At 69.7% G+C, this 57,671-nt stretch carries 46 protein-coding genes, 3 tRNA genes and 4 pseudogenes (1 of these 53 only partly in view); 16 read left to right on the forward strand and 37 right to left on the reverse strand.

From position 1 onward, the window contains the following. The 6 genes from L2X99_RS10530 to L2X99_RS10555 form a co-directional block, all read right to left on the reverse strand. Positions 1 to 448, reverse strand: partial view of an ATP-grasp domain-containing protein gene (locus L2X99_RS10530; RefSeq protein ID WP_236135076.1) — the 5' portion only. 857 nt of this gene lie to the left of the window's left edge; the window shows 448 of its 1,305 coding nt (coding positions 1-448); the start codon lies at positions 446 to 448; the stop codon falls past the left edge of the window. Positions 449 to 494: 46 nt separating this feature from the next. After that, the gene (locus tag L2X99_RS10535; protein ID WP_236135077.1) at positions 495 to 1,508 is read right to left on the reverse strand and encodes a GNAT family N-acetyltransferase; all 1,014 of its coding nucleotides are present in this window, start codon (positions 1,506 to 1,508) and stop codon (positions 495 to 497) included. Continuing rightward, positions 1,505 to 2,536 (reverse strand): hypothetical protein, encoded by a 1,032-nt coding sequence (locus L2X99_RS10540; RefSeq protein ID WP_236123662.1) that lies wholly within the window; start codon positions 2,534 to 2,536, stop codon positions 1,505 to 1,507. The genes L2X99_RS10535 and L2X99_RS10540 overlap by 4 nt, the downstream gene beginning before the upstream one ends. After that, positions 2,533 to 3,666, reverse strand: a complete 1,134-nt coding sequence (locus tag L2X99_RS10545) for a DegT/DnrJ/EryC1/StrS family aminotransferase (protein ID WP_236123661.1) — start codon at positions 3,664 to 3,666, stop codon at positions 2,533 to 2,535. The genes L2X99_RS10540 and L2X99_RS10545 overlap by 4 nt, the downstream gene beginning before the upstream one ends. Beyond that, complete coding sequence (locus L2X99_RS10550; RefSeq protein ID WP_236126779.1) at positions 3,659 to 5,536, reverse strand: polysaccharide biosynthesis protein; 1,878 nt, start codon at positions 5,534 to 5,536, stop codon at positions 3,659 to 3,661. Before L2X99_RS10550 ends, L2X99_RS10545 begins: the two co-directional genes overlap by 8 nt. Positions 5,537 to 5,650: 114 nt before the next feature. Continuing rightward, entirely contained in the window at positions 5,651 to 6,409 is a 759-nt protein-coding gene (locus L2X99_RS10555) for a hypothetical protein (protein WP_236135078.1), read from the reverse strand. Between the two features lie 549 nt (positions 6,410 to 6,958). Here L2X99_RS10555 and L2X99_RS10560 point away from each other — a divergent pair. From L2X99_RS10560 to L2X99_RS10580, 5 genes are all read left to right on the forward strand, one after another. Continuing rightward, positions 6,959 to 7,786: a YveK family protein gene (locus L2X99_RS10560; protein ID WP_236135079.1), complete on the forward strand. Its 828-nt coding sequence runs from the start codon at positions 6,959 to 6,961 to the stop codon at positions 7,784 to 7,786. Next, the gene (locus tag L2X99_RS10565) at positions 7,722 to 8,333 is read left to right on the forward strand and encodes a tyrosine-protein kinase family protein (RefSeq protein WP_236135080.1); all 612 of its coding nucleotides are present in this window, start codon (positions 7,722 to 7,724) and stop codon (positions 8,331 to 8,333) included. Before L2X99_RS10560 ends, L2X99_RS10565 begins: the two co-directional genes overlap by 65 nt. Before the next feature lie 74 nt (positions 8,334 to 8,407). Next, positions 8,408 to 9,856: a polysaccharide biosynthesis tyrosine autokinase gene (locus tag L2X99_RS10570; RefSeq protein WP_236126776.1), complete on the forward strand. Its 1,449-nt coding sequence runs from the start codon at positions 8,408 to 8,410 to the stop codon at positions 9,854 to 9,856. A gap of 60 nt (positions 9,857 to 9,916) precedes the next feature. Next, a complete protein-coding gene (locus tag L2X99_RS10575; RefSeq protein WP_236135081.1) occupies positions 9,917 to 10,933 on the forward strand; it encodes an LCP family protein in 1,017 nt (338 codons plus the stop codon). 182 nt (positions 10,934 to 11,115) lie between these two features. Further along, on the forward strand, positions 11,116 to 11,577 hold the full coding sequence (locus tag L2X99_RS10580) for a hypothetical protein (RefSeq protein WP_236135082.1): 462 nt from the start codon (positions 11,116 to 11,118) through the stop codon (positions 11,575 to 11,577). A 120-nt stretch (positions 11,578 to 11,697) separates the two neighbouring features. Here L2X99_RS10580 and glmM read toward each other — a convergent pair whose 3' ends face one another. The 6 genes and pseudogenes from glmM to L2X99_RS10610 all read right to left on the reverse strand — a co-directional run bounded on the left by glmM (position 11,698) and on the right by L2X99_RS10610 (position 17,417). Beyond that, complete coding sequence (gene glmM / locus L2X99_RS10585) at positions 11,698 to 13,056, reverse strand: phosphoglucosamine mutase (protein ID WP_236126773.1); 1,359 nt, start codon at positions 13,054 to 13,056, stop codon at positions 11,698 to 11,700. 17 nt (positions 13,057 to 13,073) lie between these two features. Continuing rightward, the gene (gene rpsI, locus L2X99_RS10590; RefSeq protein ID WP_236126772.1) at positions 13,074 to 13,559 is read right to left on the reverse strand and encodes a 30S ribosomal protein S9; all 486 of its coding nucleotides are present in this window, start codon (positions 13,557 to 13,559) and stop codon (positions 13,074 to 13,076) included. Between the two features lie 27 nt (positions 13,560 to 13,586). Continuing rightward, entirely contained in the window at positions 13,587 to 14,033 is a 447-nt protein-coding gene (gene rplM, locus L2X99_RS10595) for a 50S ribosomal protein L13 (protein ID WP_236126771.1), read from the reverse strand. A gap of 181 nt (positions 14,034 to 14,214) precedes the next feature. Further along, on the reverse strand, positions 14,215 to 14,901 hold the full coding sequence (locus tag L2X99_RS10600) for an endonuclease/exonuclease/phosphatase family protein (RefSeq protein ID WP_236126770.1): 687 nt from the start codon (positions 14,899 to 14,901) through the stop codon (positions 14,215 to 14,217). Beyond that, positions 14,901 to 15,801: pseudogene (gene truA / locus L2X99_RS10605) on the reverse strand (tRNA pseudouridine(38-40) synthase TruA). The gene L2X99_RS10600 and the pseudogene truA overlap by 1 nt, the downstream one beginning before the upstream one ends. Before the next feature lie 107 nt (positions 15,802 to 15,908). Then, positions 15,909 to 17,417: a class I adenylate-forming enzyme family protein gene (locus L2X99_RS10610; protein ID WP_236126769.1), complete on the reverse strand. Its 1,509-nt coding sequence runs from the start codon at positions 17,415 to 17,417 to the stop codon at positions 15,909 to 15,911. A 129-nt stretch (positions 17,418 to 17,546) separates the two neighbouring features. Here L2X99_RS10610 and L2X99_RS18585 point away from each other — a divergent pair. The 4 genes and pseudogenes from L2X99_RS18585 to L2X99_RS10625 form a co-directional block, all read left to right on the forward strand. After that, positions 17,547 to 17,708: pseudogene (locus L2X99_RS18585) on the forward strand (TetR family transcriptional regulator); the annotation flags it as partial. An 82-nt stretch (positions 17,709 to 17,790) separates the two neighbouring features. Then, the gene (locus L2X99_RS10615) at positions 17,791 to 18,165 is read left to right on the forward strand and encodes a hypothetical protein (RefSeq protein WP_236135083.1); all 375 of its coding nucleotides are present in this window, start codon (positions 17,791 to 17,793) and stop codon (positions 18,163 to 18,165) included. A 233-nt stretch (positions 18,166 to 18,398) separates the two neighbouring features. Next, positions 18,399 to 20,021: an acyl-CoA dehydrogenase family protein gene (locus tag L2X99_RS10620; protein ID WP_236135084.1), complete on the forward strand. Its 1,623-nt coding sequence runs from the start codon at positions 18,399 to 18,401 to the stop codon at positions 20,019 to 20,021. Between the two features lie 219 nt (positions 20,022 to 20,240). Continuing rightward, positions 20,241 to 21,800, forward strand: a complete 1,560-nt coding sequence (locus L2X99_RS10625; protein ID WP_236135085.1) for a dihydrolipoyl dehydrogenase family protein — start codon at positions 20,241 to 20,243, stop codon at positions 21,798 to 21,800. 76 nt (positions 21,801 to 21,876) lie between these two features. On the opposite strand, the gene L2X99_RS10630 is transcribed toward L2X99_RS10625, so the two are convergent. Genes L2X99_RS10630 through L2X99_RS10640 form a run of 3 tightly spaced genes read right to left on the reverse strand, consistent with a single transcriptional unit; the run spans position 21,877 to position 26,519 of the window. Beyond that, positions 21,877 to 22,857, reverse strand: a complete 981-nt coding sequence (locus tag L2X99_RS10630; RefSeq protein ID WP_236135086.1) for a hypothetical protein — start codon at positions 22,855 to 22,857, stop codon at positions 21,877 to 21,879. A 25-nt stretch (positions 22,858 to 22,882) separates the two neighbouring features. Continuing rightward, positions 22,883 to 23,107, reverse strand: a complete 225-nt coding sequence (locus L2X99_RS10635; protein WP_236135087.1) for a hypothetical protein — start codon at positions 23,105 to 23,107, stop codon at positions 22,883 to 22,885. After that, positions 23,016 to 26,519: a hypothetical protein gene (locus tag L2X99_RS10640; protein WP_236135088.1), complete on the reverse strand. Its 3,504-nt coding sequence runs from the start codon at positions 26,517 to 26,519 to the stop codon at positions 23,016 to 23,018. Before L2X99_RS10640 ends, L2X99_RS10635 begins: the two co-directional genes overlap by 92 nt. A 234-nt stretch (positions 26,520 to 26,753) precedes the next feature. On the opposite strand from L2X99_RS10640, the gene L2X99_RS10645 reads away from it, so the two are divergent. Continuing rightward, positions 26,754 to 27,089, forward strand: a complete 336-nt coding sequence (locus L2X99_RS10645) for a hypothetical protein (protein WP_236126762.1) — start codon at positions 26,754 to 26,756, stop codon at positions 27,087 to 27,089. Positions 27,090 to 27,269: 180 nt separating this feature from the next. Here L2X99_RS10645 and L2X99_RS10650 read toward each other — a convergent pair whose 3' ends face one another. From L2X99_RS10650 to L2X99_RS10710, 13 genes are all read right to left on the reverse strand, one after another. After that, positions 27,270 to 27,623: a HepT-like ribonuclease domain-containing protein gene (locus tag L2X99_RS10650; RefSeq protein ID WP_236126761.1), complete on the reverse strand. Its 354-nt coding sequence runs from the start codon at positions 27,621 to 27,623 to the stop codon at positions 27,270 to 27,272. Continuing rightward, entirely contained in the window at positions 27,613 to 27,909 is a 297-nt protein-coding gene (locus L2X99_RS10655) for a nucleotidyltransferase family protein (RefSeq protein ID WP_236126760.1), read from the reverse strand. The genes L2X99_RS10650 and L2X99_RS10655 overlap by 11 nt, the downstream gene beginning before the upstream one ends. Positions 27,910 to 27,977: 68 nt before the next feature. Continuing rightward, positions 27,978 to 28,051: transfer RNA gene (locus L2X99_RS10660), tRNA-Met, on the reverse strand. Positions 28,052 to 28,078: 27 nt separating this feature from the next. Further along, positions 28,079 to 28,150: transfer RNA gene (locus L2X99_RS10665), tRNA-Thr, on the reverse strand. Between the two features lie 51 nt (positions 28,151 to 28,201). After that, positions 28,202 to 29,683, reverse strand: a complete 1,482-nt coding sequence (locus L2X99_RS10670) for a M23 family metallopeptidase (protein WP_236135089.1) — start codon at positions 29,681 to 29,683, stop codon at positions 28,202 to 28,204. A 199-nt stretch (positions 29,684 to 29,882) separates the two neighbouring features. Continuing rightward, entirely contained in the window at positions 29,883 to 30,671 is a 789-nt protein-coding gene (locus L2X99_RS10675; protein ID WP_236126758.1) for an inositol monophosphatase family protein, read from the reverse strand. Positions 30,672 to 30,882: 211 nt separating this feature from the next. Beyond that, complete coding sequence (locus tag L2X99_RS10680) at positions 30,883 to 31,680, reverse strand: enoyl-CoA hydratase/isomerase family protein (RefSeq protein WP_236126757.1); 798 nt, start codon at positions 31,678 to 31,680, stop codon at positions 30,883 to 30,885. Between the two features lie 326 nt (positions 31,681 to 32,006). Then, a protein-coding gene (locus L2X99_RS10685; RefSeq protein ID WP_236125095.1) for an IS3 family transposase occupies positions 32,007 to 33,199 on the reverse strand; the annotation gives its coding sequence in 2 pieces (ribosomal slippage) (positions 32,007 to 32,912 and positions 32,915 to 33,199; 1,191 coding nt in all). Between the two features lie 527 nt (positions 33,200 to 33,726). Further along, positions 33,727 to 34,215, reverse strand: a complete 489-nt coding sequence (locus L2X99_RS10690; RefSeq protein ID WP_236126756.1) for an FBP domain-containing protein — start codon at positions 34,213 to 34,215, stop codon at positions 33,727 to 33,729. Beyond that, a complete protein-coding gene (locus tag L2X99_RS10695) occupies positions 34,203 to 34,622 on the reverse strand; it encodes a hypothetical protein (RefSeq protein WP_236135090.1) in 420 nt (139 codons plus the stop codon). Before L2X99_RS10695 ends, L2X99_RS10690 begins: the two co-directional genes overlap by 13 nt. After that, entirely contained in the window at positions 34,568 to 37,015 is a 2,448-nt protein-coding gene (locus L2X99_RS10700; protein ID WP_236126754.1) for a multicopper oxidase domain-containing protein, read from the reverse strand. The genes L2X99_RS10695 and L2X99_RS10700 overlap by 55 nt, the downstream gene beginning before the upstream one ends. After that, positions 37,012 to 38,232 carry a hypothetical protein gene (locus tag L2X99_RS10705; protein WP_236126753.1) on the reverse strand — a complete coding sequence of 407 codons (1,221 nt, stop codon included), beginning with the start codon at positions 38,230 to 38,232 and terminating at the stop codon, positions 37,012 to 37,014. Before L2X99_RS10705 ends, L2X99_RS10700 begins: the two co-directional genes overlap by 4 nt. Positions 38,233 to 38,387: 155 nt before the next feature. Beyond that, complete coding sequence (locus tag L2X99_RS10710) at positions 38,388 to 39,041, reverse strand: helix-turn-helix transcriptional regulator (protein WP_236126752.1); 654 nt, start codon at positions 39,039 to 39,041, stop codon at positions 38,388 to 38,390. 59 nt (positions 39,042 to 39,100) lie between these two features. Here L2X99_RS10710 and L2X99_RS10715 point away from each other — a divergent pair, with 59 nt between their 5' ends. Then, a complete protein-coding gene (locus tag L2X99_RS10715) occupies positions 39,101 to 39,415 on the forward strand; it encodes a DUF2249 domain-containing protein (protein ID WP_236126751.1) in 315 nt (104 codons plus the stop codon). Between the two features lie 223 nt (positions 39,416 to 39,638). Beyond that, a tRNA-Tyr gene (locus L2X99_RS10720) sits at positions 39,639 to 39,720 on the forward strand. Between the two features lie 50 nt (positions 39,721 to 39,770). Here L2X99_RS10720 and L2X99_RS10725 read toward each other — a convergent pair. Continuing rightward, positions 39,771 to 40,700, reverse strand: coding sequence for a PfkB family carbohydrate kinase (locus L2X99_RS10725; protein WP_236126750.1), 930 nt, complete (start codon positions 40,698 to 40,700; stop codon positions 39,771 to 39,773). A 356-nt stretch (positions 40,701 to 41,056) separates the two neighbouring features. On the opposite strand from L2X99_RS10725, the gene L2X99_RS10730 reads away from it, so the two are divergent. After that, positions 41,057 to 41,650, forward strand: a complete 594-nt coding sequence (locus tag L2X99_RS10730) for a hypothetical protein (protein WP_236126749.1) — start codon at positions 41,057 to 41,059, stop codon at positions 41,648 to 41,650. 206 nt (positions 41,651 to 41,856) lie between these two features. Here L2X99_RS10730 and rpoC read toward each other — a convergent pair whose 3' ends face one another. After that, positions 41,857 to 45,732: a DNA-directed RNA polymerase subunit beta' gene (gene rpoC / locus L2X99_RS10735; protein ID WP_236126748.1), complete on the reverse strand. Its 3,876-nt coding sequence runs from the start codon at positions 45,730 to 45,732 to the stop codon at positions 41,857 to 41,859. 56 nt (positions 45,733 to 45,788) lie between these two features. Further along, a pseudogene (rpoB, locus tag L2X99_RS10740) lies at positions 45,789 to 49,291 on the reverse strand (DNA-directed RNA polymerase subunit beta). A 200-nt stretch (positions 49,292 to 49,491) separates the two neighbouring features. On the opposite strand from rpoB, the gene L2X99_RS10745 reads away from it, so the two are divergent. Further along, the gene (locus tag L2X99_RS10745; RefSeq protein ID WP_236135091.1) at positions 49,492 to 50,352 is read left to right on the forward strand and encodes a spermidine synthase; all 861 of its coding nucleotides are present in this window, start codon (positions 49,492 to 49,494) and stop codon (positions 50,350 to 50,352) included. 15 nt (positions 50,353 to 50,367) lie between these two features. Here the strand turns inward: L2X99_RS10745 and L2X99_RS18590 are convergent, their stop codons facing one another. Further along, positions 50,368 to 50,568 (reverse strand): carbohydrate-binding protein, encoded by a 201-nt coding sequence (locus tag L2X99_RS18590; RefSeq protein ID WP_442923528.1) that lies wholly within the window; start codon positions 50,566 to 50,568, stop codon positions 50,368 to 50,370. Next, positions 50,548 to 52,241: pseudogene (locus tag L2X99_RS18595) on the reverse strand (glycosyl hydrolase family 18 protein); the annotation flags it as partial. The gene L2X99_RS18590 and the pseudogene L2X99_RS18595, both read right to left, overlap by 21 nt. Positions 52,242 to 52,395: 154 nt before the next feature. Between L2X99_RS18595 and L2X99_RS10760 the strand changes: the two are divergent. Both L2X99_RS10760 and L2X99_RS10765 read left to right on the forward strand, forming a co-directional pair. Next, complete coding sequence (locus tag L2X99_RS10760) at positions 52,396 to 52,923, forward strand: hypothetical protein (RefSeq protein WP_236126744.1); 528 nt, start codon at positions 52,396 to 52,398, stop codon at positions 52,921 to 52,923. A 45-nt stretch (positions 52,924 to 52,968) separates the two neighbouring features. After that, on the forward strand, positions 52,969 to 53,457 hold the full coding sequence (locus tag L2X99_RS10765) for a SprT-like domain-containing protein (protein WP_236135092.1): 489 nt from the start codon (positions 52,969 to 52,971) through the stop codon (positions 53,455 to 53,457). A gap of 502 nt (positions 53,458 to 53,959) precedes the next feature. On the opposite strand, the gene L2X99_RS10770 is transcribed toward L2X99_RS10765, so the two are convergent. From L2X99_RS10770 to L2X99_RS10785, 4 genes are all read right to left on the reverse strand, one after another. Next, entirely contained in the window at positions 53,960 to 54,337 is a 378-nt protein-coding gene (locus tag L2X99_RS10770; protein ID WP_236126743.1) for a DUF3054 domain-containing protein, read from the reverse strand. A gap of 303 nt (positions 54,338 to 54,640) precedes the next feature. Further along, on the reverse strand, positions 54,641 to 55,303 hold the full coding sequence (locus L2X99_RS10775; protein WP_236135093.1) for a 2-phosphosulfolactate phosphatase: 663 nt from the start codon (positions 55,301 to 55,303) through the stop codon (positions 54,641 to 54,643). 44 nt (positions 55,304 to 55,347) lie between these two features. Next, the gene (locus L2X99_RS10780; RefSeq protein ID WP_236135094.1) at positions 55,348 to 56,802 is read right to left on the reverse strand and encodes an ABC transporter permease; all 1,455 of its coding nucleotides are present in this window, start codon (positions 56,800 to 56,802) and stop codon (positions 55,348 to 55,350) included. Beyond that, positions 56,799 to 57,572 (reverse strand): ABC transporter ATP-binding protein, encoded by a 774-nt coding sequence (locus L2X99_RS10785; RefSeq protein ID WP_236126737.1) that lies wholly within the window; start codon positions 57,570 to 57,572, stop codon positions 56,799 to 56,801. The genes L2X99_RS10780 and L2X99_RS10785 overlap by 4 nt, the downstream gene beginning before the upstream one ends. Positions 57,573 to 57,671: the final 99 nt, after the last annotated feature.

Here is a 57,671-nt window from a genome sequence, read left to right on the forward strand (position 1 = left end):
CGAAAAGCGGGAAGACCGGGGCCTGCTCTCCGGCATGGTGAACCTCGGGGCAGAATGGGTCATCGCGGAACAACTCGTAGGTGCGGGCCTTGTACCGGCAGATGAGATTCGTCCGCAGGTCGGCGTTCGGAACGCTCGCCGGAATCTCGTCAGCGTGCTCGGCGAGGAACAGGGCGGCGGAGTCGTGCGTCGGGAAGACCACGTCGATGTCGTTCCGTCGGATCAGCTCGTCCAGCTGTTCTAGGAAGTCGGGTGCTTCCATCTCAGGGAGGGGCAGGATGGGCTGATCGTAGATCAGGGAGCTAATGTCGTCCCGGCTCGAAGCGGCCAGCGCATTGACGTGTATCGAGTTGCGAATGGCGCGGTAGATCTCGAGTGCATTCTCCGCTCCCGCGGGGAAGATCAGGACGTTGATCCGCTTCCGATCGACAGCAGCATCAGTCGACATGTCGTGTGTTCCGCACCTTTCAATTCGTGGAGCCGTTCGGCTCACCTCAGACGGTAGCCCGGTACGCGGGGAAAAAAGCCCCGCGCTCCAGTTCCGCCGGGTCCGCTCCGATCTCCGCAGCGTGCCGGTAGGTGAGCTCTCGATAGCGGTCGGCGTGGAGCACAGCCTTGCCCACGTGGAAGGGCGTCTCCATGCCTCCGAAGGACGCCTTGAAGCGGTGCAGCGAGTCCCCGGGGGCCAGGCCACCGCCGAGGTGGAGACTACTTATCCCGTGGTCGGCCGCCCACTCCATCGTCGCCCAGATCATGAGGTTGTTCGCACCGGACTCGGTGCCAGTAGACCCGGACAGGTGGTAGTGCGCGTGCTGGTCGTCCCGGAGGATGAAGCTCGCCGCGACCACCCGCCCGCTGGCATCCCGGACTCGCGCGACGACGATGCGGTCGCCGAGCTGCTGGAGCTTTGCGTAGTACCCGTCGGGGAAGAAGTAGCGGTCAGCCGCACCGACCCGGCGCATCGTCTGCTCATACAGCTCGCGCGTCCCGTGCAGAACCTGCTCGTCGATGGTGACGATCTCCGCCCGGCATCCGTTCCGCTCCGCCGCACGAACGGCGGTGCGGCCCCGCTTATGCAGCGCGGCCCACATGGATTCAGCATCGCCGAGGGGGACCACGAAGGTGTACGAGGCTTCGGAGATCTCGAGGCCCGGCAGCCCGAAGAGCCGCTCCGCCTGCTCCGGGAGGAACGGCGGGAACCGCAGGAACAATGACACGAACCCCGCTTCCGACAGCGTCGCGCGCGTCTGTTCCCAGAGGCCGGCCACCGACTGGAAGTCGAGGTTGTCGGCGATCTCGAGGCCGCCGTAGCCGTACGGCGTCGACGCGTCCCGCAGCTCCGCGCCAGGGATCTCGCGCGCGATGAGCGGGAGGGACCAAACACCGCCGTCGGCCCGCACCTCGAACCACGCGCCGCCATCCGCAGTAGCGACGGCCTGCCCGTATTCCTCGGATGCATACATCCGAGCTGCGGGCACGGTCTGAGCCGTCTCGAGACGGACCGTCATGCGAGCACCTCCGTCAGGGCAGCGCCGACGCGCTCCATGTCGGCCGTGTCGTACCGATGATCCACCGGCACCGATAGCAATTCCCGCGGCCACGGCACGTCGCGCATACGCTCCGGCCTCGGCCAGTGCATCGGGCAGAAGATCTCTTGTCTCGCGAGCTCCGACTGTACGTACCGGGCGTCCTCCACGTGGATTACAACGTGCGAGGGCAGATCCGCTGTGGAGACGATCCGTAGTCGATCGTTTCGGGACAAAACGCTCCGTAGCACCTGCGCATTGTCCCGGCGTCGTGACCGCAGGCGCTCGTAGTCGAGCACTGCGATCGTCTGCATCGTGCGTCCGCTCGCGCGCACCGGCGCCAGACCGTCCGTCGCCTCGAGCACCTCTTCCGCCTCCGAAAACACCGACCGCGCCTCCGTGAAGGAGCCGACCCGCTTCAGATCCATTGCCTCCCAACCACGATGGGCGCGGTAGCCGAGCTCGATCTCCCGCGGCAGGCCTCGAAGGTAGGCACCGTCCGCTACTGGTAACACCTTGCGCAGACTGGCCATGGCATAGTCGCCCAGCGGTCGCAGCGCGCCGAGGACCCGGTGCGTCTCATCCTCGATCACGCGGATACCGCGCGCCTGCAGTCCGCGTACCGCGGCGACATGCGTCACATCGGGCTCGGCTCCGAAGTAGGCGATCGTCAGCGCCGCCGTGCGAGCGGGATCGACGGCGTCCGCGACCCGCAGCAGGTCGTTGGCCGCGATTTCGAGGGGCTCCGCGACGTCGTAGGTGCGCAGAGTCCACCGGTTGGCAGGGAACGCGGCGATCATGCTCTCACACAGGAACGCGGGCACAAGGAGCGTGTCCCGCCTTTCGTGCTCCAAGACCGCGGCCAGCGCGGCGAGTGCCTGCCTCCCGGTCTGGACGTACTGAATAGGCCCGGCATGCGCCCAGGGCGGCGGCGACGTCGTGTCGCGCAGCAGTTCCGGCGCGCTCTCGAAGAACGAGCCGATGGGACGGCAGGATCCGGTGGCCCTCATCGCCCCGCCAAGAACGCCGCGATCGCGTCCACCACACGCTCCCGCTGCTCCGCAGTCAACGCCGACCCGCTTGGCAGCGTCAGCCCCCGCTCGAACAGCGTCTCCGACGCCCCCGATATCTCGCCCCGGTACCCGGCAAACACCGGCTGCAGGTGCATCGGCTTCCACACCGGGCGACTCTCGATGTTGTCCTCCGCCAGCGCCGCGGCCAGCTGCGAAGGCTCCCACCCGGTCACCGACGAGTCGACCAGGATCGACGTCAGCCACACGTTGTCGTGCTCGTCGCCCTCGGCGCCGAACACCTCGACACCGTCGACATCGGCGAACAGCTGCTTGTACAGCTCGCGCATCTCGCGGCGACGCGCGATCATCTCGTCGAGCCTGGCCAGCTGAGCACGACCCAGCGCCGCGAGCAGGTTGCTCATGCGGTAGTTGTAACCGACGTCCGCGTGCTCGTAGTGCACCACCGGCTGACGGGCCTGCGTCGCCAGATACCGCACGCGCTGCGCGAGGTCGGCATCATCCGTCAACAGCATCCCGCCGCCCGACGTGGTCATCACCTTGTTGCCGTTGAACGACACGACCGACGCACGGCCGAAGCTGCCGGCGGCGCGGCCGGCATGCGTCGCGCCCAGCGACTCCGCAGCATCCGCCAGCACCGGCACGTCGAACTCGTCGGCGATCTCGAGAATGCGGGTGTAGTCGACGGTCTTGCCGAGCAGATCGACCGGCACGATCGCACCGACGTGCTCACCGAGGTCGCGCAGCACCTCCAGTGCCTCACGCAGCAGCATCGGATCCATGTTGCCGGTCACCGGATCGGCGTCGATGAAGAACGGCTCGGCACCGGTGTACATGATCGCGTTCGTCGTCGCGGCGAACGTCATGGTCGACGTGACCACCACGTCTCCGGGCTTCACACCCAGCACCAGCAGACCGAGGTGCAGCGCCGCGGTGCCGGAGCTCAGCGCGACACCATGCGCGACGCCCACCCGCTCGGCGAGCTCGCTCTCGAACGCGTCGACATCCGGTCCCAGCGGGGCGATCCACCCCGAGCGCATCGCTGCGACCACGGCGTCCTCTTCGGCCTGCGTGACGTCGGGCGAGGACATGTAGATGCGCTCAGCCATTCGTCCGCGGCTCCAGGTTCAGCGGTTCGATCAACGTCGTGTCATTGTTGCGAGGCGATTGTTCCATCCTCGCCTTCCAGCCCGCCTTGTCCAGCCGCTCGGGCGTGATCACATCGGCCCGGGTGTGCGCGATCTTCGGGTGGAACGGCCGCTCCAGGTTCTCCCGCGAGCCGACGAGCTCTTCATGCAGCTTCTCGCCGTGCCGCAGGCCGGTGAACACGATGTCGATGTTCTTGCCCGACATCGAGATCATGCGCTTGGCCACCTCGAGAATCGACACCGGCTCGCCCATGTCGAGGATCAGCACCTCGCCGGGCCGCCCGATGCCGCCGGCCTGGATCACCAGCTGGCACGCCTCGGGGATCGTCATGAAGTATCGGGTCGCTTCCGGGTGCGTCACCGTGATCGGCCGCTCCTCGGCGATCAGCCGCTGGAACGTCGGCAGCATCGAACCGCGGCTGCCGATCACGTTGCCGAAGCGCACCGAGACGAAGTTCATGCCGGTCTGCTCACCCGCCCACGCGGTGAGCTTCTCGGCCACCCGCTTCGAGTGGCCCAGCACACTGGTGGGGTTCGCAGCCTTGTCGGTCGAGATGTTCACGAAGTGGGTCACGCCCACGTGCATCGCCGCGCGGATCACGTTCAGCGACCCCAGCACGTTCGTCTTCCACGCCTCGTCGGGGTACTGCTCCAGCATCGGCAGGTGCTTGAGCGCCGCGGCGTGGAACACCACCTCGGGGCGGCGCTGCTCGAAGAGGCGGGTCAGCGTCTCGGGCTCGCGGATGTTGGCCAGCACGACGTCGTTCGTGTCGAGCAGGCCGTGGCCGGCCGTGCCCAGCTGCGCGATCTGCAGCCCGGTCTCATCACGGTCGAGCATGATCAGCTCGGCGGGCCCGAACTTCGACAGCTGACGGCACAGCTCCGAGCCGATCGATCCGCCCGCGCCGGTGACCAGCACGCGCTTGCCGGTGACGTACCCGGCGATCAGCTCGACGTTGGTGTCGACAGGATGCCGGCCGATGAGATCTTCGATCTCGATGTCGCGCACGTCGACCTTGGCCTTCTCGCCCGTCATGAACTCCGTCAGCGACGGCGTCACCGCCACGCGGAGTCCCGCCCGCGCGGCCTCGTCGCTGAGCCGGCGCAGCAGCACGCTGTCGGCGTTGCCGATCGCGATGATCAGCAGAGACGCGCGCGTCCTGCGCGCCGCATCCTGGATCTGGCCGGTGCTCCCCACGACCGGCACCCCGCGCAGGCGCAGATGCTTCTTCGCCGGGTCGTCATCGAGCAGGCCCACCGGCTTGATCGGCGATGTCGGGTCGGTGATCACGGTGTGCAGCAGCCGGTCGCCCAGGTAGCCGGCGCCCACGATCAGCGCGGGCTCCGCTTCTGCAGCGGGCTTGCGCGAGTTCTCCAGCGCGAGACGCGCGATGTAGCGCACCCCGAACATCACGATCAGCACGAACGGCGCCGCGAGCAGCACGGTGCCGCGTGGGATGTCCATGGCGATGCCGAGGGGGATGACAACCAGCGAGAGCAGCAGAGTCTCCACGAGCACGATCAGCCCGAGCGCACGCACCTCTTCGAACGAGCCGTACGGGTACCGCCCGCGATACAGAGCGAGGAACACGCCGACGCCCACCTGGATCGCCCCGGCCGCGACGCCCAGCACGATCATCCACAGCCACGTGGTCGGCGTGGGCGTGAACTCGAAGCGCAGCGCGACGGCGAACACGATGCCGAACAGCCACGCCAGCCCGTCGATCAGCGCCACCGCAACGCGACGCCGCTGCTGCTGCACGGGGATGCCCCAGGGCAGCCCTTCTTCCGAGGCGTCTGCTTGCGCGCGCGCACGACTGTTTGAGTTCATCGATTCCCTCGACAGAAAGTTCTCCCGGCATCCGCCGACGTCCCCCGACGACGATCGATGCTTCTCCGCAACGATTCTCTCACACCCAATGCACAGGAATACACTTTCCGAACCTCAGCCCTCATCATCGCCCGTGACGGGCGAGGACGTCTTCGAGGACATCTCCGAGGAGGTGTCCGACGGAGGCTCCGTCTCATCCGGGCCGGGCGTCGGCGTGGACTCCGGCTGGGACGGCGGCGGATTCCGGCGTCGGCGCTCCTCCTCCTGCCGGCGGCGCTCCTCCTCTTCCGCCCGGAGCTGCTCCACCCGCGCCTGATCCACGATCAGGGCGAGGTAGGCCGAGCGGTACGCGGTGAGGACCTTCGCCGCGTCCGCACCGTGCAGCTTCGACGCCACGACGGCAGCGCCGGCATCCGTCATCGCCGCGCGGACCTCGTCATCGGCATCCGGATTGCGCTCGACCGCTTGGGCGGCCGCCTTCGCGAATGTCGCCGCGTACGCGGCGCGCTTCGCATCGAACGTCGATGCCAGCTCATCCAGCTGCTCCTTGTCCGAGCGCAGCTCGGCGCCGACCGCGTCGAGCTCGTCGAGCTGCTGCTGGGCGGCATCGATCGCCTTGCCGACCGACGAGAGCGAATCGGTGTCGACATCCGCGCGCTGATACGGCTCCGGCAGCGCGGGCACCTCCACCGCGTCGACCGCCGCGAGGTATGCGTCGAGCTCGCCGAGCGCAGCATCCAGCGCCTTGCCGTCGACGATCGCGATCGTCGACTCCTCTTCGTCCGCGCGCGGATCCGGTGCCTCGCGCACCCCCTCCAGCGCGGCGCGCAGTGCCTCGGCGTGCGAGATCGCGGCCGCCTTCTGCTCGGTCACCCGCTGCGACTCGGCCTGCACCGGCGGTCTCGAGGTTCGCGATCGTCTGCTCGTCGGCCTTCAGCACCGCGACCGCGTCTTGAGCAGGGCTCGACGTCGCCGCCTGCACCACGCCGACCGTGCCCGCGGTCATCAGTGCGAGCACAGCCACGGCCACAGCTGCCAGGCTGAGCAGATCGCGCGGCCGCCTCCGGCGGCGCATCTCAGACGGCGGCAGCTGCTCGCCGGCCCTCATCGGTGCGGCGTCTCGCCTGGCGGCATCCACCATCGCCACCAGCTGCGGCACATCGGCCGACACCGGCTCGGTGCGCGGCGCGCGCGGAGCACCGAGCATCCCATCCAGACGCCGGGCCGTCTGCCGGTCGTCGAGCACCGCGGCCGTCTGTCCGCGAGGACCGCCGGGGAAGATCTCATCGAGCGATGTCATCGCGATGCGGCGCCTTCCACAGCGGGCTCCTTCCGCACCGCACGCGGCAGGGCGGGCGGAACGCTGAGTCTCAGGGGGAACACGGCGCGCCCCCTGCCGCCATTCTGCCAGCCAGGAGCCTGATGAACTTCCCCGATGTGCTACGGATGCTGCGCCGGCAGTTCGTGCTCATCATCGCGGCGACCCTGATCGGCCTCTCGGCCGGCGCCATCACCGCCATGCTGACCCCGGCGCGATACCAGGCGTCCACCGACGTGTTCCTCTCGGTCGAGGTGTCGCCCGACGCCACCCCCGGCGAGCGCCTGGCCGCCGCCGGGTACATCACGCAGGTGATCGACAGCTACCGCGCCGTCATCAACACCTCGCTGGTGCTGCAGCCGGTCGTCGACGCCCTCGGGCTCGAGGTGAGCGCTCAGCAGCTGTCGGGCTCGGTGCAGACCACGGCGACGCTGCGCAGCGCGGTGATCACGATCACCGCCTCCAGCCCGAACGCGGGTCAGGCCGCCCGCATCGCGAACGCCGTCGCCGACAGCTTCGCCGACGCCGTCCCCAACACCCTCGAGAAGCGCGGCGAGAACGCCCCCTACGGCGTGCGCGTGGTGCAGGTGCAGAGCGCCCAGGTGCCGACCGCGCCCGTCGCACCGAACCTGCGGCTGTCGCTGGTGCTCGGCGGCCTGGCCGGCCTCGCCGTCGGCATCGGCGTCGCCCTGCTGCGGGCGACCCTCGACACCCGCATCCGCACCGCGGAAGAACTCGAGCACGCCGTCGACAAGCCGGTGCTCGGCCGGTTCGCGCTCTCGTCGGATGCCGCCGGACAAGCCGCTGATCGTCGCCACGAGCCCCGCGGATCAGCGCGCCGAGTCGTACCGCACCCTGCGCACCAACATGCAGTTCCTGCACCCCGACGGCACGACCGGCGTCTTCGTCGTCACCAGTGCCGGGCCCGGTGAGGGCAAGTCCACCACCGCCGCGAACCTCGCGATCAGCATCGCCGAGACCGGCAGGCGGGTGGTGCTCATCGATGCCGATCTGCGCCTGCCGCGCGTGGCCGGCCTGTTCGGCGTCGAGGGCGGCATCGGGCTCAGCGACGTGCTCGTCGGGCGGTTCCGCCTCAACGATGTGCTGCAGCGCTGGCAGCGGGGAACGCTGTTCCTGCTGCCGTCGGGAACCATCCCGCCCAATCCCGCCGAGCTGCTCGGATCCGGCGCGATGGACACGCTGCTGAAGGACCTCGCCGCGGCCTTCGACGTCATCATCATCGACAGCCCGCCGGTGCTCCTGGTCACCGACGCCGCCGTCGTGTCGCGCTTCGCCACCGGTGCGATCGTCGTCGTCGCCGCGGGCACGACGCACCGGCCGCGGCTCGTCGACGCCGTGCGCACCATCGAGGCCGCCGGCCCCCGCGTGCTCGGCACCGTGATCACGATGCTGCCGCCGAGCCGGGCCGACAGGGCCGGCTACGGCACGCAGGAGCGCACCGCCTGGGCGCAGCGCTGATCAGCGGCATCCGAGCGTTCGCCGAGACTGTGCGACAATCAGACCGATAAGCCGGGGAAGAGGAACACACTCACGTGGAGCTACGCGATTACGTGCGCATCGCACGCAAGAACTGGATCCTGATTCTGGTGCTCCTGCTCGCCGGGCTCGGCGGCGGGGCGGTCTACGCGTTCGCGCAGACGCCCAAGTACGTCGCATCCACCCAGCTGTACGTGTCGGTGCGCACCGAGGGCGCCGCCACCGGCGACCTGGTGCAGGGCACGACGTTCGCGCGCCAGATGGTCACCAGCTACGTCGACATCGTGAACACCGCGCTGGTGCTCGAACCGGTCATCGACAAGCTCGGGCTCGACGTCAGCGCCACCGCGCTCAGCAAGGAGATCTCGGCCACGGCGCCGCTGAACACCGTGCTGATCGACATCTCGGTCACCAACAGCGACCCCGAGCGCGCCGCGAAGATCGCGAACGCGGTCGCCGAGAGCTTCACCGACGCCGTGCAGGGCACGCTCGAGAAGCCGACCGCAGAAGACGCCTCCAGCCCTGTGCAGATCAACGTCACCGAGCCCGCCACCGCCCCCACCGCGGCCAGCAGTCCCAACGTGCGCATGCTGATCCTGCTCGGCGGCCTGCTCGGACTGGCTCTCGGCATCGGCATCGCCCTGCTGCGCACAGTGCTCGACAACCGCATCCACACGCTCAGCGATCTCGAGGGCATCACCGAGAAGCCGGTGCTGGGCGGCATCGCCTTCGACCCCGAGGCGCCGAAGCGACCGCTGATCGTGCACGCCGACCCGCGCAGCCCCCGCGCGGAGTCGTTCCGCTCGCTGCGCACCAACCTGCAGTTCCTCGACGTCGAGGGCGGCCCCCGCATCTTCGTGATCTCCAGCGCCGGCCCCGGCGAGGGCAAGTCGACCACGACCGCCAACCTGGCCATCGCACTCGCCGAGACCGGCGCCAGAGTGGCCCTCATCGACGGCGACCTGCGCCTGCCCCGCATCGCGGACTACATGGGTCTCGAGGGCGGTGTCGGACTCACCGACGTGCTGATCGGCAAGATGGAGGTCGCCGACGCCCTGCAGAAGTGGGGCTCCAACGAGCTGTACGTGCTGGCCAGCGGCCGCGTGCCGCCGAACCCCAGCGAGCTGCTCGGCTCGGCCGCCATGGACCAGGTGCTGCAGCCCCTCGGCCAGTACTTCGACTACGTGCTCATCGACGCCCCGCCCCTGCTGCTGGTCACCGACGCCGCGGTCATCGGCCGCAAGACCCGCGGGATCATCCTCGTCGCCGCATCCGGCAGGACGAAGAAGCAGGAGCTGGCCGGCGCGGTGCAGGCGCTCGAGACCGCCGGCGTCGGCCTGCTCGGCACCGTCGTGACGAAGCTGCCGACCAAGGGCCCCGACAGCTACGGCTACGGCGCATACACCTACGGGACGACCCACGACATGGACCAGGCGCCCATCGAGATGACCGGTGGCCTGCCCCGGCCCGCCGGCACCAAGCGCGGGGCAAAGGCCCGCGCCTGACCCGCGCCTGACCCGGGGCCGTCGGGGCATTCCCCCAGGTGCATACGAGAGAATGAGTGCATGACCGACCTCTTCGCGCCTGAGCCGGTGCCGACCCGCGTCAAGCGCCGCCGGTGGCCCTGGGTGATCGTCTTCACGATCGTCGCCCTGCTCATCGCCGTGGCCGCGGCCGCCTTCGTCTACATCTCGCACCTGTCGTCGCTCTACGACCAGGCCGAGAAGCTGCCCGACTCGCAGGTCTTCCCCGACCCGACCACGCGCCCCACCGTTCCCGCCGCGAACCCGGATGCCACGAACATCCTGCTGCTGGGATCGGACACGCGGGGCTCGATGGGCAAGGATGTCGAGGACATCCGGGGGCAGCGCTCCGACACGATCATGCTCGTGCACATCCCGTCCGACCGCTCCGGGGTGCAGGTCACCTCGATCATGCGCGACAACTGGGTGCCGATCCCCGGGCACGGCGAGAACAAGATCAACGCGGCGCTCGCGTTCGGCGGCGTGCCGCTGCTGGTGGAGACCATCGAAGACATCGTCGACGTGCCGATCGACCACGTCGCGATCGTCGACTTCGAGGGCTTCAAGGGCCTGTCCGAGGCCGTGGACGGCGTCACCCTGAACAACGCCATCGCGTTCTCGTCGAACGGTCACAGGTATGAGCAGGGGCAGATCACTGTCAAGGGCGACGACGCTCTCAACTACGTGCGCGCCCGCTACCCGTTCACCGACGGCGACTACCAGCGCGTGCGCAACCAGCAGGCGTTCGTGAAGGGCCTGGTGGCGAAGGTCATCAGCAAGGACACTCTGACCAACCCGGCGCGCATCGCCGACTCGGTGGGCGCGATCTCGAAGTTCCTCGCCGTCGACTCGGGTCTGACCTCGCAGGTCGCCGCTCAGCTGGGCCTCGAGATGAAGGACCTCCGCGCCGACGACATCCAGTTCCTCACCTCGCCGACCACCGGCACCGGGATGATCGGCGACCAGTCGGTCGTGCTGCCCGACTGGGACGGCCTGCGGGCGCTGTCGGAGGCGCTGAAGAACGACACGGTGCCGGAGTACGCGGCGACGCAGAAGTAGGGGCTTCAGGGGGCGCTGAGAGCGTTTCGTCTCGCTCGTTCCTCGCTCGCTGGCCACAGGATGGAGCCCCGGGGTCGTTGAGCGAGCGCCAGCGAGACGAAACGTCGCGACGTCTCTGACGGACGCAGCGCGTTTCGTCTCGCTCGTTCCTCGCTCGCTCAACGACCGGGCGATTTCGCGAGTTGTCCACTGATCGAGGGTTCACCGGCAACGCCGTGATGCGGTGTGCGTCAGAATCGTTCGCATCCCGATTCGCTGTGACGCACAATGGAGATATGTACATGTCCGCCGAACTCATCGCGACCCTGTCGGCGTTCATCACGCTCGGAATCGGCATGTTCGCCGGCTTCGCGTGGGTACTGCATCGCATGGACGCCAAGTTCGACTCGCTCGATCACAAGATCGACGGTGTCGGAGCGGGGCTCACCACGCGCATCGACGACAAGACCGACAGCCTCGAGGCGAAACTCATGACTCGCATCGACGACAAGACCGACAGCCTCGAGGCGAAACTCATGACTCGCATCGATCAGGTCGACACCAAGCTGTCGACCCGGATCGACAGCGTGCAGTCCGAGCTCGTCGAAGTGAAGATCGCGATCGCGCGCATCGAACCGCCGCGGCATCTCATCGCCGCGCGCTGAGAGCGACCCCGGTCGTTGAGCGAGGGAGCGCCAGCGACCGAGACGAAACGCGCAGACCTCCGGGGAAGCTGAGAGCGTTTCGTCTCGCTCCTTCGTCGCTCGCTCAACGACCCGGGAGGGTCAGAGCGCGAGGCGCTCCTTGACCACGACGGCCAGGCGGTCGGCGTGCAGGCGTGCCGTCTCGGCATCCGCCGCCTCGACCATCACGCGCACCAGCGGCTCTGTGCCCGACGCGCGCAGCAGCACACGGCCGGTCTCGCCGAGCACCTGCTCGCAGTCGCGCACGGCATCGGCCACGGCCTGGTCGTCGACGCGGTTCTTGTCGACGCCCTTCACGTTCACGAGCACCTGCGGGTACACGGTCATGACCGACGCCAGCTCGGCCAGCGACCTGCCGGTGCGGGCCATCTCGGCCACCAGGTGCAGGCCGGTGAGCACGCCGTCGCCCGTGGTGGCGAACTCGCTCATGATCACGTGACCGGACTGCTCGCCACCGAGCGAGAAGCCGTTCGCGTTCATGTCCTCGAGCACGTACCGGTCGCCGACGGCAGTCTGGCGCACCGTGATGCCGTGCTCGCGCATCGCGACGTGCAGGCCCAGGTTGCTCATCACCGTGGCGACGAGCGTGTCGTCCTTCAGCTTGCCGCGCTGCTTCATCGAGACCGCGAGGATCGCCATGATCTGGTCGCCGTCGACGATGTTGCCGTCGGCGTCGACCGCCAGGCAGCGGTCGGCGTCGCCGTCGTGCGCGATGCCGACATCCGCCCCGACCCGCACGACCTCGGCGGCCAGCTTGTCGAGGTGGGTCGAGCCCACACCGTCGTTGATGTTGATGCCGTCGGGGTCGGCGCCGATCACGGTCACCTTCGCGCCCGCGGTGCTGAACGCCTCGGGCGAGGCACCGGATGCCGCGCCGTTGGCGCAGTCCAGCACCACGTGCAGGCCGTCCAGCCGGTGCGGCAGCGAACCGAGCAGGTGCAGCACGTAACGGTCCTCGGCATCCGAGAACCGGCGCACGAGACCCACCTCGGCGCCCTGCGGCTGGAGCTTGGGGCCGGTCATCGCCTCTTCGATGCGCTGCTCCACAACATCCGGCAGCTTCACTCCGCCGCGGGCGAAGATCTTGATGCCGTTGTCGGGCGCGGGGTTGTGCGACGCCGAGATCATCACGCCGAAGTCGGCGTCGATGTCGGAGATCAGGAACGCGGCGGCCGGGGTCGGCAGGGTGCCGGCATCCAGCACGTCGACGCCCGACGAGGCGAGACCCGCCTCGACGGCGGCGCTGAGGAAGTGCCCCGAGATGCGGGGGTCGCGGGCGACCACCGCAGTGAGACGCTTGCCGGCGGCCCTGCGAGCCTCGGCAATACGGCCCTGGCCCAGGACGACAGCAGTCGCCTGGGCCAGGGTGAGCGCAAGTCCGGCCGTGAGGGTCTCGCCATTGGCGAGACCCCGCACGCCGTCTGTACCGAACAGTGCCATGTAAGGAACTGGGCGGATCAGCGCTTCGAGTACTGAGGAGCCTTGCGGGCCTTCTTGAGACCGGCCTTCTTGCGCTCGATGACGCGGGCGTCGCGCGAGAGGAAGCCGGCCTTCTTCAGGGTCGGGCGGTTGTTCTCGACGTCGATCTCGTTCAGCGCACGGGCGATGCCCAGACGCAGAGCGCCGGCCTGGCCCGAGTCGCCGCCGCCCGAGATGCGGGCGATGACGTCGTAGGCGCCGGTGAGGTTCAGAACCGTGAACGGGTCGGTGATCAGCTGCTGGTGCAGCTTGTTCGGGAAGTAGTCCTCGAGGGTACGGCCGTTGACCGTGATCACGCCGGAGCCGGGGACGAGGCGCACGCGGGCGATGGCCTGCTTGCGACGGCCCACGGCTGCGCCGGGGACGCTGAGAACGCGCGGAGCGGCGGTCTCGACGACCTCGGACTCGGGAGTCGAGGTGGAGAAGTTCTGCGGGAAGTCGGTGGAGTCCTGGATTTCAGCCACGAGTATGTCCTTAGTGAGAAACGGCGCTTACTGGGCGACCTGGTCGAGGGTGTACGGCGTGGGCTGCTGCGCGGCGTGCGGGTGCTCGGCACCGACGTACACCTTCAGCTTGGTGAGCTGCTGAGCGCCCAGCTTGTTCTTCGGGAGCATGCCGCGGACGGCCTTCTCCACGGCGCGGACCGGGTTCTTCTCGAGGAGCTCGGAGTAGGTGGTCGACTTCAGACCGCCCGGGTAGCCCGAGTGGCGGTAGGCGATCTTCTTCTGGAGCTTCTGACCGGTGAGCGCGACCTTGTCGGCGTTCACGATGATGACGAAGTCACCCGAGTCGATGTGGTTCGCGAAGGTCGGCTTGTGCTTGCCACGCAGGAGGGCGGCGGCGTGCGAAGCCAGACGGCCGAGAACGACGTCGGTGGCGTCGATGACGACCCAGTCACGCTGAGCCTCGCCAGCCTTGGGGGTGTAAGTGCGCGTCACGATAGTGCTGCTTTCTTGGATTCGAACGGAGAGGTTCGTGAATCCCACTCCGGGGTGGTTCTCATCAAGGATGGGAACACGCCAGTGGAGGGCTCACGTTCGTCGCATCCGCCTTCGGACACACCGATGGCAGATACCAAAGGAACAGCTTACGGCATGCGGCACTGCCGCGCAAAACCGCTCAGTGCGCGCGCGACGCCGTCGCGCGGGTCGCCGTCACCAGGATGGGACGGTGGTCGCTGACCCCCTGTGGCAGGGTGTGCACGCTGTCGACCCGGAAGCCGACGGATGTCGCGAAGTCGTAGTGCCCGCGGAACACCCGGTACCGCGTGTACGTGCGCTCGTCGCTGAGGGTCAGCATGTAGCCGTGCTCGCGGATGGTCTGCCCCAGGTTCTCCTTGAACACGGGGTAGTTGTAGTCGCCCACCATCAGCACCGGCAGCCCGTGGCCCATCGTGTCGAGTTCGGCCAGCGCCGCGCGGATCTGCTCGCGCCGCAGCGAGTTCAGTGCGGTGAGGGGCGCCGCGTGGAACGACGCCGCGATGAACTCGTACCCGTCGTCGATGTCGTGCAGCCGCACGGCGACCACCCGCTCGTGCGCCGGCCGCGCGATGCGATCGTGCAGGGACTTCTTCAGCCCGATCGTGCGCACGTCCTGAGCCCGGTACATGTCCGGACGGTAGAAGAGCGCGATGCCGAGCCGATTGCCCGCGGTGGCATGCGCGAGCGTCATGCCGCCGATGTCCTCCGGCAGCGCTGCGACATCCGCCTCCTGCAGGCAGAGCAGGTCGGGCGTGTGCTCGGCGACGAGCGCCTCGAGCTCGTGCGCGGCCGCATGCTTGCGCAGGTTGTAGGAGATGATCCTCATCATCCGTCGCCCCCGTCTTCCAGGTCGCTGAGCAACCCTGGGTCACTGAGTCTGCCTGCGGGCAGGCTGCGGCGCCCGCGCGTCTGCTCGGCTCGGGCTGCCAGCAGTTCCTCTGCAGGATAACCGACCTCGGTGAGGCTCAGCCCGCGCGCGGCGAGCACCTTGAACGCGCTGGTGCGGGTGAGTTCGTCACGCAGCCGCACGACGTCGGCGACCTCGAGGCGCCCCTCCCCCACGGCCGCGCATGCGCCCACCAGCGCGCGCACCATGCTGTGGCAGAACGCGTCGGCCTTGACCTCGGCGACGAGCACGCCGTCGTCGTCTCTGCGCCACCGGTAGTCGAGCAGCGTGCGGATGGTGGTCGCCTCGGCCCGCGGCTTGCAGTACGCCGCGAAGTCGTGCAGTCCGATCAGGGTCTGCGCCGTCGGCATCCATCGCTTCGGCGTCGAGAGCGCCCTTCAGTGCCGTCGTGTCGTGGCGGCGCATCGGATCGTAGCCGCTGGTCGCGTCGGCGAGCCGGTACCGGTACCGGCGCCACACCGCCGAGAACCGGGCGTCGAAGCCCTCGGCCGCGATCGACGTGCGGGTCACCGTGACATCCGGGTAGGCGCCGAGCGCGCCCCGCATCCGATGCGCGAGCGATCCGGCCGGGTCGTCCGCGGCACGGCCATGGCGCGACTGCAGCCTGGCGTACTGCGCGTCGTCGAGATCGACGTGCGCCACCTGACCGGACGCGTGCACTCCGGCATCCGTGCGGCCCGCGACCACGAGCTGCGCGTCCGAGCCGACGATGCGCGCCAGCGCGGCCTCGAGCGTGCCCTGCACCGTGCGCAGGCCCGGCTGCTTCGCCCAGCCCCGGAAGTGGGTGCCGTCATAGGCGATGTCGAGACGGATGCGCACCGTTCCAGAGTACGGCCCGGTGGGACTTCCCCTCCCCGCTTCGAATCGCGCAACTTGCTGCTTCCGGCGGCGAAAGGCGGCAAGTTGCGCGATTCGAAAGTCGGAGGCTAGGCGGCCAGCTCCGTCCGCAGCACGTGCTTCATCACCTTGCCGGAAGGATTCCGCGGCAGCGCGTCGCGCACGATCAGCTCGCGCGGGATCTTGTACTTCGCGAGATGGTCGGCGAGGAACGCCCGCATATCGTCGAGCGACAGCTCGCCGGATGCCTCGACGACAGCCACCACGGTCTCGCCCCACTCCCCGTGCGGGCGTCCGACGATCGCGGCATCCGCGACGGACGGATGCTGCCGCAGCGCCTCCTCGACCTCGGGAGAGTAGACGTTCTCACCGCCGGTGATCACGACGTCCTTCAGCCGGTCGACGATGAACAGGTAGCCGTCGGCGTCGACGCGCGCGAGGTCGCCGGTGCGGTACCAGTCGCCGACGAACACGGCATCCGTCGCGGCGGCGTCGTTCAGGTACCCGGCCATCCGGGTCGCGGAGCGCATCCACAGCTCACCGGCCTCGTCCGCCGTGACGTCGGTGCCCTCGGCGTTCACGACGCGGATGTCGACGCCCGGCATGCCGCCGGCGCCGATCGACCCGGCCTTCTCGATCTGCTCGGCCGGGTACAGCGCCGACCCCACCGGGCCCATCTCGCTCATGCCGTAGACCTGGTAGAACGCATCGGTGCCGTATGCCTGCTGCAGCATGCGGACGGTCTCGGCGCCCATCGGCGCTCCGCCGTAGGCCCAGAGCCGCATCGACGAGAGGTCGAAGTCGGCGAGGCTCCTCCCGACGGAGGGCAGCACCTTCAGCGGCGCGAGATAGGCGATCGGCGCCCCGAAGAACGCCGTGACCCGGTGCTGCTGCACGGTCTGAAGGAAGTGCACCGGGTGGTACTCCTTCAGCAGCACGACCGTGCCGCCGAGGTACATCATCGACAGGAACCAGTTGTTCAGCGGTGAGGCGTGCCAGATCGGCATCGCGATGAGGAAACGGTCGTCGCGCTGCAGCCCGACCGCGGCGGTCGTGTACGCGGGCACGTTCGCGAGACCCGCGTGCGTGTGCAGGCATCCTTTCGGGCTGCTCGTGGTGCCCGAGGTGTAGAGCACCTGGGCGATGGCGTCGCCTTCGACCTCGACGCCGTCCCACTCCCCGGCTGCGGCGACGAGGGTGTCGAACTCACCCGTGCCGTCGTCGGCGATCGTCAGCACCCGTGCATCCGGAGCGCCCTCGCGCACCCTGTCCTCGAGATCGACGTCGGCGACGACGACCTTCAGCCCGGCGTGCGCGGCGACGTAGGCGACCTCGCGGGCGGTGAACTTGTGGTTGATCGGCACCAGTGCCGCGCCCGCGCGCCACAGGCCGAAGGCCGCGACGGCGAAGGCCGGCGTGTTGAAGGCCATCACGCCGACCCGGTCGCCGGGCTGCACGCCGGCCTCGCGGAACACCGTGGCGGCGCGGCGTGAGGCGGCCAGCAGCTGCTGGTAGTCGAGGGTGCCGAGGTCGGAGACGATCGCGGGCTTGTCGGGAAAGGTGCGGGCGGAGCGCTCCAGCATCCAGGTCAGGTTCATCGGGTCCTCACGTCGTCGTGTCGGGGTTCGGCGGCATTGCCTCAGGTGTTGAATCGTGATTCAATACGGACATTGAATCACGATTCAATCGAGTTGTGAACCGCGGCAGAACCGAGCGAAGGAGCACGGATGGCACAGCGTCGCGAAGCAGGGCGCCGGGAGGACCTCATCGAGGCCGCCACGGCGATCGTGCGGGATTCCGGGTTCGGAGCAGCGTCGGTGAAGGCCGTCACGGCGCGCGCCGGCATGAGCGCCGGGCTGCTGTACAGCTACGCGGACGGCGTGGACGACGTGCTCGCCGAGGTGTTCCGGCGCTGCGCCGGCACCGAGCTCGCGGCCGTCGACCAGGCCGTACTCGCCTCGAAGCGCACGGATGCCGACGGGCCGGCTGCTCGCGCTCATCGAGACCTTCGCCACCCGCGCGCTGCGCGGCGGACGCCTCGCCTGGGCGCTGCTGGGGGAACCGGTCGGCCGGGCGATCGACGAGGAGCGCCTCGCCTACCGCCGCAGCTACGCCGACATCCTCACCGAGATCGTGGCACAGGGCGTGCGCGACGGATCGTTCGCCCCGCAGCATCCGGAGATCACCGCCGCGGGACTCGTCGGCGCGATCGGCGAGGCGCTCACCGGCCCGCTCACGCCGGTGAGCGCGGAGGAGGACGACCCGGATGCCGTCGTCGCGGCGATCTCCGAACTGTGCCTGCGCGCGGTCGGCGCGGTGCCCGAGCATCTGGGCCCGAAAGTCTGAGCCCCCGAGCCCCTGGGTCCCTGAGCCCCTGGGTCCCTGAGCCCCTGGGTCCCTGAGCCCCTGGGTCCCTGAGCCTGTCGAAGGGGCCGGCACGACGCTTCGACAGGCTCAGCGACCCAAATACGGCCGCAGACGCTTCGACAAGCTCAGCGACCCACCACTCGACCAGAGGCTCAGCGACCCACCACTCGACCGCTGAACCCCTGGGCCACCACTTGACCAGAGAAGGAATCATGAGCACGCACGAGGTCACAGGCCAGTCCCCCGCCCGCGTCGGCATCGACGAGTACGCCGCCAACGTGGCGCTGGTCGAGGGCATCACCCGGTACGACGCGGCCTGGGCGAACGAGGGGCTGCACGCCACCGGCATCCGGGTCGGCACGGCCGAGTTCCAGGCGGACGCGCGTCGCGCGAACCGCAACAAGCCGCAGCTGCACACGCACGACCGCTGGGGTCACCGCATCGACGAGGTCGAGTACGACCCGTCGTACCACCGCGTGATCACGGCCGCCGTCGCCGACGGCGCCCACACCAGCGCCTTCGCCGACCCGCGGCCCGGGGCGAACGTCGCGCGGGCGGCATCGTTCATGCTCTACGCGCAGATCGAACCCGGACACGCCTGCCCGGTGTCGATGACGCACTCGGCGGCGCCGGTGATCGCGCAGCATCCGGAACTCGCCTCGGAGTGGATGCCGCGCGTGCTGTCCCGCGAGTACTCGCCCGACCTCGTGCCCGGCAAGCGGAGCGCGCTGTTCGGCATGGCGATGACCGAGAAGCAGGGCGGATCGGATGTGCGGGCGAACACGACCGTCGCCGTGCCGATCGGCGAGGGACGGTACGAGCTGACCGGGCACAAGTGGTTCTGCTCGGCGCCGATGTCAGACGGCTTCCTCGTGCTCGCGCAGGCGCCCGGCGGGCTGTCGTGCTTCCTGCTGCCTCGGCTGCGCGAGGACGGCAGCCGCAACGAGATGCGCATCATGCGGCTCAAGGACAAACTCGGCAACGCCTCGAACGCGTCGAGCGAGGTCGAGTACGAGGGCGCGGTCGCGCACCTGCTCGGCGAGGAGGGCCGCGGGGTGCGCACCATCATCGAGATGGTCACGAACACCCGGCTGGACTGCATCCTCGGGTCGCTCGCCGGCATGCGGCAGGCGGTGGCCGAGGCGTCGTGGCACGCCCGGCACCGCGCCGCGTTCGGACGGATGCTGATCGACCAGCCCGCGATGACCGGCGTCATCGCCGACCTGCAGCTCGAGGTCGAGGGCGTGACGGCCGCCGCCCTGCGGCTGGCCCGCGCCTATGACACGGATGCCTCGGAGCAGGATGTCGCGTTCACCCGGCTGGGCACCGCGGTGATGAAGTACTGGGCCTGCAAGCGCGGTCCGGCGCACGCCGCGGAGGCGCTGGAATGCCTGGGCGGCAACGGCTACACCGAGGACTTCCCGCTCGCCATGCGGTACCGCGAGCAGCCGGTGATGGCGGTGTGGGAGGGCTCGGGCAACGTGATCGCCCTCGACGTGCTGCGTGCACTCGGCCGCGAGCCCGGCGCCTTCGAGGCGTTCGACGCCGAGGTGTCGCTCGCGCGCGGAGCGGATCCCCGCCTCGACGCGCACCTGGACCGCACCCGCGCTCTGGTGCGGGCTGTGGCATCCGATCACTCGCCCGAACTGCGCGCACGGGAGCTGGTCGGCGCTCTGGCACTGGCCCTGCAGGGATCGCTGCTCCTGCAGCACGCCCCGGCCGCCGTGGCCGACGGCTTCGTGGCATCCCGCCTGGTCGACAGCTTCGCCGGCGGTGCCCTGTTCGGCGCGCTCCCCTCTGGCGTCGACGCCGCCGCGATCGCCGCCCGCGCCTGACCCTCCTCAGCTCCGGTCTCAACGGTTGTGGGTGCTCCCGGCCGACAACCCACAACGAGTGAGACCGGAGCAGCATGAACGCCACACCACGACCGGCCGCCCTCCTGCTCCGGTCTCAACGGATGCGGGTGCAACCGCCCCAACACCCGCAACCAGTGAGACCGGAGCATCCGAAGCGCCCGGGAGTACGATGGCGACCACCGTGCGGAAGGGGCATCGATGCCGACCGAATACGACCTGATCGTGCTGGGCGGCGGAGCCGTCGGAGAGAACATCGCAGACCGGGCGGTGCAGGGCGGCCTGTCCGTCGCCATCGTGGAGGACGAGCTCGTCGGAGGGGAGTGCTCGTACTGGGCGTGCATGCCGTCGAAGTCCCTCCTCCGGCCCGGCAGTGCGCTTCGTGCCGCCCGCCGCGTGCCCGGAGCATCCGCCGCGATCACCGGCGACCTCGACGTCGCCGCCGTGCTCGCCCACCGCGACGAGGTCGTGAACCACTGGGAGGACGACGGCCAGGTGCGCTGGGTCGAGGGCGCGGGCATCGACCTCATCCGCGGCCACGGCCGCTTCACCGGCCCGAAGCAGGTCGAGGTCGCCGCGGCCGGCGTCGTGCTCACCGCCCGCCACGCGGTCGCCGTCGTCACCGGTTCGAGCGCGACGATCCCCGGCATCCCCGGCCTGCGGGACGCGAACCCGTGGACCAGCCGTGAGGCGACCAGCGCGAAGCGCGCCCCCGCCGGCCTGGCGATCATCGGCGGCGGCGTGGTCGCGGCCGAGATGGCCGCGGCCTACGCCTCGTTCGGCACCGAGGTCACCATGATCGTGCGCAGCCGGATGCTCGGAAGGCTCGAGCCGTTCGCCGCCGAGCTCGTCGCAGACGGCCTGCGCGAACAGGGCGTGCGGATCCTGACCGGCACGTCACCGGCATCCGTCGATCGTGACCCCGACGGCGTGCACATCGCGCTCGAGAACGGCGAGATGATCCACGCCGAGGAGGTGCTCGTCGCGACCGGCCGCTCGCCGCGCACCGACGACCTCGGTCTCGAGAGCATCGGCCTCCGCGCCGGCGGCTGGCTCGAGACCGACGACACGATGCTCGTGCCCGGCTTCGACTGGCTGTACGCCGTCGGCGACGTCACCCGGCGCGCCCTGTTCACGCATCAGGGCAAGTACCAGGCCCGCGCAGCCGGAGATGTGATCGCGGCGCGCGCGACCGGCGGGCGCGTCGACGACGCCCCGTGGGGCGCGCACGTCGCGACCGCCGACCATCACGCCGTGCCGCAGGTCGTGTTCACCGATCCCGAGGTCGCCGCGGTCGGCCTGACCGCGGCGGATGCGGATGCCGCCGGCCTGCGCACCCGGGTGATCGACTACGACCTGTCGTCGCTGGCCGGCACCTACGTGCACGCCGAGGACTACCGCGGGAAGGCCCGGATGATCGTCGACGAGGACCGGCGGGTGCTCGTCGGAGCGACCTTCGCCGGGCAGGACGTCGCCGACCTGCTGCAGGCCGCGACGATCGCGATCGTCGGCGAGGTGCCGATCGACCGGCTCTGGCACGCGGTGCCCGCCTACCCCACGATCAGCGAGGTCTGGCTGCGGTTCCTCGAGGCGTACGGCCGGCCCACGGTGCCGCCACAGCATCACATCCCGGCGCCCGGCGAGTCGAGCGTGCCCGAGATCGAGGTCGACGAGAACATCGCCCCGCGTCCCGAGGAGGATGCCGCGGACCTGAGCCGCGCCGAGCCGGATGTCGCGGACCACAGCAGCGACGCGTCCTGACACTCTCGAATCGCGCAACCGGCTGCATCCGCTCGTCGAACCGGGCCGGTCGCGCGATTCGAACGCGGGGCTGGGCTCAGACGAACGCGGCGCCGTCCCACACGGCGTCGAGGTGGTCGGCGTAGGCGCTCTGCACGATCTGATCCCCCGTCCACACCAGAGCGAGCTCATCGCCGAGGCGACTCGCGCCCGGCAGCAGACCCGCCACCGCGACCATCCTCGCCCAGGCGTAGTCTCCGCGTGACGGCGGCACGGCGGTGAGCGGCCGGCTGACGAACGGCGTGGCCGCAATCGCCTTCTCCAGCGCGAGCATGGTGACGGTGCCGATGCCCGCCTCGAGGAAGGCTCCGCCGACCGCATCCCACTTCAGCCCCACCCAGTCGGCGGACTCCGCCTCCGCAGTGCCGTCGGCGACGCGTACACCCACCCGGTAGCCGGCACCGGGGTCGGTGCTCGCCCTGCCGAGCACGATCGGATCGGTCTCGGGATCGGTGAGAGCGGCCGTCGGCGCGACCCACACCTCGCGGCCGAGGTACGGCAGCGGATCGGGGGTCGGTCCGGTGCCTCCGGTCGGCGCCGGCAGCGCGGCGGGCGGCCCCCACAGCGGCAGATGCCCGGCGGCGGCGCGCACGTCGGCGACGGCCGCCTGCAGTCCCGCGGCCAGGTCCTGCCGCACGCCGACCGAGAGCGGTACGCCGTCGCCCGCCGGCGAGGGCAGCCGGTCGTTCGCGATCTGCACCAGCCGCAGCGGCGGCACCGTGCCGCCCGCTCCGTCATCCGCCGGCACGGATGCCGCCAGCCCGAGCGCGGCACCCAGCATGCCCTTGCACATGGTGGTCTCGCCCAGCTCGGTGAGCAGGTTCAGGTAGCCCCCGACCTCGGTGATGTTGCGCGGAGCGGGGATGCGCGACGGGATCACATCGCCCTGGGTCGCCAGGCGACGCAGCAGCATCGCCTGCGCCTGCTGGATCTCGGGGCCGGACGCCCCCTTGATGACGTCGGTCAGGGCGAGGACGAGTGCGTCGCCCGCCGCGTCCGAGACGGATGGAGTGGACATCGTCATGCCTTTCTCTCGAATGCTCTCAGTACTGGAAGCTCATGTCGGCACGGCGCAGCCGCGGGTAGTCGCCCTCCGCGCCCGGGAGCACACCGCCCTCGGCCGTGCCGGCCGTGATGCCGTGCGCGTTGAGATACGCGGCGGTGTTCGTCGCGCGATCACGGGCGAGTGCGACGTTGTCGAAGCCCGCGGTGCCCTCGGGCGATGCGTAGCCGCGGACGACGGCACCGGTCGCACCGCCCGCCTTCACCTCGGCGATGATGAGATCCAGCCCCGCCTTCTGATCGTCCTCCAGCACGCGCTGCGCCTTCGCGAAGTAGATGGTGCGCTGCGCCGGCTGGGCGGGAGCGGGCTGCGGCGCGGGATCCGCCCCACCGCCGGTGCCGCCTCCGGTACCGCCGCCTCCGTTCGCCGGGCCCTCGGTGCCTCCGCTGCCGGCGCCGCCGGTGCCCTTGCCCTTGCCTCCGGACGAGTCCTTGTCGCCGGCATCCTTGTCGCCGGCATCCTTCTTCTTGTCCGCCCCGTAGATCGATGCCGACGTCTCCATCGCCTTGATCGCCAGGTCCTTCGCGGCGCCGAGCGCGTCCTTGCGCGCGGATTCCGGCGGTGTCGAGCGTCTTGCCGGTGAGCGTCGCCAGATTGCCGGCGTTGGTGAGCGCGGCGATGTCGAAGCTCTTCTGCGCCTCCGCCGACTTGATCAGCGCGCCGGCCAGGGAGGTGTCGGCCGAGACCGGCGCCATCGAGAAGTTCTGGATCATCGGATTCATGCCGGTGAGGGCACTCGGACCGGTCAGCCCCGCGGTGAGCGAGCCCTGCGGCATCCCGACCTGGGCGATCTGCGTGGCCTCGTCGCCCGGAGAGTCCTGCCAGTTCCAGAACCGGGTGAGGTCGACCCGTTCCGCCGACGGGCAGTGCCCGAGCACGGCTTCGCCGAGCACGCCCTTGGTCGGCAGCGCGATCGTCGATCGTGGCGCCGAGAAGCCGTCGGTGTGGAACCGGGTCAGCGCGTCCTGGATCTGCCCGGTGGTCAGTCCGGCCTTCTTCACCGGCCGGATGCCGTGCTCATCGGGCTCGCCGTACTCGGCGGTCGCGTCGGTGATCGCCGCCGGGATCATGAAAGGCAGCACCATCGAGTTGCCGAAGTACCCCAGCACGTTGTTGGTGATGCAGCTGAGCAGCGGAACCGCCGGACGCGCTGTGCCGTCTTCGGCGGGCGGCAGGGTGATCTCGTACCGCTCCAGCATGACGGCCCGCTCCTCCGGAGTGAGCGAGGCGAAGACCGCGACGCTGCACGTCATGGTGTTGCGCATCACCCACTGCAGGGTCTTCTCGATCTCGAGCACGGAGGCGTACGAGAGCACGGGCGGCACGGTGCGCGCGGCGATCGGATAGGTCATCGCCGGCAGCGCCGTCGATCCGCCGAACCTGTTGTCGACGAGCACGACCTGCGGCGTGGTCCCCGAGATCGACGCCACGAAGCTGGTCACCTGCGGACCGCCGATCTCGCGCTCCAGCCGGTCCGCGTCGTACGACCCCGTCTTCGACTGCTTCGCGGCCGCATCCTTCAGCGCCCCCTCCAGGGCCGAGCCGAGGCCGCCCAGCGTGATCTGCGCGAAGCCGAGGTCGGCGATCGCAGGCGGGGCGAAGTGGTAGTCCAGGCGACGCGTGCGGCGCGTGATCTCGAAGCCGGTGATGTCCTGCCGGGCGAACGACGGCGGCAGCGAGATCGTGGCCACCCTGGTCCTGCCGAGCACGTGGTTGGCGCGTGCCGCGCGGAGACGGCCGAACAGGTCATCCTCCGTCGCCAGCGCGTCCTTCCCCGTCGGCAGCGTGTCCGAGACGGCGGTGCCGCTGAGCGGATAGGGCCCCACCCGCATCCCGCGCTTGCCGACGACGGTGACGAACAGGTCGTCGAAGTCGAGGAAGGTGCCGATCAGCGTGACGTCGAGCACGTCCGTCGCCGGCGCACCGGCGTCCGCCACCGAGGTGGTCGGGTCGGAGGCGAAGTCGGTGATCAGCGACAGGCCCCGGCGGTAGCGCGCCGGCACGACCCTGGTCAGGATGTCGGCATGGCCGAGCAGCCGCTCGTAGCGGGCGAGCACGTCATCACGGGTGGACGGGGCGTCGGTGAGCTTGGCCGGCTGGAACGCCGGCAGGAACCGGATCACGTCCAGCGGCACCTGGCACGTGAGCGTCACGCCCTCGCAGGCGGTGGTCACGTCGAACAGCCGCTGCACCTCCCAGTACTGCATGGTCAGCGCGCGGGTCTTGTTGTGGTTCGTGATGACCTTGGTGGTGATCTCGGTCGACTCGGTCGCGGTGGCCAGCCGCATGGATGTCCGCGACGCCGAGCGACGTGCCGCCGCCTGGCGCTGCACGGCGGAGTGCGTCGACTGCGCGGCATCCGAGGTGCTGTTCCTGGCGCCGCTCATCCAGGTGTTCGTGTTGCCGCTGGTGCTCGATGTGCCGTAGCTGGTCGCGACGCCACCGGCGGCGCATCCGAACGGGAACACGCCGCCACCGCCGGCCGCGGCCGCCACCGAGAACGAGTCCGCCTCGGTGTCGTAGTGCGAGCCGCCGGACGCGGACTCCCGGAACGCGCTGGCGAAGGTCGCCGTCGCCGAGGTGTCATCGCGTTCGGCGAACGACATCGTCTCGGTCGATTCGAGCCTCTCGCTCTCGACGACCGAGGTCGACGCCGTGCGCTCCATGATCGCCATGCGCTGCTGCTCACCCGGTGCCAGCGGCAGCGAGTAGACCAGGTCGCCGAGCGCCAGGCCCAGCGGAGTCCAGCGCTGCGCGAGCGTGACCACGTAGCCGATCGACAGCGATCCTGCCAGCGGCACGGAGCCGTACGCGGTCTCGGTGGCCAGCCCGTCGCGGAAGGCGTCGATGCTGATGGGCCGGTCGACAGGCACCCGCTCGGCGAGGTGGAACTCCAGCTTCTCCAGGCCTCCGGCCAGCCGGGCCGCGGCGGAGTAGCCGCCGTAGAACGTGACGGGCCAGCGTGTGCGGCGCCCCTCGAGGATCCGCATCCGCAGGCTGGGCTGGCTCAGGCTCGGATCGGTGAGCCGGAAGAACACGCCGTACGGGAAGCGGTCGCTGGACGCGTCGCGCCGGAACACCACCTGGCATTCGTCCTCGCCCACCGCCAGCGCCGGGATGGCGTGCTCCTCGGCAGGAGGCTCGAGGCCCGCGGCATCCGTCACCAGCTGCTGCAGCGCGGCGATCATCGCCATCGACAGTGCCGGCGCGGGGTCGGGCAGCGTGACGACGGGCAGCATGCCGCTCGGCTGCAGATTCTTCAGCGCGGCCTTGATGCGCTGCACGCCGACCGCGGAGGTCACCACCAGATCGGCGCCGAACGCGGTCGCGCGCGCCGCCGCCGGGATCGGGAGCACGAAGCTGCCGTCGTCGAGGGTCACTGTGGTGCCCGCCATGGCCTGTGCGGTCGAGGCGCCGTCGAGGTCGAGCCCCACCTGCACGCGCGCCGCGGACGACCCGTCCGGCTGCAGCAGCGTGCCCACCACCTGCGGCGGCGCCTGGTTGTCGGTGGGAACGAGATCCTGCATCGTCCAGACCAGCGAGTCGAGTGCCCGGAACATCCGCTGATCGCTGTCGGCCTGCCTCTCGAGGTACTCCTCCGCGAGTACATCCACCATCGGCGAGTCGCTCTGCCAGAGCGGCGAGTCGGGGCGATCGCGACCGGGATGTCCTGCCCCTCACCGCCTTTCGCGCGAGCGGAGAACATCGAGTTCGTGTTGAAGATCGGCATCGCAACCTCCCCAGGTGCGTGCGCGGAGCAGAATTCCGCGACCACAGATCAGGAGCCGGACGCCGGGGATCTGATACATTCCGGGTCGATGAGCGAGGGCACACACCGATAGTGTCTCGCCATGAACGCGTACATGGTCCTCGCCCAGATCATCCCGGTCCTCATGCTCGGCATCGGAGCGGATATGCGCGTCGCACTCAACCTTCGCAGCACCGCAAGACTCGGCTGCCTGCTGTTCGGAGCAGCCGCACTCTGCGGCCTCATGCTCGAGATGTTGTTCGTGCTCCCGCCGTTGGCGGTGATTCCATCAGGGTGGGCCGCATCCGAGAACACTGTCTTTGTGCTCGCCGCGGTGGCTATGTGCCTCTTCGCATTGCCTACTACCGCTGTGACGATCGCATCCCTCAGAAAGCGCGGGCAGGCCCACGCCAACGCATCAGACCCCGCTTCCCCGTAACCCATCCCGACCAGACTGCCTGCCACCGCTCGGCGGGGTGTCTGCGAAGCGCAGAGCGTCGCCCACCTCGACAGCGTCGGCATTTCATCCGTCGAAGACCGCCTGACTCGTTGAGGGTGCCCTCGCCTGGGAGCCCATTCGCCAGGAACGCCTGGCATATGCCTGATCGTGGCGCCGTGATCAGGCGCCGGAGGGCCCTTCCCCGAGCAGGAGACCCAGATAGGTGACCAGCTCCGGCACCCGCTCGGAAGCGGCCGCCCAGACGACTCCGTCGTCCACCACCGCATAGCCGTGCGCGAGCACGTTGCGGAGCCCGACGATGCGATGAAGATCCGGAACTCCGTCGGCCGTCTCCGCGTCTACCCGGCGCAGGTTGTTCAGGGCCTCTCCGACGATCTCGAGCTGGCGCTCCACGGCAGAGCGACGGAGGGCATCCGAACGATATCCGGTCTCATCAAGACCACTGATGAACTCCGTCACACGCTGCGCCGCTTCCCGGGCATCCCAGAGGTATGCCGCAGCCTCAGGCTGCATAAAGTTCCTCCGCGGATGCGAGGGCTCGATCGCGGAAGTACGGATTGCGGACCGCATCCGTCATCACCAGATCAACTGTGCGCCCGAACACGCGCTCGAGATCCTCCTTCAGACCGAAGTAGGCGTCGAACTTGTCCTTCGTCTCGGGAGCCAGGTCGACGAGCAGATCGATGTCGCTCCGTTCGGGATCGAAGTCGTCGGTGACTGCCGACCCGAAGACCCGAAGACGGCGAACACCATGAGCTCGTGCGACGCGCTCGAGCTCCTCCGCGTTCACTTCGATCATCAGGCCCATGCTGAGAGTGTACCGAGACGGGCAAAGCGAAAGCCCCCGGGTGGAGCCGGGGGCTTTCGTAGCAGGAGCGGGGCTTGAACCCGCGACCTCACGATTATGAGTCGTGCGCTCTCACCAACTGAGCTACCCTGCCACGGGCACTCGGATTACGAGTGCTGCGAGCCCCGAGTCAGGATTGAACTGACGACCCCTTCCTTACCATGGAAGTGCTCTGCCACTGAGCTATCGGGGCATGTTTCCCGTCTCCGGGCAACCAGGAAATCCTAACATCCCGGAGGCGGGATCAGGAAATCGGCCCGACTCCGTCATGACGGCCCGCGTTCGCCTTCATCCAGGGCAGCGGGTCGAACTGAACGCCGTTGCGGAGCAGCTCGAAGTGCAGGTGCGCACCGTAGGAATGACCGGTGTTCCCGACGAGCCCGACGATGTCGCCGACCTTCACGTGCTGTCCGGTCTGCACGCGCATCGAGCCGTGCAGCATGTGCGAGTAGTGGCTCGTGATGACCTTGCCGTCGATCATGTGATCGATGTAGACGGTGACGCCGTATCCGCCGCCGTTCTCGGTCGCCTTGCGCACGACGCCGTCGGCGATCGCCTGGATCGGCGCGCCTTCTCCGGGCACGAGGTCGATGCCGGCGTGCAGGCGTCCCCAGCGAGAGCCGTACGGCGAGCTCATGGCCACGCCGACGGCGAAGGGCCACTGAATCGCCGCCGTGGTGTCGTTGGTGTACAGGCTGGTGGAGTACTTGATGCCCTCTTCAGCCGCGAGGTCGGCCATCGACATCGACGTGAACCCGCCTTCGCGGGCGGACTGCGCGTTCTCGACGTCGGATGACGCGACGTACGCCTGGATGTCGTCGGTGCCGAGCTTCTGCTGCTGCGTTTCCGCCGCAGTGAGCGAAGTCAGCGACTGGGCGTCCTGGCCCTGAGCCGCGGCCACCGCCTCGGAGGGCAGCGTCATCGAGACGAGCATGAGGCCAGCGACGCCCATCACACCGAGCGTGGCGCCGGCGGTGGCCACCTTGCGCCCCAGGCGACGACCGCGTCGCGGTGCACGGTGCGCGGTCGCCGAGTTCTCGACGGACGGCTCCGGCTCGGCGGCGGATGCCCGGGCAGCGGGCTCGACCTGCTCGTCGAGATCGTCCGCGCTGAAGCCGAAAGCCGCGGCAGCTGCGGTGAATGCGTCGGCGGCGGACTCGGCAGCGGATGCCTCGGAGTCGGTGGCGGCATCCGGGGCGACGGGCTCCTCGGCGGCGGCCTGGGCCTCGGCGGCGGACTCGGCCTCGGCGGCGGACTCGGCCGCAGCCTGGGCCTCGGCGGCGGGCTCGGCCTTGGCGGCGGGCTCGGCCGCGGCGGCGGGCTCGGCCTCGGCTGCGGCCGGTTCCTCGACGACGAGACGCTCGGTCTTCAGCTCGGCTGCGGCGACGGGGGCGATCGGCTCGGCCTCGACGACCGGCTCGGCGACGATGGCCGGCGCCGCGGCGGGCTCCCCGTCGACGACGGTCTCGGGCACGACGGACTGAGCGGCGACCAGGGGCCGGCCGGTGCCGGCATCCGCCATCGACTCGCGCCAGGGCGCGGCATCCGATGCGACGGGCTGCGCGATTCCCGCGCGACGGGCGCGCCGGCCGACGAACGGCTGCGCGGCAGCCGGAGCGGACGGCGTCTGCACGACCGGGACCTCGGCGGTCTGGCGCTCACGGGCCGCACGGCGGGAGGCCGGAGCGGCCGACGACGTCACTGCGACAGCGGACTCTGCGGGCACCGCACGGCGTCGGTCGGACCGGCGCTCGGGGGCAGAGCCGGTCTGGGGGGCATCGAAGGGCAAAGCGGAATCTCTCGGTCGCGCGTCAAGCAGGGGGGCTATCGCTCGGGTAAACGAAAGTAACGATCGGGTAAACGATACCTGCTTCCGCCTGGGAACGCCATGGGCGTCGGCGAGAAAGTTGATCGTCCTGACGAAATCAGTTCTCGGCGAGCAGGGCTCCGAGCCGGGCGTGCACCTCGCGCCCTCCGGCGAACAGCAGCGGACGGCGGGAATCCAGTTCGATGCGAGACACCGCTCCCCCGGCTTCGGAGACGAGGATCGCACCGGCCGCGAAGTCCCACGCGTTCAGGCCGCGCTCGAAGAACCCGTCCAGCCGCCCGGCCGCTACGTACGACAGGTCGATCGCGGCCGACCCCATCCGGCGCAGGTCCCGGGCCATGGTCATCACCCGTCGCACCGTCGCCAGGTCGCCGTCGTGCGTGGCCGGGTCGTACCCGAATCCGGTCGCCAGCAGTGCTCCTGCAGGAATCTCGGTCGTGACGGCGAGGCGCGCCCCGTCGTGCCAGGCTCCCTCGCCGCGGACCGCTGTGAACAGCTCGCCGAGCGCCGGAGCGCAGACCGCGCCGGCCACGCCGTTCCACGACTCGGGCTCGGGCGTGCCCTCGACCACGGCGATGCTCACCGAGTACGCCGGGATGCCGTAGCTGTAGTTGACCGTCCCGTCGATAGGGTCGACGACCCAGGTGAAGCCGCTCGTGCCCCCGGCCGCACCGGACTCCTCGCCGAGGAAGCCGTCATCGGGACGCTCCGTGGCGAGCCGGTCTCTGATCAGCGCCTCGACCTCGCGGTCGGCGTCGGTCACGATGTCGGCGAGCGTCGACTTGGTCGCGGCGAGATGCACGCCCTCGCGACGGCGACGCGCGGCGAGCTCACCCGCTTCAAGGGCGATCTCCGCGGCGAGCGCGCCGAGTTCGATGTCGGTCATGGGTCCTCCAGTCGGGCGGGCTTCCAGTCTCGCGCAGTCCGGATGCCGGAGCACACCGACCTTCCCGCCGAAGCCCCTCCTGGGCGCCCGTCAGCCAGGCCGGGTGTCGACACGGAAACGGGGTCTCGGCACGGGAGGGGGTCTCGGCACGGGCATCCGGGACACAGAGCGGGGGTGTGACGCCCGGGCATCGTGCCCCTGCGAACCCGGTTCAGCGGGCCGAGCGCGCCGCGAAGGCCGCGACGCGCGCCTGCGCGTCCGGCGTCTCGAAGGATGCTCCGATCGAGAGCGCCTCCTCCTCGAGCTGCTCATGGAACGTGCGCTCCGGCTGCGAGCGCACCAGGCGCTTGGCATGCCCGTAGGCGCCGGCGGCACCGTCCAGCCAGAACCGGGCGATCTCCTCAGCGCGAGCCTGGACGGCGGCGGCCTCGGCCGCGGCATCCGATCCCTCGGCGCCGGCGACCGCCTCGGCGACGAGACCCCATTCGACGGCCTCCGCCGCGCTGAGCATGCGGTCCTGCAGCAACAGCTGCAGCGCCCGGCGCTGACCGATCGCGTGGGCGAGCTGTGCCGACACCGACAGGTCGGGCGTGAGGCCGATGTTCGCGTACAGGCTGCCGAGCTTCGAGTGCGCGCCGACGACGGCGTAGTCGCTGCAGAGCAGGATGCCGAGGCCTCCGCCGGCGGTCGTGCCGTGTGCGGCCGCCACCACGGGCTTGGCCGAGTCGGTGAGCGAACGGATGCCCTCGTTGATCACCCGGGCGAAGGCGGTGATGTCCTCGCCGGATCCCATCTCGTTCGCCATGTCGAGCACGTCGCCGCCGGCGCAGAACGCCGGGCCGGCCGCGTCGATGAGGATCGCGCGCACGTCGTCGCGGGCGACGGCCTCGGCCGTGGCATCCCGCCAGGCGTAGGCGAGGTCGCCGTTGAAGGCGTTCAGCCGTGCCGGACGGTTCAGGGTGAGCCGCGCGAGGCCCTCGTCGACGGTGGACAGGATGGGCTCGCCCATTGGCGTCTCCTTCGATGCGTCGGTGGGCTTCCAGCGTATCTGCGCCGATCGGATGCTCCGGTCGCACTGCTTGCGGCCTCCTGTCCTACCCACACGGGTGCAAGGAGGAAAACGCCGGCAACGACGTCCCCGCACCAGCAGAAACCTCCTCGCACGCGGAGGCCCCCTCAGCAGCATCCGCCCACACCCACGCAAGGAGGAAAACGCCGGCAACGACGCCTCCCCACCAGCAGAAACCTCCTCGCACGCGGAGGCACCCCCCTCAGCAGCATCCGCCCACACCCACGCAAGGAGGGGTCTGCTGCACGGATAGGTGACAGTTTCGGTTAGGCCGCGAGGGCCAGGTTCTGGTTCATGATGGTCTCGAATTCGACCGGCGTCAAACGGCCCAGACGTGCTTGCCGACGGCGCCGATGGTAGGTCCGTTCGATCCAGGTCACGATCGCGATCCGCAGCTCTTCCCGGGTGGCCCAGGACCGCCGATTGAGGACATTCTTTTGCAGCAGCGCGAAGAAGCTCTCCATCGCGGCGTTATCACCGGCCGCGCCGACTCGGCCCATCGAGCCGACCATACGGTGACGAGCCAGCACCCGGATGACCTTCCGGGAACGGAACTGACTGCCCCTATCGCTATGCAGCACGCAACCGGCGACGTCACCGCGCAGCGCGGCGGCGTTGTTGATCGCGTTCACGACCAGCCGGGACTTCATCCGCGAGTCGATCGAGTAGCCGACGATCTTGCCCGAGAACACGTCCTTGACCGCGCAGAGGTAGAGTTTGCCCTCGCCGGTGCGGTGCTCGGTGATGTCGGTCAGCCAGAGCCGGTTCCGGCTGTCAGCGGTGAACTCGTGTCGGACCCGCCCGTCCTCGTCAGTCACCGCGCACAGGTCGTCGTGGACCGGCGGTCCGGGCCTCTTGCCGTTACGTCCCTTCTTCTTCCCGAACGCCGACCACCAGCCGTTCGCTGACGTGATCCTCCACGCGGTCCGGTCCGCCATCGGTTCCCCGGCGTCGCGGGCCTCGTCGGCCAGGAGACGATGCCCGAACTCAGGATCGTCACGGTGCGCGTCGAACAGCGCGTTTGCCCGATACGCCTCCACCAGCTCAGCATTCGTGATGGGGTCGGCCAGCCACCGGTAGTAGGGCTGGCGGGAGAGCTTGAGGACCCGGCACGTCACTGCGACGGGGATCCCGTCGGCAGCGAGCTCTGTCACGAGCGGGTATGTCATTTTCCCGGCAGATGCGCCTGAGCGAAGTACGCCGCCGCACGACGGAGCACCTCGTTCTCCTGCTCCAACAGCCGCACCCGCTTGCGCAACTCGCGAGCTTCGTCAGCCTCGGCCCGGGTCGCGCCGGGCTTGGCGCCGTCTTCCACATCGGCCTGGCGAAGCCAGTTCTGCAGGCACGTCTCGCTGATTCCGAAGTCGGTCGCGATCTGCTTGATCGACACACCGTCCTCGCGCTGACGAGCCACCCGCACGACATCGTCGCGGAACTCACGGGGATAGGGCTTGGGCATGATGACATCCTCCCAGCAGCGCACTCAGCACCACAGATCAGGTGTCACCTATGCGTGCAGCAGACCCGAGGAAAACGCCGGCAACGACGTCCCCGCACCAGCAGAAACCTCCTCGCACGCGGAGGCACCCCCCTCAGCAGCATCCGCCCACACCCACGCAAGGAGGAAAACGCCGACAACGACGCCTCCCCACCAGCAGAAACCTCCTCGCACGCGGAGGCACCGCCCTCAGCAGCATCCGCCCACACCTGCGCAAGGAGGAAAACGCCGGCAACGACGCCTCCCCACCAGCAGAAACCTCCTCGCACGCGGAGGCACCCCCCTCAGCAGCATCCGCCCACACCCGCGCAAGGAGGAAAACGCCGACAACGACGCCTCCCCACCAGCAGAAACCTCCTCGCACGCGGAGGCCCCCCAGCAGCATCCGCCCACACCCACGCAAGGAGGAAAACGCCGACAACGACGCCTCCCCACCAGCAGAAACCTCCTCGCACGCGGAGGCACCGCCATCTCGGTCGACGCGGCCGTCAGTCCTCGAGCACCCGCTGCACGAGGTCGTGCATGCGGCGGCGCGTGCCGTCCAGCCGCATGTCGACCTGCCCGGGCGCGAGCACCTCGTTGGGCGCGAGCGGATGCGCCAGCCGTACGTTCTCATGGCACGACAGATCGGCGCACACGTAGGTGCCGACCGTGTCGCCGCGGCTGCCGCGCTCGCCCGCGCGCCGCGCGGCCCAGAGCGCGACCTGGTTGCCCGGTTGCATGGTGTGGCAGATGTTGCACATGCCTGAGCGCGTGCGCCCGCCGCCGGCGGTCTGCAGCACGATGCCGACGGTGCTTCCCTCGTGCTCGAGCAGCACATACCCGCGGCGCGATGACGACGGGTCGCGCCAGGCGAAGAAGTCGAGGTAGTCCCAGTCCGTGAGCAGGAAGTCGTGCGGCAGTTCGATCAACCGCAGTTCGTCGTCGCCGGCGTTGACGAAGGATGCCCGGACGTCGGCCTCGGTCAGCGGATGCATCGCCTCAGTCTATGCAGGCGGGTTCCCGACCCGCCGCCCCGCATCGCGTCGGAGATCTGCAGCATCCCGGACGCCGATGCGCGGCAGGCTCCGCGATTCTGCAGATCTCCGAGATGATGCCGCGGCACCGGGCCCGCCCACGACTCACCCCTCACGTCGAAGATGCCGTGCGCGCCGCGCTCCGCGTCGATCATGAAGTGCGAGACGAACGGGTAGTGCCCCGCCTCGGGGAAGGTCAGCTCGACGAATCCGCCCTGCGCCGGCATCAGCCCGAGCGCCTGCGACCCCGTGTCCGGCGACCGGTTCAGCAGATACCGCCCCTCCGCCCAGACCGTGTCGAACTGCCCGCCGATCACATGGAAGCTCGACGACCTCTCGATCCCGGCATCCAGCACCCAGACCCGCACGCGCTCCCCGACAGAGGCCGGTAGAGGCGCGTGGTCGTACTGGTTCGCGTAGCCGTTGAACACGACCAGATCAGGATCGCGCGTCGCGATCCTGTCGACGTCGACCTCGCCGCCGTCGTGGTCGCCCAGGTAGTACTCCCCTGCACCAGCACGTAGCTGCGATCGACGGCCGGCAGGTCGTCGGGCTCGATCACGACCGCTCCGTACATGCCGTTCGCGATGTGCGCGGTCATCGGCATGGTCGAGCAGTGATACATCCAGATACCGGCGCGGGTCGCGGTGAACGTGTAGGTCAGGCTCTCGCCCGGCGCGATCGTGCGCATCGGCCGGTCGGGAGCGAGCGACCCGGCGTGGAAGTCGATCGAATGCCCCATGGAGCCGTCGTTCACGAGCGTGATCTCGAAGGTGTCGCCGACGCGCCCGTGCAGCACCGGTCCCGGCGCGGTGCCGTTGTAGGTCCAGAGGGTCTGCGTCACTCCCGGAGCGACCTCGGTCTCGACATCGCGCGCGGTGAGGGTCAGCCTCCGATGCACAGGGCCATCGGATGCCGGCAGAGCCGGCAGCTCGGCGTCGTACGGCGAGAAGTCCTCGCCCGGGTCGGCCATCAGATCGATGGCTCCGGATGCCGCGTGATCGCCGTGCTCCCCGGCATCCGACGAACCGGCATCCGACGAACCGGCATCCGACGCGCCGGCATCCGTACTCGCGGATCCGGCCGCCGCGCCCGTCGCGACGATCGTCATCGTCATGCCCATCTGCCGGTGTCCGATGATCGAGCACCAGCCGTCGAGGTCGGCGGTGATCACGCCGACGTCGATGGTCTGCGATTCGCCCGGCGCGAGCCGACCGCCGGCGATGCCGTTCGCGAACACGAGATCGTGCACCTGCTCGGTGTCGGTGTTCGTCAGCTCGATCACCAGCCGCGTGCCCGCGGGCACCTCGATGTGGCTGGGCGTGAAGCGCATGTCCGCGGCCTCGACCTGCACGGTCTTGACCGGAGCATCCGCATCGCCGGCCGGCGCGGCCGACCAGCCGAACCCGGCCGGATCCGCTGCGGCGGGTACGGCGACCGCGAGCACCACGGCGAGCAGTCCCGCCACGGCCTGACCGGCGCGACGACCGCGCGGCTGCCGCCCCTCCGGCACGATCGGGCCCTCGCCCGGTTTCTCGAGTCGGAGCCCGCCGGCCTTCGCCCGGCGCTGCGCGCGCATCGCGAGGAACATGATCGGCAGGAACGACGCCATCGCGATCAGATAGAGCATGGATGCCACCACCCGCGACAGGCTCGACACCGGCAGCGCGCACACGGCGAGCGCGGCGTTCGCCGTCGTCACCCGCCAGGCGGCGCCCCGGTCGAACGCGGCCGTGCCGGTGCGCACCGGACTCGGCCCGCCGCCCAGCACCACGGGCACCAGGTAGCTGAGCGCTCCGACGAGCACCTGCGCGGCGAACCCGGCAGCCAGGTACGGCACGACGGCGTCGAGCAGCGCCGACACCGCGGCGAATCCCGTTCCGTCGGCGAACGCGACGATCGTGCCGGCGATGAGCATCGCGACGACCCCGGCCCACCAGATCAGCGCCATCCCGACCGACATCGCCGAGAAGCTGCGCGGAGGCTTGCTCTGCGCTGACCGCCACAGCGAGACGCCGATCACGATCAGCCCGCCCAGATAGCCCGCCAGGCCGAGGACGAGAACCGGCAGCCAGGCGAGCGCTGCGCCGAAGGCGGCGACCGAGACCCCGGCGGCGAGCCAGGGCAGGGCGCGGGCCGCGCCGTCGGCGGCGTGCGCGTCCGCACGGGTGCGCAGGATCGTCGGCCACAGCGTGACGACCGTGCCGGCGACGGTGAGCCCGATCCAGCCGAGCACGTTGATCAGCGCGTGCGCGAGCACGAGGTTGGGCAGGTCACCGCCGCGCGCCAGCAGCGCGCCGAGGGCCGCGCCGACGGTGAGCAGCGCTGCCGCGGCGATGTAGTACCTGACCGTTCGGCCGAACCGCCCCGGCATGCTGCGTCGGGCGCGGCGGTACAGGCTCGCGCCGTGCCAGGCGACGGCGACGATGAGGGATGCCGCGCCGGCGGCCGTGACGGCCCAGATGCCGCTGAGCACGCCGGCGATCACCAGCACGGCGCCGCCATTGGACAGGATGAGCCGGATGGTCTGCGTACGGACATCCGCCGGCGTCGCCCGGCCGCGCAGCAGCGCCCAGGAGAAGTACTGGCTCCACACCAGGATCGCGTGCGTGACGGCGCCGAGCAGCAGCAGATGGATCATCAGCCAGCCCGGCATCGGCAGGGCACGGTGGGCGACGGCGGCCACGACCGTCAGCAGCAGCCACACGACGGTCGGGATGTCGCGCATCGGCTGGAACCCGCGGTTCCTGACGGCGGTCACGACTTCTGCCCCTGCCCGAGCACCGCACTCGTCAGCGCCGTCACGACGAACAGCAGCAGCGCGACCACCCCGAGCACTCCGCCGAGCTGCCAGCCCACCGGCATCCCGAGTCCGTCACCGATCCACAGCCGCACGATCAGCGCGACCTGCAACAGCCCGATCGGCGCCCAGAACGCCGGGCGGTACGGCAGGGCGATCCGCAGCACGGCGGGCAGGATGCTGGTGGCGTGCGCCATGATCATCGAGAACACGTAGCCGAGGAACACCGCGTGCACGACCGCGTCGTAGGCGCGCTGCTCGGTGGGCGCGCCGAACAGCAGGACGACGCCGGCCACCGCGAGCCACACGTACCCGGCGAGGATGCACGCCGCCATGTACCGCGTCACCCCGGCTGCACGGATCGTGCGCCGCGCGACGTCGTGCACCAGCAGCCAGCCCACGAGCGAGAGCAGCACGATGCCGAGCAGGATCGCCCCGGCACCGGGGAAGACCGTGCCGACGACGAGCGCGGCCGTGATCGCCCACGCGTGCACCAGAAGACGGATGCCGGCACCCGCGCCCATCGTGATGCGTGCGAGCTCCACGCGCTCGGCCGCGATCGTCAGCACGACGAAGCCGATCAGCCACGGGAGCACCCGCGTCAGCGAGTCCTGACCGATCCAGATGAGCGCACCGGCGAGGCCGAGCCCGGCGGCGAGCAGCTGCGTGAGCAGCGCAGCGTCGTACTGCCGGCGCCAGAGCGGGATGTAGAGCAGCACGAACGCGGCCGCTCCCACAGCGAGCAGGGTCTTGCCGATCGGCAGCGGCACCGCGGTCACCAGCAGCAGGATGCCGCCGGCGCCGAGCAGCGCCGGGGCGAGGTAGCCGTACCAGCGGCCGAGCGCGGTAGCGCGCTCGAGAGCGATCAGCGTTCCGACGAAGCCCAGCACCAGCAGCATCCCGTGCACGTCGGGAAGGCGATCCGCGGTGACCGGTGCGGGCAGGCCGAGCAGGAGGAGGCCGGCGTCGAGGCCGGCGAGCAGGGCGAGACCTGCGGGCAGCAGCCAGATCAGGCGCCAGGACGGGGTTCGTCTCGTGGTCGCTCCGGCTCCCCCGGTCGTTGAGCGAGCGAAGCCTTCCCCGCCGGTCGTTGAGCGAGCGAAGCGAGACGAAACACCCTCACCCCCGCCGGAAGACTCACTCCGTTTCGCCTCGGTCGCTGGCGCTCCCTCACTCAACGACCCGCGGGAAACGCCCTCACCCTCCCCGGTCGTTGAGCGAGCGAAGCGAGACGAAACGCCCCCACCCTCCCCGGAAGACTCACTGCGTTTCGTCTCGGTCGCTGGCGCTCCCTCGCTCAACGACCCGCGGGAAACGCCCTCACCCTCCCCGGTCACGACGCGACCCGCAGGTGCAGGACGCAGGCGCCGTCGGCCGCGAACGGCAGCAGTTCGGCGTCCGCACTCTCGGAACGAGTGCGGGCGAGCCCCTCGATGAGTCCCTCGTGCACCGCGCACACGACGTCGGACCTGCGGGACGCGGCGGCGAGCAGCGGGCAGCTGCGCAGAATGATCGGGTCACCGGCATCCGTGTCATCGGGAGCGAATCCCTGTTCGCGCATGACCTCGAGCACGAGCGCGCGCGGGTCACTCGTCGACCGTCCCTCGGCGAGCTGGGCGCCCCAGGTGCGGCCGGCGGACCGGGCCTCCTGCACCGGGTGTTCGCTGGTGCGGACGAGCCCTTCGGCGAGGGCCAGTGCGAGGCCCGCGTAGGGAGCTTCAGCTGTGCTGCCGGCCGCACTCCAGCGCAGTGACGGGCGGCCGCGACCGGACGGCGCCTCCTTCTCTCGCACGATGTGACCGTCGGCGAGCAGACGCTCGAGGTGCCCGCGCACGGTGTTCTCGTGCAGGCCGGTCGCGGCGACCAGTTCGGCCGTGGATGCCGGATGGGCCTCGATCTCGCGCAGGATGCGTTCACGGCTGGAGGAGTGCCGCCGATCATCCGATGTCCTGCGACGGTTTTCCCCGGCGCTCAGCTTATTTTCCACGGGATCTAGTGTAATAAACTCAGCGGTGAACCCGCATCCGGGTGAGGACGGAGAAAACCATGGCGAACAACGAGATCCACCACTCACGGTCCGAGGCCGTCGATCAGAGCCCGACCGCGGGCTGCACCTGCGGCGAGCACGACGAGGAGCTGCCCGAACTCGACGTGCAGACCATTCCGCACGCCATCCGGCACGCGGCGATCTTCGGCGCCATCGAGTCGCTGCGTCCTGGCTCAGCGATGGTCGTCTCGGCCACGCACGACCCGGTGCCCCTGCTCACGCAGCTCGAGGCGAAGCATGGGGACCAGTTCCGCACCCGGTACCTCGACGAGGGCCCGGAGCGCTGGCGCATCCTGGTGCGCAACGTCGGCTGACCGGTCCTGCGCCGGTGCACTGTTCCGATCCGGCCTCGACACCCGCCTCGGGTCGAGAACGAGCTGGTCGAGGCGAAGATCGCGATCGCCAGGATCGAAGGCCCCGAACGCCGGCTGCAGCGCCTGTGATCGCCGCATCGCCTCGATTTCCGGAGCGGCGTCACGGCGGGTAATATGATTCTTCGCGCCCCCGGTTGGCTGTTCAAGTCGGACGGGTGTGCATGGCGAGTTGCCCGAGCGGCCAAAGGGAGCTGACTGTAAATCAGCCGCGGAATGCTTCGGGGGTTCGAATCCCTCACTCGCCACCCACAGAACCGAGACCCTCGCGAAGCGGGGGTCTCGGTTCGTTAACGCCTCAGCTTCCCTGCACCCCTCGGTCCGACTCGGCCAGGGACTCGGGAGTGCGCAGCAGGCCGCCCTCGGCGCGGCACGTCGCGGCGGCGATCAGCATCGCCCGGTCCAGGAGCGCCTGCCACCCCGCATCCGACGAGGGCGCGCCTTCCACGAGCCCTGCCGCGACCGCGGCGAGCGTCGCGTCACCGGCACCGACGGTGTCGACGATCCGGCCGGGCAGCGTCGTGATCGGGGCCGTCACCACTCCGGCATCCGTGTCGAGCACGGCCCCGTCGGCACCCGCCGTCGCCAGCACGGCGGTCGCTCCGGCGGCGCGCAGTCGCTCGCGCAGGGCCTCGAGATCTCCGTCGTAGAGCAGCGCAGCGTCGTCCGCTCCGACCTTGACCAGCGAGGCTCGAGCCGCCAGTCGTTCGAAGCCGCGCACGAACTCGTCGCGGTCCGTGAGCATCCCCGCCCGCGGGTTGGGATCGATGGCGAGCGGCGCTTCGCCCAGCGCGTCGACCAGGGCGTCCGTCTCGGCGGGCACGTCGAACGGGAAGCAGCTGACGGCCACGATCCCCGCATCCGCGATCGCCCTGCGCGCGGCATCGTCGTAACGGATGCTGCGCCGCTGCGCGGCCTCGTTGAACACGTACTCCGGCTCGCCGTTCGGCGCGCGGCTCACGACGGCGCGCGAGGAGCCCAGCGCGGACGGGCTCTCGACCAGCGCGACGCCATGGTCGGCCAGGTACTCGCGGATGTGCGCGCCCGGCTCGTCCGCGCCGACCATCGCGATGAGCGTCACCGGCACGCCGAGTCGGCGCAGGCCGACCGCGACGTTCAGTGCGGCACCGCCGACGAGTTCGCGCACGCCGCGGTCATCCCGGATCTCGTCGATCAGGGCGTCTCCGATGACGACCGCGCCGCGTGCCGTTTCCTGCTCCTGCTCCATCCCGCGAGACTATCGCGCCGCCCCGACGTCGACTGGCTCCGGCGCCCCCTCTGGCTCCGGCGCCCCAATGGCTCCGGCGCCCCCACTCGCCGACACCCCTCCTTGTTGCCGCCGCCCCTCCGCAGCAGCCGACAACCAGGCGGGGCCTCGACAACCAGACAGGGCGTCCCAAACCCCGACACCCCTCCGGGTTGCCGAGACCCCACCGCAGCAACGAGCAACCAGACGGGGTCTCGGCAACCAGACGGGGTCTCGGCAACCAGACGGGGCCTCGGCAACCGGACGGGGCGCCACGCAGACGGGGGTTCGGCGCGTTTCGTGCGCGACGCAGCGAGGCCCAGGACTAGCCTGTGGCCATGAGAGCCGCGCGCGTGTTCGCCATCGCCGCCGCCGTCGCGGCATCCGTCCTGCTCGCGGGCTGCGCGCCTGCGGCATCCGATCCGGGCGACGCCGACACGAAGCCGACGACGTCGTCGACGAAGGGCACGGATGCCGGCGACAAGACGCCGTCCCCCACGGCGACGCCGACCGTGAAGCCGGTGGCGATCCCGAAGGACTGCCGGAACATCCTCTCGGCCGCCGTGCTCGCCCAGCTGAAGGACGTGCCGCTGAACGACAAGGCCTTCGGCCCCTCCGGCACACTCGACGACGGATCGCTCAAGTGCGTGTGGGGCGACCCGCAGGCCGACACGACGGGACTCGTCACGACGATCGAGCACGAGCGCAGCGGAGCGGCCCTGGAGAAGCTCAACGCCCTGATGGACGAGGGCTACACCTGCTACACGCCCGACGAGGGCACCCGCTGCGAGAAGGTCTGGAAGAACGAGGACTACCCGGTTACCGACGGCCGCACGCTGTTCTACCGGCAGGGTGTGCTCATCGACACCCAGTACTCGAACCTCGCCCCGAAGGGCTATACCGACGCGATCATCGCGAGCATCTGGAACTGACCCAGGCCCGCGCGAGCCACCCGCCCGGGAGGAGGTCGCAGGTTCAGGAGGAGGATCCTCCGCGAAACATCCTCCCGGACGAGCGAACTCCTCCCGGACGAGCGAGCTCCTCCCGGACGAGGAGTCTCGGGCCCCGGGCGAGCACGACCTACGACGAAGGCCCCGGACCCTCCGAAGAGGGGCCGGGGCCTCTGTCACATCAGCACTCAGTTGTAGGTGCCGGGCGTGATGTCGTCGGTCGAGAACGCGTCGAAGTCGACGTAGCCGAAGTCGCCCTCGGCGTACGCGCCGTCGGATGCGAAGATCCGGTTCGGGTAGCGCTCGCTCTTGGCCTCCTCGGTCGCCTCGACCGTGATGTCACGGTACTTGGCGAGACCGGTTCCGGCCGGGATGAGCTTACCGATGATGACGTTCTCCTTGAGGCCGACCAGCGGGTCGCGCTTGCCCTCCATGGCGGCCTGCGTGAGCACGCGGGTCGTCTCCTGGAAGGACGCGGCCGACAGCCAGGACTCGGTCGCCAGCGAAGCCTTGGTGATACCCATCAGCTCCGGACGGCCCGACGCCGGGCGCTTGCCCTCGGACACCGACTCGCGGTTGATCGACTGGTAGCGCTTGAGGTCGACCATCTCGCCGGGCAGCAGGGTCGTGTCGCCGTGGTCGACGACGGTGACCTTGCGCAGCATCTGGCGCACGATGACCTCGATGTGCTTGTCGTGGATCGGCACACCCTGCGAGCGGTAGACGCCCTGCACGCCATTGACGAGGTAACGCTGCACCTCGCGGGCGCCCATGACGCGCATGACCTCCTTGGGGTCGAGCGTGCCGACCTGCAGAGGCTGACCGACGGTGACGTGCTGCCCGTTCTCGACGAGAAGCGTCGCACGCCTCAGCACCGGGTAGACCACCTCTTCCTCACCGCTGTCGGGCGTCAGGATGACCTTCTTGCCCTTGTCGTTCTCCTCGATCGTGATGCGGCCGTCGGCCTCGGCGATCGGGGAGGCGCCCTTCGGCGTGCGAGCCTCGAAGAGCTCCTGCACGCGCGGCAGACCCTGGGTGATGTCATCGGCCGAGGCCGAACCACCGGTGTGGAAGGTACGCATCGTCAGCTGGGTACCGGGCTCACCGATCGACTGGGCCGCGATGATGCCGACGGCCTCGCCGATGTCGACGGTCTTGCCGGTCGCGAGCGAACGGCCGTAGCACTGCGCGCAGACGCCGACGGCCGAGTCGCAGGTCAGGACGGAGCGGACCTTGATGGTCTCGACACCGGCCTCGACCAGCTTGTCGATCAGCACGTCGCCCACGTCGTCACCGGCCGAGGCGAGGACCTCGCCCGACTCGCTGACGACATCGGATGCCAGGGTGCGGGCGAACACCGAGTTCTCGACGTTCGCGTCGCGGACCAGCTCACCCTGCGAGTTCGGAGCCGCGATGGGCAGCTCGAGACCCTTGGACGTGCCGCAGTCCTGCTCGCGGATGATGACATCCTGCGAGACGTCCACCAGACGACGGGTCAGGTAACCCGAGTCGGCGGTGCGCAGAGCGGTGTCGGCCAGACCCTTACGAGTACCGTGCGTCGCGATGAAGTACTCCGCCACCGACAGACCCTCGCGGTACGAGGAGATGATCGGACGCGGGATGATCTCACCCTTGGGGTTGTTCACCAGACCGCGCATACCCGCGATGTTGCGGATCTGCAGCCAGTTACCACGAGCGCCCGACGACACCATGCGGTTGATGGTGTTGTCGATCGGGAAGTTCGCCTTCATCGCGGCCTGGACCTCGTCGGTCGCCTCGGTCCAGATCTTGATGAGCTCCTGGCGACGCTCGGCGTCGGTGGTGAGACCCTTCTCGTACTGCGACTGGACCTTCGCGGCCTGCTTCTCGTAGCCGGCCACGATCTCCGCCTTGTTCGGCGGGGTGAGGATGTCGCTCAGCGCCACCGTGACACCCGAACGGGTGGCCCAGTAGAAGCCGGCGTCCTTGATGCGGTCCAGCGTCGCCGCCGTCTCGACCTTGGGGTACTCCTCGGCCAGCTTGTTGACGATCTGCGACAGCTTGCCCTTGTCGGCGACCTCGCGCACGAACGGGTAGCCCTTCGGCAGTGCGTCGTTGAAGATCGCCTGACCCAGCGAGGCGTCGAGAAGACCATGACGCTCGTATCCCTCGGGGGCCTCGCCCTCGAGGAAGGTCAGACCGGGAACGCGGATGCGGACCTTCGCCTGCAGGTCGAGCGTGCCCTCGTCGCGGGCCAGCATCGCCTCGCCGACCGAGCCGAACGCACGGCCCTCACCGGCGGCACCGGGGGTGACGGTGGTGAGGTGGTGCAGACCGATGATCATGTCCTGCGAGGGCAGGGTCACCGGGCGGCCGTCGGACGGCTTGAGGATGTTGTTCGACGCGAGCATCAGCACGCGGGCCTCGGCCTGAGCCTCGACCGACAGCGGCAGGTGCACGGCCATCTGGTCACCGTCGAAGTCCGCGTTGAAGGCGGCGCAGACGAGCGGGTGCAGCTGGATGGCCTTGCCCTCGACGAGCTGAGGCTCGAAGGCCTGGATGCCCAGGCGGTGCAGGGTGGGGGCGCGGTTCAGCAGCACGGGGCGCTCGCGGATGATCTCCTCGAGCACGTCCCAGACCTCGGGACGGGTGCGCTCGACGGCGCGCTTCGCGGCCTTGATGTTCTGCGAGTGACCGAGGTCGATCAGGCGCTTGATCACGAACGGCTTGAACAGCTCCAGAGCCATCTGCTTGGGCAGACCGCACTGGTGCAGCTTCAGCTGCGGGCCGACGACGATGACCGAACGGCCCGAGTAGTCGACGCGCTTGCCGAGCAGGTTCTGGCGGAAACGACCCTGCTTGCCCTTCAGCATGTCGCTGAGGGACTTCAGGGCACGGTTGCCGGTACCGGTGACGGGGCGACCGCGGCGGCCGTTGTCGAACAGTGCGTCGACGGCCTCCTGCAGCATCCGCTTCTCGTTGTTGACGATGATCTCGGGGGCGCCGAGGTCGATCAGACGACGCAGACGGTTGTTGCGGTTGATCACGCGACGGTACAGGTCGTTCAGGTCGGAGGTCGCGAAGCGGCCACCGTCCAGCTGCACCATCGGACGCAGCTCCGGCGGGATCACCGGGACGACGTCGAGCACCATCGCGGCCGGGCTCATGCCGGTCTCGAGGAACGAGTTGACGACCTTCAGACGCTTGATCGCACGGATCTTGCGCTGGCCCTTGCCCTCGGCGATCTGCAGCCGCAGCGACTCGGCCTCGGCGGCCAGGTCGAAGGCGGCCAGGCGACGCTGGATGGACTCGGCGCCCATGTAGGCCTCGAAGTACTGACCGAAGCGGTCCTGCAGCTCGTGGAAGACGTCGTCCTCGGGACGCAGCGCGCCCACCTCGAGGGTGCGGAAGTCCTCCCACACGCGCTCGAGCTTGGCGATGGCCTCGTCGGCACCCTTGCGGGTGAGGGTCATCTCCTTCTCGGCGGCGTCCTTGACCTTCTTCTTCTGGTCGGCCTTGGCGCCCTCCGCCTCGAGTGCGGCGAGCTCCTCCTCCAGCCTGGCCATCCGCTCCGCGATCTTGGCGTCGCGGCGGTCGCCGAGCGTCTTCAGCTCGAGACGGATGTTGTTCTCCTGCGTGGCGAGGTCGCGGTGACGAGCATCCTCGTCGACCGAGATCACCATGTAGGCGGCGAAGTAGATGACCTTCTCGAGGTCCTTCGGCGCCATGTCGAGCAGGTACCCGAGGCGCGAGGGCACGCCCTTGAAGTACCAGATGTGCGTCACGGGCGCGGCGAGCTCGATGTGGCCCATGCGCTCGCGGCGGACGGAGCTCTTGGTGACCTCCACGCCGCAGCGCTCGCAGACGATGCCCTTGAAGCGGACGCGCTTGTACTTGCCGCAGGCGCACTCCCAGTCACGGCTGGGTCCGAAGATCTGCTCGCCGAAGAGGCCGTCCTTCTCGGGCTTGAGCGTGCGGTAGTTGATCGTCTCGGGCTTCTTGACCTCGCCGTACGACCATCCGCGGATGTCGTCAGCGGTCGCCAGTCCGATCCGAAGCTCATCGAAAGTTGTTGCGTCGAGCACTGAGTTCTCCTGTGTCGAAATTCTTCTGAAGAAAAGTTGGATGCCGGGGGCCGGCGTCAGATCTCGTCGATCGACGCGGCCTCGAAGCGGCTGGAGATGTTGATGCCGAGCTCCTCCGCTGCGCGGAAGGCCTCGTCATCCGTGTCGCGCAGGTTCACAGCCGTGCCGTCGGCCGAGAGCACCTCGACGTTCAGGCAGAGGGACTGCATCTCCTTCATGAGCACCTTGAAGGACTCCGGAATGCCCGGCTCCTGGATGTTCTCGCCCTTGACGATCGCCTCGTACACCTTGACGCGGCCGAGGATGTCGTCGGACTTGATCGTCAGCAGCTCCTGCAGCGCGTAGGCGGCGCCGTAGGCCTCGAGCGCCCAGACCTCCATCTCACCGAAGCGCTGGCCACCGAACTGGGCCTTACCGCCGAGCGGCTGCTGGGTGATCATCGAGTAGGGCCCGTCGAGCGTGCGTGGATCTTGTCGTCGACGAGGTGGTGCAGCTTCAGGATGTACATGTAGCCCACCGAGACCGGGGCCGGGAACGGCTCGCCGGAGCGGCCGTCGAACAGCTGGGTCTTGCCGGACGCGTCGATCAGGCGGTCGCCGTCGCGGGTGGGGAGCGTCGAGTCGAGCAGACCCGAGATCTCCTGCTCGCTGGCGCCGTCGAACACCGGGGTCGCGACCTTGGTGTTCGGGGCGACGTCGCGCGCCTCGTCGGACAGCTTGACGGCCCACTCGGGGTTGCCCTCGACCTTCCAGCCGGTCTTGGCGATCCACCCGAGGTGGGTCTCCAGCACCTGGCCGAAGTTCATGCGGCCCGGGATGCCGAGCGGGTTCAGGACCACGTCGACCGGGGTGCCGTCCGAGAGGAACGGCATGTCCTCGACCGGCAGGATCTTCGCGATGACGCCCTTGTTGCCGTGGCGGCCGGCGAGCTTGTCGCCCTCGGTGATCTTGCGCTTCTGGGCGATGTAGACCACGACGCGGCGGTTGACGCCCGAGCCCAGCTCGTCGTCGCCCTCCTCGGCGTTGAACTCCTTGACCGCGATGATCGTGCCCTGCTCGCCGTGCGGCACCTTCAGGGAGGTGTCACGGACCTCGCGGCTCTTCTCGTTGAAGATCGCGCGGAGCAGGCGCTCCTCGGCGGAGAGCTCGGTCTCGCCCTTCGGTGTGACCTTTCCGACCAGGATGTCGCCGGGGCGGACCTCGGCGCCGATGCGGATGATGCCGCGCTCGTCGAGGTCCTTCAGCAGCTCGGGGCTGACGTTGGGGAGGTCACGGGTGATCTCCTCCTTGCCCAGCTTGGTGTCGCGGGCGTCGACCTCGTACTCCTCGATGTGGATCGACGAGAGGGTGTCGTCCTTCACCAGCTCCTGGCTCAGGATGATGGCGTCCTCGAAGTTGTGGCCCTCCCACGGCATGAACGCCACGAGCAGGTTCTTTCCGAGCGCCAGCTCGCCGTTCTCGGTCGCCGGACCGTCGGCGATGACCTCGCCGACCTCGACGCGCTCACCGGCGGAGACGATCACGCGCTGGTTGTACGACGTGCCCTGGTTGGAGCGGTCGAACTTGCGCAGGTGGTACTCCTGGATGCCGCCCTCGTCGAGCTGCACGGTGACCTTGTCTGCGGAGACCTCGGAGACGACACCGGCCTTCGCGGCGGTGACCACGTCACCGGCGTCGATCGCGGTGTAGCCCTCCATACCGGTGCCGACCAGCGGCGAGTCCGAGCGGAGCAGCGGCACGGCCTGGCGCTGCATGTTCGCGCCCATCAGCGCGCGCTGCGCGTCGTCGTGCTCGAGGAAGGGCACGAGCGAGGTCGCGACCGACACCATCTGGCGCGGTGAGACGTCGATGTAGCCGATCTCCTCCGGCACGAACAGGTCCACCTCGCCCGAGCCGCCCTTCGGACGCGCGAGGACGTGGCTCTCGGTGAAGCGGCCCTTGGCGTCGAGCGGCGCGTTGGCCTGAGCGATGTTGAAGTCGCTCTCCTCGGCAGCGGTCAGGTAGTCGATGTGCTCGGTGACGGCACCGTTCTCGACCTTGCGGTACGGGGTCTCGATGAAGCCGAACGAGTTGATGCGCGCGAACGTCGCGAGCGCACCGATCAGGCCGATGTTCGGGCCTTCCGGAGTCTCGATCGGGCACATGCGGCCGTAGTGCGAGGGGTGCACGTCACGGACCTCGACGCCGGCGCGGTCGCGGCTCAGACCACCGGGGCCCAGGGCCGACAGGCGGCGCTTGTTGGTCAGACCCGCGAGCGGGTTGTTCTGATCCATGAACTGCGACAGCTGCGAGGTGCCGAAGAACTCCTTGATCGCGGCCACGACGGGGCGCACGTTGATCAGGGTCTGCGGGGTGATCGCCTCGATGTCCTGCGTGGTCATGCGCTCGCGGACGACGCGCTCCATGCGGGACAGACCGGTGCGGACCTGGTTCTGGATCAGCTCGCCGACCGCGCGGATGCGGCGGTTGCCGAAGTTGTCGATGTCGTCGACAGCCAGGCGGATCTCGGTCTTCTTGCCGCCGCGGATGCCCTCGAAGGTCTCGTCGCCGCGGTGCAGGCGCACCATGTACTTGATCGTCGCGACGATGTCGTCGCGGGTCAGCACCGAGTCGGTCAGCGGGTTCGCCAGGCCGAGCTTCTGGTTGATCTTGTAGCGACCCACCTTGGCCAGGTCGTAGCGCTTCGGGTTGAAGTAGAAGTTGTCCAGCAGCGAGCGCGCGGCCTCGGCGGCGACCTGCTCGCCCGGACGCAGCTTGCGGTAGATGTCGCGGAGGGCGTCCTCCTGCGTGAGGATGGTGTCCTTCGCCAGGGTCTCCTCGATGGTGTCAAAGCCGGCGAACTCGGCGAGGATCTCCTCGCTGGTCAGGCCCAGCGCCTTCAGGAAGACGGTGACGGACTGCTTGCGCTTGCGGTCGATGCGCACACCGACCTGGTCGCGCTTGTCGATCTCGAACTCGAGCCAGGCGCCGCGCGACGGGATGACGCGCGCCGACACGATGTCCTTGTCGCTCGTCTTGTCGGGAGTCTTGTCGAAGTAGACACCGGGCGAACGCACCAGCTGCGAGACGACGACGCGCTCGGAGCCGTTGATGATGAATGTGCCCTTGTCGGTCTGCAGCGGGAAGTCGCCCATGAAGACCGTCTGGGTCTTGATCTCACCGGTCTGGTGGTTCATGAACTCGGCCTCGACGTACAGCGGGGCGGCGTAGGTCTTGCCGCGCTCCTTGCACTCGTCGATCGAGTACTTCTCCGGCTCCAGGTACGGGTTCGTGAAGCTCAGCTGCATCGTCTCGCCGAGGTCTTCGATCGGGGAGATCTCCTCGAAGATCTCACCGAGACCAGAGACCTCGGACACGTCGGTGCGGCCGGCCTTCTTCGCCTCGGCGACGCGCGCCTTCCAGGCGTCGTTGCCGACCAGCCAGCCGAAGGACTCGGTCTGGAGGGCGAGAAGGTCGGGGACCGTCAGCGTGTCGGAGATCTTGGCGAACGAGAGACGGGATGCTCCGCGTCCGTTCTTGGGTGTGGTGGTGGAAGTGGATGCGTTGCGAGCAGCAGCCAAGGGAATAACCTCCGTGAGCCTGTGCGGGGCTCGTTGATTCCTCGTCGTCGGTGGAGTGCGCGCGCAGGTCTCAACATGCCGACCACCATATGAGGGCAGGGAGAAGCGAGCGCAACTACCTACTATATGCCGGATTCCGCGACATGGCAAGTGAGGTTCTTGACGATTTCCTGAGTGTGGGGTATGAGTACGCTCGAGTCATGGGACGGTCGCGCGCGAAGCACGAGGAGAACCCCCGGGCGCGACTGGATCACGGCGGCACCGCCGAGATCGCGGCATCCGCGTTCACCAGCGGATACGAGCTGATCGTCGACGGCACCCCCCAGTCGCACGTCGACCTGGACGACCCGACGCACCTGCACTTCGAGTACATCGTGCGGATGGGCGCGGTGATCGACCAGCTGCCGGCCGGCCCGCTGACCGCGGTGCACCTCGGGGCCGGCGCGCTCACCATCCCGCGCTACGTCGAGGCGACCCGCCCCGGTTCCCGGCAGCAGGTCATCGAGCTCGAGGCGCCGCTCGTGCAGCTGGTGCGCGAGCACCTTCCGCTGCCGAAGGGCGCATCCATCCGGGTGCGGATCGGCGATGCGCGCGAGGGCGTCGGCCGGCTGCCCGCCGCTCTGCAGGGCACCTGCGATCTCGTCGTGTCGGACGTCTTCTCGGGTGCGCAGACCCCCGCGGATCTCACCAGCGTGGAGTTCTACCGCGAGCTGTCCGCGCTGCTCGCGCCCGACGGCGTGCTCCTGGCGAACATCGCCGACGGCCCCGGCCTGGCGTTCGCGCGCCGCCAGGTCGCCACGGTGCAGACGGTGTTCGAGGATGTCGCGGTGCTGGCCGACGCCCAGGTGCTGAAGGGCCGCCGGTTCGGGAACCTCGTAATCGCGGCATCCGCCGCTCCCCTGCCCACGGAGTGGCTGCCGCGGATGCTGGCCGCAGGGCCGCACCCCGCGAAGATCGCGCAGGGCGCCGAGGTCGCGAGCTTCGCGCAGAAGGCCCGCGTCGTGACGGACGCCGATGCCGTGGCATCCCCCCGTCCCGACGCGAGCCTCTTCCTGCGCTGACGCCAGGCGGCGGCGTCAGCCGGCGACCCAGGGCGAGTTCTCGCCGCCCGGCGCATCGCCTCGCGTCCACCAGCGCGCGGTGTATCTGATTCCGTCGTGCACGACCATGTCTCCCGCGACGTACACGTGATCGGCGAACCAGGCCTGCGCGGCGTCGGAGTCCGCGGCGCAGTCGACGTCCGTCTGCCAGGGGCCGTTCTTCGCAGTGCCGGGCATGGTGCCCTTCGCGTACCAGAGCGCCTGGAACACCTTGCCGTCGAGAGTCACCCTGTCACCGCCGCCGTAGGTGCGCCCGGCGTTCCAGATCGGCGTCGCCGCGCAGACCGTCTTCTCGGTGCCCGCGACCGGGCCGGGGGCTGCGGCGCGCAGCGCGTCCGCCCCTGCCGTCGACAGCTCGCCCTTCGCATCGCCGGCGATCTGCCAGTAGTCCACACCGCCCAGCCCCTGGGCGATCGCCCATCTGGTCTTCTCAGTGACCGCGGTGGGGTCGTCGAGCGAGAACCACTCGCGGGTCCCGGAGTTGTAGCCGTAGGTGGCGTTGAACTCGCCGTCGGCGGTGCGCTCGTGCGTGTACTCCAGGCCGGCGTCCTGCAGCTGGTCCCACGTGCGCGTGCCGCCGTCGATGCCGCCGCCGGACTGCTGCCACGGCTCGTGATCGGCGTCCTTCCAGCCCTGTCCGTAGGCGGCCAGCCCGAGGTTCAGCTTCGCCGCGGGAACGCCGGCACTGCGGTAGGTGGCGACGATGGTGTCCAGGCCGAGCCCCCAGTTGTGGTCGGGGTCGCCGTGGACGTTGCCCTGGTGGCCGGTGAGCGGATCCCAGGTGCCCCACAGGTCGTAGCCCTGCAGGTTGCCGAAGTCGAGGTTCTGCCAGAGCCCGGGATCGTTCCAGCCGCCGGCGGTGATCACACCGGGGCTGGCGGGCAGGAATGCGGAGATCTCGTACTCACGGCCGGTGCTCGCCTCACGGGCATCCAGTGCGGCGCGCAGCTCCTGCACGAACGCGAGGAAGTTGGCCCGGTCGTTCACCGGATCGACGGCGTTGCCGGCCTCCTGCGACCAGTCCGGCGCTCCCGGCCACTCCCAGTCCAGGTCGAAGCCGTCGAACAGCCCTGCCGCCGCGCCGGGGCCGCCGCGGCCGTCGATCACCGGCAGGTCTCCGTCGAGGTAGATGTCGATGCACGACTCCACCAGCGCGGTGCGGCGCTCGGGGTCGCGACGGCGGTCGAGAACGACTTCGACCACGACCATCCGCCCAGCGACACCAGCACACGCAGGTCGGGGTTGATCCTCTTCAGCTGCGCCACCTGGTTCATCGCGCCGGCGAGCTTCTGATTCTTCGTGTCGGCGATGCCCAGCACCGACTCGTCGGCCGAGTAGGCGCGCATGAAGTCGGCCTGCGCCTCGCCGGCGGTCTCGGTCTCGCCCGCCGCCGGGGCGACGCCGTCGGAGATGAAGCAGGTGTAGGGCTGCACGCCGTCGAGGCCCTGCACGCCGTCGGCGCGGGCGGCGTCGAGCGCCTCCTCGCTGCCGGCGATGTTGCCGAACGAGTAGTTCAGGTGGGTCAGGGCGCCGCTGTGCGCGCCGGCCGTGAACAGCGTCTTGAGAGAGGTGGCCGGGTCGTTCGCCATCCACTGCCCGTAGTAGCCGACGTTGCGGTACCCGTTGATCGTCGTGGTGCCCGGCACGGCGTCGCCGGCGACCGACACCTTCGGAGCGTCATCCGCCACGGCGACGGACGCCGGCAGGAGCGCGGCGGCGAGGGCGAATGATCCGAGCACCACGACGGGCGCGAGGCGCCTGCGGCGGGCAGAGGCGTCGGATGCGGGAGGCATGGGAACTCCTTCGTTCGGGTGCGCCGGATGTGCGCGCTCCCGGACAGGATGCCGCATGCGCCGGCATCCGGCCAGGGCACGGACGCAGGAATGTGGAGAACACGTACCCGGCTCGACGGTGTGGAACGACGGCGGGCAGGGCGCGCCTCAGGAGGTTCCCGGCCCGAGAGGGCAGACTGTCAGAAGCCGTCGCGGAAGGGAGAGTCGAGCAATGAGTCTGATCCAGGGTTATGACCCCGATACCCTTCGCGAACTGGTGAATCAGCGCGAGTGCGAGCTGCGTCTCGACGAGATCGAGTCGCAGCGCAGCCTGCCGGCCCTGATGGAGCGCGTCTGGCTGCTGAAGGTGACCGGCCGCCTGGATGACGCCCTGCCGCTGTCCGAGGAGGCGGTACGCCAGGCCCGCATGGCCGGCACCCGCAAGGACCTGCTGCGGGCTCGGGTGCTGCACGCGACGATCCTGCAGTACCTGGGCAAGCACACGGCGGCCGAGCAGGAGCTCGCGCACGTGGCATCCGAGGCGGAGGGCCAGGGGTGGGCGCAGGTCGCCGCCTTCGCTCACCAGCACCACGGCAAGAACGCCTACGACGCCGGCGACTACGAGCAGGCGCGCGAGAGCTTCAAGCGCTCGCTGTTCCTGCGCCGCGAAGCCGGCGCCGAGGACCGTGATCTCGAGACCGCGCTGCTCGCGATCGAGGCGTCCGAGCGCCGCAGCACGGTCGAACCCGTCGCGATCTGACCCGTCCTGCACCGGGATGTCGGCCGGCTGATCTACTGTTGCGGCATGGCTGATCTGAAGCGGGTGCGCATCTGGGCCGACGCGCTCATCCGCCTGCACCTCGACCCGTCGTGGTCGTTCGAGTTCGATCACGCCAAGCGGCGCGCCGGGGCGTGCCACTACACCACGAGCACGATCACCCTCTCGCGCTATCTGGCGGCCCGGTTCGACGACGACGAGATCCACCAGGTGCTGCTGCACGAGGTGGCTCACGCACTCGCGGGTCCCGCCGCCGCGCACGGCCGCGACTGGAAGCGCATCGCCGCAGACCTGGGCTACGTCGGCGGCACGACCCACCACGGAGAGACCGCCACCGAGCTCGCGCCGTGGGTGGGCAGATGCCCCTCGGGGCACCTGGTGTACCGGCATCGCCGGCCGGGGCGTCCGATCTCATGCGCCAAGTGCTCGCGCAGCTACGACCCGCGGTTCGCATTCGACTGGACACACCGCGAGATCACCCCGGCCGTCCGCCTCGCCGCCCAGACACCGCGCTGAGGCGCGAGCTCCCGCCGCTGGGCAGGCGGCCGGACTGGGCAGGCGGCCGGACTGGGCAGGCGGCCGGCGTCGCTCGCGTGGTTGTCGTCCCCTCGCCGACGCCATGCCTCGCGCTGCGCATCGCCTCCCCCGCGACACTTCTCTGCCCGCCGTCCGGCCGCTTCGCCGTTCGCGCGGCACTTCCTTGCTCGCGCGGCGCTTCCTTGCACGCGCGGCGCAGATACGCGCAGCACGTGCCAAGAACAGCAGCGCGAAGCACACGCGACGCCGAGATCAGTAGCGCGAGCCGTCGTTGTCGCCATCCCACCCGCCGCGCGTTTGCGCGGCACTCCCTTGCTCGCGCGGCGCAGATACGCGCAGCACGTGCCAAGAACAGCAGCGCGAAGCACACGCGACGCCGAGATCAGTAGCGCGACCGGGAAACAGCCGCGCGGATCAGGCCGGATGCCGGTGGCCGGGCTGAGGGCTACTCGAGCTGAGCGCCGCGGCCCCGGGCTGAGGGCTACTCGAGCTGAGCGCCGCGCGGGCGACGACGACGCACCAGCGCCGCGATCCCCCGCCAGCCGAGCAGGAAGACGCCGAGCGTGATCGCCGCGACGATGATGAACGGCACTGCGGCGGTGTCGCCCGAGAGCACGCGCACCAGCATCCCGCCGGCGACGGTCACGATCCAGACCACGAGACCCCAGAGCATCCCCCACGGGCGCCGCGGACGACCCGGCAGCAGCAGCGCCAGCAGGTGCCCGACAACGAGCGCGACGAGGAACGGCCACGCGGTGAGGAGGAAACCCGCCGGATCCTCGGAGTGCGAGGCGCGGCCGATCGCGGCGAAGACGAGCACGAACAGGGCATCGAGCACGAAGGCGGGGAGGAACCTCATGCCTCGACCCTACGCGCCGACCGTCATCTCCGCCGAGACCGGTCTGCCCGTCCCTCGTCGCCGCCGGCGCTCACGCATTGATGCGCTCAGTGGATCAGAGCGTGAGCGACCAGGCTCGCGTCATGTCCGGACTCACGCGCGAGCCGCTGCCGGGCGCGTCCTGAGCGCACCGGCTCGCGTCGACTGAACCGGCTATCGACGTCGACAGCTGGTGCGCTCGCGGCCAAGTGGTGCGCTCGCGGTCAAGTGGTGCGCTCGATCCCCAGTGGTCCGCTCGCAGCCCCGAAGGCGGCGCAGTCCGACTCAGACGAATGCCCGGAACACCCCGTCGCGCAGGTGCGGCACGGCGCCGCTCGCATCATGCTCGGAGGCCTCCTCGGGCGTCGCGGGACGGATGCCGGCATCCGTCATCCGCGCGGTGGATGCCACGCCGATCGCGAGCTCGCGGCCCGAGCCGCTCGCGGAGAGCAGGTGCCGCAGACCGCGACGCAGCGCGCGGAACGACTCCGCGGCGGCGACCGCCTCGGGCGAGGTGTGATCGATGCCGAGATCGATGAGCGCGCAGATCACGGCGCCGGCGCCGAGCAGGTCCTCGACCGCGAACCGCAGCGAACCGTCGGCCGCCCGCTCCCCCGCGGCGATGACGGTGACCGAGGTGCGGTCGCCTCGGCGCTCCTGCAGCGACATCACGGCGGATGCCACGGCCGAGGCGTTCCGGATGCCGCCGAGCAGCACCTCCGCGCCGGTCATCACGGCGGCCTCCGCGACATCCGCGCCGTTGCTGGACCAGATCCGCGCACCGTCCAGCGCGATCTCGGTGCCTGCCTCGACCAGCTCGGTCACCGTCGTGGAGAACCGCAGCACATCCACCGCGATCACGACATCTGCCGGTGCGAGGCGGGCGAGCCCCTCCGCGCCCCATTCGAGGCGCACCTGATACGGGGACTGATCGAACGGTGAAGGCATCCCTCCAGCGTAGAGGGATGCCTTCACCGATCCGCGAGAAGCAGTCACTCCGCGGCGAGCGCCTCCACCGGCTGCACTCGCGTGGCCAGGCGGGTCGGTGCGACCGCGGCGATCAGCGTCAGAACGGCGGTCGACGCCGCGATGATCGCGATCGGCACCCACGGAACCGCGGGCCACACGAACCCGGCGGGCTCGAAGTCGGGCAGCACCGGCACCGAGCCGAGCAGCGACTGCGCGGCGATCCAGCCGTAGATCACGCCGAGCACGAGGCCCAGCAGCGTGGCGGCGATCGTGATGTGGGCCGCCTCGAGCAGCACCATCCGGCGCACCTGCCTGCCGGTCAGCCCGATCGCGCGCAGCAGCCCCAGTTCGCGCTTGCGCTGCACGACCCCGATCGTGAGCAGGTTCACCAGGCCGACGGCGGCGATCACGGCCGCGACGGCGACCAGGAGCATCATGATGTTCGCGAATGCGTCCATCGGGGCGAAGAACCCCTCGACGAACTCCCCCTCGCTCTGCCGCATCATCAGCACCTTGGCCGACTCCAGCGCGACGGCGAACATGGTGACGAGCGTGACCCCCATCACGACGCCGATCGCCATCCTGCTGGACCGCTCCGGGTGCCGCAGCGCGTTCTCGGCCGCGAGCTTCGCGGTCGCGCTGCTGCCGAACATCCGGCCCACCATCCGCAGCACCGGCGGCATCACGAGCACGGCGCCGATCGCGAGGGCGGTGAACGAGAGCACGCCCCCGAAGAACGCGATGACGACGCCCAGCGGCGACACCAGGCCGAGCGCCACGCCCGCCGCCAGCAGCACCACTCCGATGATCATCAGCACCAGCGCGCCGATGTGGCGCCCCGACCGTGATGCGACCTCGTCGTGTCCGCGCTCGACCGCGCCACCGATCGCCTGAAGCGGGGTCACATCCAGCACCCTCCTCGACCCCGCCCAGGCGGCGACCCAGGTCGTCAGCGCGACGCCGACGGCGGGCAGCACGAGGGCGGGCTGCAGCGTCGTGAAGTCCGCCGGTGCGTTCTCCAGCAGCTCCGCCCCCGCGATCGCGCCGATGTTCGCGAGCATCATTCCGGCGCTCATGCCGAACAGCGCGCCCAGCACGCCGACGGCGAGTCCCTGCCGGGCGACCTCCTCGCGCTGCGAACGAGCGGAGGCACCGATCAGCCGCATCAGCGCGATGCGGCGGGTGCGGCCGGCGATGATCGTCGTGAACGTGTTCGCGGTCACGATCGCGGCGACGTACATCGCGACGCCGGTGAGCAGTACCGACAGGATCGTCACGACGAGCGCGAGCGTCTCGCTGTCGCCGATGAACGGGTCGGCCTGCAGCAGCATCCCGATGTAGGTGGTCACCTCGACGAGGAACACCCCGAACCCTGCGGCGAGCGCGGAGACCAGGATGCTCGCACCCATGCCCCGCTCGCGCATCCAGGCCGTGCGAGACGGACGCGCCGCGCGCAGGTCGGCGGCGAGGGCGGTCATGCCGCCACCCCGCTGCCCGACTCCGCGGCCAGCATGTGCGCCGCGATCTGCTCGGCCGACAGCTGCGGGTGATCGGCGACGATGCGGCCGTCGCCGAGGAACAGCACCCGATCGGCGTGACTGGCGGCGATCGCGTCGTGGGTGACCATCGCGATCGACTGCCCGTGCTCACGGCTCGCGGTGGCGAGCAGCTGCAGCACCTCGCGCCCGGTGGCCGAGTCGAGGTTGCCGGTCGGCTCGTCGGCGAACACGAGATCCGGCGCCGTGGCGAGCGCACGCGCGATGGCCACGCGCTGCTGCTGCCCGCCGGACAGTTCGTGCGGACGGTGCTTCAGCCGCGCGCCGAGACCGAGCGTCTCGACCAGCCCGTCGATGCGCGCCTTCTCGATCGCCGAGGGCCGCCGGCCGTCGAGTTCGAAGGGCAGCAGGATGTTGCCGAGTGCGTCGAGCGTCGGGATGAGGTTGAAGGCCTGGAAGATGAAGCCCACGCGGCGGCGGCGCAGGATCGTCATCTCGAGGTCGCCGAGCTCGCTGATCTCGGTGTCGCCGATCCACACGCGACCCTCGGTCGGTGCGTCGAGTCCCGCCATGATGTGCATCAGGGTCGACTTGCCCGAGCCCGACGGCCCCATGATCGCGGTGAACTGCCCGCGGCGGATGCCGACACTCACGTCGTCGAGGGCGCGCACGCCGGCGACGCCGGTGCCGTAGGTCTTGGTGAGGTGCTGGACGCGGGCGGCGAGGCCGAGGCCCGAGGTCGTGATCTCCATGCCTTCGACGCTATTTCCGGGGCTCGCGCCCGGTCATCGCCCTGCGGATGCATCCGCGTACATCTGCAGGATGATCCCCGAGACTGCATGCCCGCGCCG

Origin of the sequence: Microbacterium sp. KUDC0406 (assembly GCF_021582875.1) — a bacterium.
Classification (GTDB): domain Bacteria; phylum Actinomycetota; class Actinomycetes; order Actinomycetales; family Microbacteriaceae; genus Microbacterium.

Excerpts from the sequence above, each read along its gene's own strand:
- L2X99_RS10535 (WP_236135077.1), bottom strand. The coding sequence starts at position 1,508 with ATGACGGTCCGTCTCGAGACGGCTCAGACCGTGCCCGCAGCTCGGATG.
- L2X99_RS10540 (WP_236123662.1), bottom strand. The coding sequence starts at position 2,536 with ATGAGGGCCACCGGATCCTGCCGTCCCATCGGCTCGTTCTTCGAGAGC.
- L2X99_RS10545 (WP_236123661.1), bottom strand. The coding sequence starts at position 3,666 with ATGGCTGAGCGCATCTACATGTCCTCGCCCGACGTCACGCAGGCCGAA.
- L2X99_RS10550 (WP_236126779.1), bottom strand. The coding sequence starts at position 5,536 with ATGAACTCAAACAGTCGTGCGCGCGCGCAAGCAGACGCCTCGGAAGAA.
- L2X99_RS10560 (WP_236135079.1), top strand. The coding sequence starts at position 6,959 with ATGAACTTCCCCGATGTGCTACGGATGCTGCGCCGGCAGTTCGTGCTC.
- L2X99_RS10565 (WP_236135080.1), top strand. The coding sequence starts at position 7,722 with ATGCAGTTCCTGCACCCCGACGGCACGACCGGCGTCTTCGTCGTCACC.
- L2X99_RS10575 (WP_236135081.1), top strand. The coding sequence starts at position 9,917 with ATGACCGACCTCTTCGCGCCTGAGCCGGTGCCGACCCGCGTCAAGCGC.
- glmM (WP_236126773.1), bottom strand. The coding sequence starts at position 13,056 with ATGGCACTGTTCGGTACAGACGGCGTGCGGGGTCTCGCCAATGGCGAG.
- L2X99_RS10600 (WP_236126770.1), bottom strand. The coding sequence starts at position 14,901 with ATGAGGATCATCTCCTACAACCTGCGCAAGCATGCGGCCGCGCACGAG.
- L2X99_RS10610 (WP_236126769.1), bottom strand. The coding sequence starts at position 17,417 with ATGAACCTGACCTGGATGCTGGAGCGCTCCGCCCGCACCTTTCCCGAC.
- L2X99_RS10615 (WP_236135083.1), top strand. The coding sequence starts at position 17,791 with ATGCCGACGGGCCGGCTGCTCGCGCTCATCGAGACCTTCGCCACCCGC.
- L2X99_RS10620 (WP_236135084.1), top strand. The coding sequence starts at position 18,399 with ATGAGCACGCACGAGGTCACAGGCCAGTCCCCCGCCCGCGTCGGCATC.
- L2X99_RS10625 (WP_236135085.1), top strand. The coding sequence starts at position 20,241 with ATGCCGACCGAATACGACCTGATCGTGCTGGGCGGCGGAGCCGTCGGA.
- L2X99_RS10630 (WP_236135086.1), bottom strand. The coding sequence starts at position 22,857 with ATGTCCACTCCATCCGTCTCGGACGCGGCGGGCGACGCACTCGTCCTC.
- L2X99_RS10640 (WP_236135088.1), bottom strand. The coding sequence starts at position 26,519 with ATGGTGGATGTACTCGCGGAGGAGTACCTCGAGAGGCAGGCCGACAGC.
- L2X99_RS10645 (WP_236126762.1), top strand. The coding sequence starts at position 26,754 with ATGAACGCGTACATGGTCCTCGCCCAGATCATCCCGGTCCTCATGCTC.
- L2X99_RS10650 (WP_236126761.1), bottom strand. The coding sequence starts at position 27,623 with ATGCAGCCTGAGGCTGCGGCATACCTCTGGGATGCCCGGGAAGCGGCG.
- L2X99_RS10655 (WP_236126760.1), bottom strand. The coding sequence starts at position 27,909 with ATGATCGAAGTGAACGCGGAGGAGCTCGAGCGCGTCGCACGAGCTCAT.
- L2X99_RS10675 (WP_236126758.1), bottom strand. The coding sequence starts at position 30,671 with ATGACCGACATCGAACTCGGCGCGCTCGCCGCGGAGATCGCCCTTGAA.
- L2X99_RS10680 (WP_236126757.1), bottom strand. The coding sequence starts at position 31,680 with ATGGGCGAGCCCATCCTGTCCACCGTCGACGAGGGCCTCGCGCGGCTC.
- L2X99_RS10690 (WP_236126756.1), bottom strand. The coding sequence starts at position 34,215 with ATGCATCCGCTGACCGAGGCCGACGTCCGGGCATCCTTCGTCAACGCC.
- L2X99_RS10715 (WP_236126751.1), top strand. The coding sequence starts at position 39,101 with ATGGCGAACAACGAGATCCACCACTCACGGTCCGAGGCCGTCGATCAG.
- L2X99_RS10725 (WP_236126750.1), bottom strand. The coding sequence starts at position 40,700 with ATGGAGCAGGAGCAGGAAACGGCACGCGGCGCGGTCGTCATCGGAGAC.
- L2X99_RS10730 (WP_236126749.1), top strand. The coding sequence starts at position 41,057 with ATGAGAGCCGCGCGCGTGTTCGCCATCGCCGCCGCCGTCGCGGCATCC.
- L2X99_RS10745 (WP_236135091.1), top strand. The coding sequence starts at position 49,492 with ATGGGACGGTCGCGCGCGAAGCACGAGGAGAACCCCCGGGCGCGACTG.
- L2X99_RS18590 (WP_442923528.1), bottom strand. The coding sequence starts at position 50,568 with ATGCCCGGCACTGCGAAGAACGGCCCCTGGCAGACGGACGTCGACTGC.
- L2X99_RS10760 (WP_236126744.1), top strand. The coding sequence starts at position 52,396 with ATGAGTCTGATCCAGGGTTATGACCCCGATACCCTTCGCGAACTGGTG.
- L2X99_RS10765 (WP_236135092.1), top strand. The coding sequence starts at position 52,969 with ATGGCTGATCTGAAGCGGGTGCGCATCTGGGCCGACGCGCTCATCCGC.
- L2X99_RS10770 (WP_236126743.1), bottom strand. The coding sequence starts at position 54,337 with ATGAGGTTCCTCCCCGCCTTCGTGCTCGATGCCCTGTTCGTGCTCGTC.
- L2X99_RS10775 (WP_236135093.1), bottom strand. The coding sequence starts at position 55,303 with ATGCCTTCACCGTTCGATCAGTCCCCGTATCAGGTGCGCCTCGAATGG.
- L2X99_RS10780 (WP_236135094.1), bottom strand. The coding sequence starts at position 56,802 with ATGACCGCCCTCGCCGCCGACCTGCGCGCGGCGCGTCCGTCTCGCACG.
- L2X99_RS10785 (WP_236126737.1), bottom strand. The coding sequence starts at position 57,572 with ATGGAGATCACGACCTCGGGCCTCGGCCTCGCCGCCCGCGTCCAGCAC.